Annotated in this window: 57 protein-coding genes, 3 tRNA genes and 3 pseudogenes (1 of these 63 cut by a window edge); 37 read left to right on the top strand and 26 right to left on the bottom strand. The window is 60.3% G+C overall.

Annotated features, from left to right (window positions below):
- The 3 genes from C6558_RS28260 to C6558_RS28250 form a co-directional block, all read right to left on the bottom strand.
- Positions 1–41 carry the 5' end (the start) of a hypothetical protein gene (locus C6558_RS28260; protein WP_038576103.1) on the bottom strand. 280 nt of this gene lie to the left of the window's left edge, so the window shows 41 of its 321 coding nt (coding positions 1–41); its start codon is at positions 39–41; its stop codon lies beyond the left edge, outside the window.
- 209 nt (positions 42–250) lie between these two features.
- On the bottom strand, positions 251–3,742 hold the full coding sequence (gene carB / locus C6558_RS28255; RefSeq protein ID WP_025427078.1) for a carbamoyl-phosphate synthase large subunit: 3,492 nt from the start codon (positions 3,740–3,742) through the stop codon (positions 251–253).
- Positions 3,743–4,263: 521 nt separating this feature from the next.
- Positions 4,264–5,127 carry a LytTR family DNA-binding domain-containing protein gene (locus C6558_RS28250; protein WP_025427077.1) on the bottom strand — a complete coding sequence of 288 codons (864 nt, stop codon included), beginning with the start codon at positions 5,125–5,127 and terminating at the stop codon, positions 4,264–4,266.
- A gap of 90 nt (positions 5,128–5,217) precedes the next feature.
- Here C6558_RS28250 and C6558_RS28245 point away from each other — a divergent pair, with 90 nt between their 5' ends.
- The gene (locus C6558_RS28245) at positions 5,218–5,739 is read left to right on the top strand and encodes a DUF2306 domain-containing protein (protein ID WP_084814272.1); all 522 of its coding nucleotides are present in this window, start codon (positions 5,218–5,220) and stop codon (positions 5,737–5,739) included.
- A 102-nt stretch (positions 5,740–5,841) separates the two neighbouring features.
- A complete protein-coding gene (locus C6558_RS28240; protein ID WP_025427075.1) occupies positions 5,842–6,789 on the top strand; it encodes a neutral zinc metallopeptidase in 948 nt (315 codons plus the stop codon).
- 221 nt (positions 6,790–7,010) lie between these two features.
- On the opposite strand, the gene C6558_RS28235 is transcribed toward C6558_RS28240, so the two are convergent.
- The gene (locus C6558_RS28235) at positions 7,011–8,006 is read right to left on the bottom strand and encodes an aldo/keto reductase (RefSeq protein WP_025427074.1); all 996 of its coding nucleotides are present in this window, start codon (positions 8,004–8,006) and stop codon (positions 7,011–7,013) included.
- A 115-nt stretch (positions 8,007–8,121) separates the two neighbouring features.
- On the opposite strand from C6558_RS28235, the pseudogene C6558_RS28230 reads away from it, so the two are divergent.
- The 3 genes and pseudogenes from C6558_RS28230 to C6558_RS28220 all read left to right on the top strand — a co-directional run bounded on the left by C6558_RS28230 (position 8,122) and on the right by C6558_RS28220 (position 12,038).
- Positions 8,122–9,031: pseudogene (locus C6558_RS28230) on the top strand (LysR family transcriptional regulator).
- A gap of 167 nt (positions 9,032–9,198) precedes the next feature.
- Positions 9,199–10,491, top strand: coding sequence for a TCR/Tet family MFS transporter (locus C6558_RS28225; RefSeq protein WP_025427073.1), 1,293 nt, complete (start codon positions 9,199–9,201; stop codon positions 10,489–10,491).
- Between the two features lie 149 nt (positions 10,492–10,640).
- The gene (locus C6558_RS28220) at positions 10,641–12,038 is read left to right on the top strand and encodes an MATE family efflux transporter (protein WP_025427072.1); all 1,398 of its coding nucleotides are present in this window, start codon (positions 10,641–10,643) and stop codon (positions 12,036–12,038) included.
- Between the two features lie 122 nt (positions 12,039–12,160).
- On the opposite strand, the gene C6558_RS41450 is transcribed toward C6558_RS28220, so the two are convergent.
- Complete coding sequence (locus C6558_RS41450) at positions 12,161–12,289, bottom strand: hypothetical protein (protein ID WP_255569870.1); 129 nt, start codon at positions 12,287–12,289, stop codon at positions 12,161–12,163.
- Between the two features lie 362 nt (positions 12,290–12,651).
- On the opposite strand from C6558_RS41450, the gene coaD reads away from it, so the two are divergent.
- From coaD to tgt, 5 genes are all read left to right on the top strand, one after another.
- Positions 12,652–13,146, top strand: a complete 495-nt coding sequence (gene coaD / locus C6558_RS28215) for a pantetheine-phosphate adenylyltransferase (RefSeq protein WP_025427070.1) — start codon at positions 12,652–12,654, stop codon at positions 13,144–13,146.
- A 35-nt stretch (positions 13,147–13,181) separates the two neighbouring features.
- Positions 13,182–13,754 carry a peptidylprolyl isomerase gene (locus tag C6558_RS28210; RefSeq protein ID WP_025427069.1) on the top strand — a complete coding sequence of 191 codons (573 nt, stop codon included), beginning with the start codon at positions 13,182–13,184 and terminating at the stop codon, positions 13,752–13,754.
- A gap of 22 nt (positions 13,755–13,776) precedes the next feature.
- Entirely contained in the window at positions 13,777–14,286 is a 510-nt protein-coding gene (locus tag C6558_RS28205) for a peptidylprolyl isomerase (protein WP_025427068.1), read from the top strand.
- Positions 14,287–14,364: 78 nt separating this feature from the next.
- Positions 14,365–15,447, top strand: coding sequence for a tRNA preQ1(34) S-adenosylmethionine ribosyltransferase-isomerase QueA (gene queA / locus C6558_RS28200; protein ID WP_025427067.1), 1,083 nt, complete (start codon positions 14,365–14,367; stop codon positions 15,445–15,447).
- Positions 15,448–16,578, top strand: a complete 1,131-nt coding sequence (gene tgt / locus C6558_RS28195) for a tRNA guanosine(34) transglycosylase Tgt (RefSeq protein ID WP_057208604.1) — start codon at positions 15,448–15,450, stop codon at positions 16,576–16,578. It abuts the gene before it with no gap.
- Between the two features lie 13 nt (positions 16,579–16,591).
- On the opposite strand, the gene C6558_RS28190 is transcribed toward tgt, so the two are convergent.
- The 3 genes and pseudogenes from C6558_RS28190 to C6558_RS28180 form a co-directional block, all read right to left on the bottom strand.
- Positions 16,592–17,014 carry a DUF4864 domain-containing protein gene (locus C6558_RS28190; protein ID WP_057208602.1) on the bottom strand — a complete coding sequence of 141 codons (423 nt, stop codon included), beginning with the start codon at positions 17,012–17,014 and terminating at the stop codon, positions 16,592–16,594.
- A 201-nt stretch (positions 17,015–17,215) separates the two neighbouring features.
- Positions 17,216–17,746: pseudogene (locus C6558_RS28185) on the bottom strand (IS30 family transposase); the annotation flags it as partial.
- Positions 17,709–17,894, bottom strand: a pseudogene (locus C6558_RS28180) (helix-turn-helix domain-containing protein); the annotation flags it as partial. The pseudogenes C6558_RS28185 and C6558_RS28180, both read right to left, overlap by 38 nt.
- 241 nt (positions 17,895–18,135) lie before the next feature.
- Between C6558_RS28180 and C6558_RS28175 the strand changes: the two are divergent.
- Positions 18,136–19,083 carry a phosphoribosylaminoimidazolesuccinocarboxamide synthase gene (locus tag C6558_RS28175; RefSeq protein WP_025427063.1) on the top strand — a complete coding sequence of 316 codons (948 nt, stop codon included), beginning with the start codon at positions 18,136–18,138 and terminating at the stop codon, positions 19,081–19,083.
- A gap of 33 nt (positions 19,084–19,116) precedes the next feature.
- On the opposite strand, the gene C6558_RS28170 is transcribed toward C6558_RS28175, so the two are convergent.
- From C6558_RS28170 to metG, 3 genes are read right to left on the bottom strand one after another with little or no spacing between them, the layout of a single operon-like run.
- Positions 19,117–19,953 (bottom strand): MBL fold metallo-hydrolase, encoded by an 837-nt coding sequence (locus tag C6558_RS28170; RefSeq protein WP_057210388.1) that lies wholly within the window; start codon positions 19,951–19,953, stop codon positions 19,117–19,119.
- Between the two features lies 1 nt (position 19,954).
- Positions 19,955–20,734 (bottom strand): TatD family hydrolase, encoded by a 780-nt coding sequence (locus tag C6558_RS28165; RefSeq protein WP_025427061.1) that lies wholly within the window; start codon positions 20,732–20,734, stop codon positions 19,955–19,957.
- Positions 20,735–20,749: 15 nt separating this feature from the next.
- Complete coding sequence (gene metG / locus C6558_RS28160; protein ID WP_057210390.1) at positions 20,750–22,300, bottom strand: methionine--tRNA ligase; 1,551 nt, start codon at positions 22,298–22,300, stop codon at positions 20,750–20,752.
- A gap of 179 nt (positions 22,301–22,479) precedes the next feature.
- On the opposite strand from metG, the gene C6558_RS28155 reads away from it, so the two are divergent.
- Positions 22,480–22,785, top strand: coding sequence for a pyrophosphatase (locus C6558_RS28155; protein WP_057214155.1), 306 nt, complete (start codon positions 22,480–22,482; stop codon positions 22,783–22,785).
- Here C6558_RS28155 and C6558_RS28150 read toward each other — a convergent pair.
- From C6558_RS28150 to C6558_RS28135, 4 genes are all read right to left on the bottom strand, one after another.
- Positions 22,780–23,811 carry a DNA polymerase III subunit delta' gene (locus C6558_RS28150; protein WP_025427058.1) on the bottom strand — a complete coding sequence of 344 codons (1,032 nt, stop codon included), beginning with the start codon at positions 23,809–23,811 and terminating at the stop codon, positions 22,780–22,782. The two genes, C6558_RS28155 and C6558_RS28150, sit on opposite strands and share 6 nt — an antisense overlap.
- Positions 23,808–24,488: a dTMP kinase gene (tmk, locus tag C6558_RS28145; protein WP_038576098.1), complete on the bottom strand. Its 681-nt coding sequence runs from the start codon at positions 24,486–24,488 to the stop codon at positions 23,808–23,810. The genes C6558_RS28150 and tmk overlap by 4 nt, the downstream gene beginning before the upstream one ends.
- 80 nt (positions 24,489–24,568) lie before the next feature.
- Positions 24,569–25,729, bottom strand: coding sequence for a D-alanyl-D-alanine carboxypeptidase family protein (locus C6558_RS28140; RefSeq protein WP_025427057.1), 1,161 nt, complete (start codon positions 25,727–25,729; stop codon positions 24,569–24,571).
- Between the two features lie 60 nt (positions 25,730–25,789).
- Complete coding sequence (locus C6558_RS28135; protein ID WP_025427056.1) at positions 25,790–26,821, bottom strand: septal ring lytic transglycosylase RlpA family protein; 1,032 nt, start codon at positions 26,819–26,821, stop codon at positions 25,790–25,792.
- A gap of 276 nt (positions 26,822–27,097) precedes the next feature.
- Here C6558_RS28135 and C6558_RS28130 point away from each other — a divergent pair.
- The 4 genes from C6558_RS28130 (at position 27,098) to C6558_RS28115 (ending at position 29,257) form a co-directional block, all read left to right on the top strand.
- Positions 27,098–27,187, top strand: a tRNA-Ser gene (locus C6558_RS28130).
- Positions 27,188–27,860: 673 nt separating this feature from the next.
- The gene (locus C6558_RS28125; protein WP_025427055.1) at positions 27,861–28,151 is read left to right on the top strand and encodes a DUF4242 domain-containing protein; all 291 of its coding nucleotides are present in this window, start codon (positions 27,861–27,863) and stop codon (positions 28,149–28,151) included.
- Between the two features lie 177 nt (positions 28,152–28,328).
- Positions 28,329–28,472: a hypothetical protein gene (locus C6558_RS40065; protein WP_164474927.1), complete on the top strand. Its 144-nt coding sequence runs from the start codon at positions 28,329–28,331 to the stop codon at positions 28,470–28,472.
- A gap of 497 nt (positions 28,473–28,969) precedes the next feature.
- Positions 28,970–29,257: a hypothetical protein gene (locus C6558_RS28115; protein WP_025427054.1), complete on the top strand. Its 288-nt coding sequence runs from the start codon at positions 28,970–28,972 to the stop codon at positions 29,255–29,257.
- Positions 29,258–29,315: 58 nt separating this feature from the next.
- Here C6558_RS28115 and C6558_RS28110 read toward each other — a convergent pair whose 3' ends face one another.
- On the bottom strand, positions 29,316–29,555 hold the full coding sequence (locus tag C6558_RS28110; protein ID WP_025427053.1) for a hypothetical protein: 240 nt from the start codon (positions 29,553–29,555) through the stop codon (positions 29,316–29,318).
- A gap of 180 nt (positions 29,556–29,735) precedes the next feature.
- Between C6558_RS28110 and lexA the strand changes: the two genes are divergently transcribed.
- A complete protein-coding gene (lexA, locus tag C6558_RS28105; RefSeq protein WP_025427052.1) occupies positions 29,736–30,452 on the top strand; it encodes a transcriptional repressor LexA in 717 nt (238 codons plus the stop codon).
- Between the two features lie 219 nt (positions 30,453–30,671).
- Here the strand turns inward: lexA and C6558_RS28100 are convergent, their stop codons facing one another.
- Both C6558_RS28100 and C6558_RS28095 read right to left on the bottom strand, forming a co-directional pair.
- A complete protein-coding gene (locus C6558_RS28100) occupies positions 30,672–31,004 on the bottom strand; it encodes a hypothetical protein (RefSeq protein ID WP_025427051.1) in 333 nt (110 codons plus the stop codon).
- A gap of 643 nt (positions 31,005–31,647) precedes the next feature.
- On the bottom strand, positions 31,648–31,794 hold the full coding sequence (locus C6558_RS28095; protein WP_025427050.1) for a hypothetical protein: 147 nt from the start codon (positions 31,792–31,794) through the stop codon (positions 31,648–31,650).
- 435 nt (positions 31,795–32,229) lie between these two features.
- Here C6558_RS28095 and C6558_RS28090 point away from each other — a divergent pair, with 435 nt between their 5' ends.
- Entirely contained in the window at positions 32,230–32,661 is a 432-nt protein-coding gene (locus tag C6558_RS28090; protein ID WP_025427049.1) for a GFA family protein, read from the top strand.
- A 301-nt stretch (positions 32,662–32,962) separates the two neighbouring features.
- Here the strand turns inward: C6558_RS28090 and C6558_RS28085 are convergent.
- The 3 genes from C6558_RS28085 to C6558_RS28070 form a co-directional block, all read right to left on the bottom strand.
- Positions 32,963–33,036: transfer RNA gene (locus tag C6558_RS28085), tRNA-Cys, on the bottom strand.
- Positions 33,037–33,706: 670 nt separating this feature from the next.
- The gene (locus C6558_RS28075; RefSeq protein WP_107028025.1) at positions 33,707–34,408 is read right to left on the bottom strand and encodes a thermonuclease family protein; all 702 of its coding nucleotides are present in this window, start codon (positions 34,406–34,408) and stop codon (positions 33,707–33,709) included.
- A 241-nt stretch (positions 34,409–34,649) separates the two neighbouring features.
- Entirely contained in the window at positions 34,650–34,943 is a 294-nt protein-coding gene (locus C6558_RS28070; RefSeq protein ID WP_025427046.1) for a hypothetical protein, read from the bottom strand.
- A gap of 150 nt (positions 34,944–35,093) precedes the next feature.
- Between C6558_RS28070 and C6558_RS28065 the strand changes: the two genes are divergently transcribed.
- The 5 genes from C6558_RS28065 to C6558_RS28045 all read left to right on the top strand — a co-directional run bounded on the left by C6558_RS28065 (position 35,094) and on the right by C6558_RS28045 (position 38,941).
- Positions 35,094–35,168: transfer RNA gene (locus C6558_RS28065), tRNA-Asn, on the top strand.
- 101 nt (positions 35,169–35,269) lie between these two features.
- Positions 35,270–36,712 (top strand): deoxyribodipyrimidine photo-lyase, encoded by a 1,443-nt coding sequence (locus C6558_RS28060; protein ID WP_025427045.1) that lies wholly within the window; start codon positions 35,270–35,272, stop codon positions 36,710–36,712.
- Between the two features lie 106 nt (positions 36,713–36,818).
- Entirely contained in the window at positions 36,819–38,072 is a 1,254-nt protein-coding gene (locus tag C6558_RS28055) for a cyclopropane-fatty-acyl-phospholipid synthase family protein (RefSeq protein WP_025427044.1), read from the top strand.
- Positions 38,073–38,256: 184 nt separating this feature from the next.
- Entirely contained in the window at positions 38,257–38,628 is a 372-nt protein-coding gene (locus tag C6558_RS28050) for an SMR family transporter (RefSeq protein ID WP_025427043.1), read from the top strand.
- Positions 38,615–38,941 (top strand): SMR family transporter, encoded by a 327-nt coding sequence (locus tag C6558_RS28045; protein ID WP_025427042.1) that lies wholly within the window; start codon positions 38,615–38,617, stop codon positions 38,939–38,941. Before C6558_RS28050 ends, C6558_RS28045 begins: the two co-directional genes overlap by 14 nt.
- Here C6558_RS28045 and C6558_RS28040 read toward each other — a convergent pair.
- Positions 38,929–39,771 carry an SDR family oxidoreductase gene (locus tag C6558_RS28040; RefSeq protein WP_025427041.1) on the bottom strand — a complete coding sequence of 281 codons (843 nt, stop codon included), beginning with the start codon at positions 39,769–39,771 and terminating at the stop codon, positions 38,929–38,931. The genes C6558_RS28045 and C6558_RS28040 overlap by 13 nt on opposite strands.
- A 323-nt stretch (positions 39,772–40,094) precedes the next feature.
- Here C6558_RS28040 and C6558_RS28035 point away from each other — a divergent pair, with 323 nt between their 5' ends.
- The 5 genes from C6558_RS28035 (at position 40,095) to C6558_RS28015 (ending at position 43,890) form a co-directional block, all read left to right on the top strand.
- Positions 40,095–41,135, top strand: a complete 1,041-nt coding sequence (locus C6558_RS28035) for a cysteine synthase A (RefSeq protein WP_025427040.1) — start codon at positions 40,095–40,097, stop codon at positions 41,133–41,135.
- An 8-nt stretch (positions 41,136–41,143) separates the two neighbouring features.
- Complete coding sequence (locus C6558_RS28030; RefSeq protein WP_025427039.1) at positions 41,144–41,893, top strand: alanyl-tRNA editing protein; 750 nt, start codon at positions 41,144–41,146, stop codon at positions 41,891–41,893.
- Positions 41,894–41,908: 15 nt separating this feature from the next.
- Positions 41,909–42,763, top strand: a complete 855-nt coding sequence (gene sseA, locus C6558_RS28025) for a 3-mercaptopyruvate sulfurtransferase (RefSeq protein ID WP_025427038.1) — start codon at positions 41,909–41,911, stop codon at positions 42,761–42,763.
- Between the two features lie 4 nt (positions 42,764–42,767).
- Positions 42,768–43,331 (top strand): GNAT family N-acetyltransferase, encoded by a 564-nt coding sequence (locus tag C6558_RS28020; protein WP_025427037.1) that lies wholly within the window; start codon positions 42,768–42,770, stop codon positions 43,329–43,331.
- A gap of 91 nt (positions 43,332–43,422) precedes the next feature.
- Positions 43,423–43,890, top strand: coding sequence for a DUF1203 domain-containing protein (locus C6558_RS28015; RefSeq protein ID WP_025427036.1), 468 nt, complete (start codon positions 43,423–43,425; stop codon positions 43,888–43,890).
- Positions 43,891–43,930: 40 nt separating this feature from the next.
- Here C6558_RS28015 and ald read toward each other — a convergent pair whose 3' ends face one another.
- Complete coding sequence (gene ald, locus C6558_RS28010) at positions 43,931–45,049, bottom strand: alanine dehydrogenase (protein ID WP_025427035.1); 1,119 nt, start codon at positions 45,047–45,049, stop codon at positions 43,931–43,933.
- A 155-nt stretch (positions 45,050–45,204) separates the two neighbouring features.
- On the opposite strand from ald, the gene C6558_RS28005 reads away from it, so the two are divergent.
- Positions 45,205–45,666, top strand: a complete 462-nt coding sequence (locus tag C6558_RS28005; protein ID WP_025427034.1) for an Lrp/AsnC family transcriptional regulator — start codon at positions 45,205–45,207, stop codon at positions 45,664–45,666.
- 15 nt (positions 45,667–45,681) lie between these two features.
- Here the strand turns inward: C6558_RS28005 and C6558_RS28000 are convergent, their stop codons facing one another.
- On the bottom strand, positions 45,682–46,929 hold the full coding sequence (locus C6558_RS28000) for a GGDEF domain-containing protein (RefSeq protein ID WP_025427033.1): 1,248 nt from the start codon (positions 46,927–46,929) through the stop codon (positions 45,682–45,684).
- 221 nt (positions 46,930–47,150) lie between these two features.
- Here C6558_RS28000 and C6558_RS27995 point away from each other — a divergent pair, with 221 nt between their 5' ends.
- Complete coding sequence (locus C6558_RS27995; protein ID WP_025427032.1) at positions 47,151–49,133, top strand: bifunctional 2',3'-cyclic-nucleotide 2'-phosphodiesterase/3'-nucleotidase; 1,983 nt, start codon at positions 47,151–47,153, stop codon at positions 49,131–49,133.
- A 212-nt stretch (positions 49,134–49,345) separates the two neighbouring features.
- Here the strand turns inward: C6558_RS27995 and C6558_RS27990 are convergent, their stop codons facing one another.
- Together C6558_RS27990 and ilvA are read right to left on the bottom strand one after the other, a co-directional pair.
- On the bottom strand, positions 49,346–49,666 hold the full coding sequence (locus tag C6558_RS27990) for an HlyU family transcriptional regulator (protein ID WP_025427031.1): 321 nt from the start codon (positions 49,664–49,666) through the stop codon (positions 49,346–49,348).
- An 87-nt stretch (positions 49,667–49,753) separates the two neighbouring features.
- Positions 49,754–51,004, bottom strand: coding sequence for a threonine ammonia-lyase (gene ilvA / locus C6558_RS27985; protein ID WP_025427030.1), 1,251 nt, complete (start codon positions 51,002–51,004; stop codon positions 49,754–49,756).
- 153 nt (positions 51,005–51,157) lie between these two features.
- Here ilvA and C6558_RS27980 point away from each other — a divergent pair, with 153 nt between their 5' ends.
- The 7 genes from C6558_RS27980 to C6558_RS41445 all read left to right on the top strand — a co-directional run bounded on the left by C6558_RS27980 (position 51,158) and on the right by C6558_RS41445 (position 55,637).
- On the top strand, positions 51,158–52,612 hold the full coding sequence (locus tag C6558_RS27980; protein WP_084814270.1) for a TrkH family potassium uptake protein: 1,455 nt from the start codon (positions 51,158–51,160) through the stop codon (positions 52,610–52,612).
- Between the two features lie 80 nt (positions 52,613–52,692).
- On the top strand, positions 52,693–53,283 hold the full coding sequence (locus tag C6558_RS27975) for a hypothetical protein (RefSeq protein WP_025427028.1): 591 nt from the start codon (positions 52,693–52,695) through the stop codon (positions 53,281–53,283).
- Positions 53,284–53,287: 4 nt separating this feature from the next.
- Positions 53,288–54,022, top strand: a complete 735-nt coding sequence (locus C6558_RS27970; RefSeq protein WP_057210396.1) for an HAD family hydrolase — start codon at positions 53,288–53,290, stop codon at positions 54,020–54,022.
- Positions 54,023–54,250: 228 nt separating this feature from the next.
- Positions 54,251–54,508 carry a hypothetical protein gene (locus C6558_RS27965; RefSeq protein ID WP_025427026.1) on the top strand — a complete coding sequence of 86 codons (258 nt, stop codon included), beginning with the start codon at positions 54,251–54,253 and terminating at the stop codon, positions 54,506–54,508.
- 209 nt (positions 54,509–54,717) lie between these two features.
- On the top strand, positions 54,718–54,963 hold the full coding sequence (locus C6558_RS27960; protein WP_025427025.1) for a DUF982 domain-containing protein: 246 nt from the start codon (positions 54,718–54,720) through the stop codon (positions 54,961–54,963).
- A gap of 299 nt (positions 54,964–55,262) precedes the next feature.
- Positions 55,263–55,466, top strand: a complete 204-nt coding sequence (locus C6558_RS27955) for a hypothetical protein (protein ID WP_128090372.1) — start codon at positions 55,263–55,265, stop codon at positions 55,464–55,466.
- 48 nt (positions 55,467–55,514) lie between these two features.
- Entirely contained in the window at positions 55,515–55,637 is a 123-nt protein-coding gene (locus tag C6558_RS41445; protein ID WP_255569942.1) for a hypothetical protein, read from the top strand.
- Positions 55,638–55,942 lie beyond the last annotated feature (305 nt).

Raw genomic sequence — 55,942 nt, 5'->3', positions numbered from 1 at the left:
AAATCGAAGAAATAGACCTGCACGATGTTGCCCCATCCCATGCGCAGTGCCGGATCTTTCCGACTTGGGAGCGCATGTGGGCATGTAAGCACCCGGCGACCGAACCTAGGCTGAACCCGGCGTTCAGGTGGCGTTCACAACAATGAGGGGGAGATTGCGCACTCGTAGAGCGATTTCGGCTGAGCATCGAGCCGCCGCTCGTCAGCGGCCCAACTGCGCGCACCCAAAGATGCGCGCAGCCGTCGTTCGATCAGGCCTTGAAGTAGCTCTGGAGCGGGCGAACCTCGAGGTTGCCGGCCTTGAGCGCCTTGATCGCGCGCGCTGCCGCCTCTGCACCTGCCATGGTGGTGTAGTAGGGCACCTTCTGCATCAATGTCGCGCGGCGAAGCGACTTGGAATCCGAGATCGCTTTGTTGCCATCCGTCGTGTTGATGACAAGCTGGACCTGCCGGTTGCGGATCGCGTCCTCGACATGCGGACGACCTTCCTGGACCTTGTTGACCTTGACGGCGGCAATGCCGTTTTCACCGAGGAAGCGGGCGGTGCCGCCGGTCGCCATCACCTTGAAGCCGATGTCGACGAGAATGCGGATCGCCGGTAGGACGCGGGTTTTGTCTTCGTCGCGGACGGATACGAACACCGTTCCGTCGCGCGGCAGATCGACGCCGGCACCGAGCTGCGACTTGGCAAAAGCAAGCGCGTAGTCGGTATCAAGGCCGATGACTTCGCCAGTCGAGCGCATTTCCGGGCCGAGCAGCGTGTCGACACCGGGGAAGCGGGCGAACGGGAACACGGCTTCCTTGACGGCGATGTGCTTCAGGTTGCGCGGGTCGGGCTTTTCGCCGTAGGCGGCGATCGCCACATCCAGCGCTTCACCGGCCATCACGCGGGCAGCGATCTTGGCGATCGGCGCACCGATGGTCTTGGCGACGAAGGGCACGGTGCGCGAGGCGCGCGGGTTGACTTCGAGCACGTAGATCGTGCCGTCCTTGATCGCGAACTGGACGTTCATCAGACCACCGACATTGAGTGCTTTGGCCAGCGCCGTCGTCTGGCGTTCCAGCTCGTCGACCATCGCGTTGTCGAGCGTGTGAACCGGCAGCGAGCAGGCACTGTCGCCGGAGTGAATGCCGGCCTCCTCGATGTGCTCCATGATACCCGAGACGAACACATCCTTGCCGTCACAGAGGCAGTCGACGTCGACTTCCGTGGCGTTGCTCAGGTAGCTGTCGAACAGCAGCGGGTTCTTGCCGAGAAGCGTGTTGATCTGGCCGGTCTTGTCGTTCGGGTAACGCTGCTTGATGTCTTCCGGAACGAGGCCCGGAACTGTATCGAGCAGATATGTCTGCAGCATGCTTTCCGAATGGATGATCTGCATGGCCCGGCCACCGAGAACGTAGGACGGACGCACGACCAGCGGGAAGCCGATTTCGGCGGCAACGAGGCGTGCCTGTTCGACCGAATAGGCGATGCCGTTGTTCGGCTGGTTGAGATCGAGCTTCATCAGCAGCTTCTGGAAGCGGTCGCGGTCTTCGGCAAGGTCGATCATGTCGGGTGCGGTGCCGAGGATCGGGATGCCGTTCTTTTCCAGTGCTTCCGCCAGCTTCAGCGGCGTCTGGCCGCCGAACTGCACGATGACGCCGACCAGTTCGCCCTTTTCCTGCTCGGCGCGCATGATCTCGATCACGTCTTCAGCGGTCAGCGACTCGAAGTAGAGCCGGTCCGACGTGTCGTAGTCGGTCGAAACGGTCTCGGGGTTGCAGTTGATCATGATCGCTTCATAGCCAGCGTCCTTCAAAGCGAAGGCGGCATGGCAGCAGCAATAGTCGAACTCGATGCCCTGGCCGATCCGGTTCGGACCACCGCCGAGGATGACGACCTTCTTGCGGTCGGAGACATCAGCCTCAGAGCGGGCCGCACCAACGAAAGGCGTCTCGTAGGTCGAGTACATGTAGGCGGTCGGCGAGGCGAATTCGGCGGCGCAGGTGTCGATGCGCTTATAGACCGGGCGGACGTTGAGCGCGTTTCGAAGTTCTGCCACTTCCTTCGGGCGCTTGCCGCCGAGCGTTGCCAGCCGGGCATCGGAGAAGCCCATGGCCTTCAGCATGCGCAGGTTCTCAGCATCCTGAGGCAGGCCGTGCTCGCGGACGCGCGCTTCCATGTCGACGATCGCCTTGAACTGGGCGATGAACCACGGGTCGATCTTGCTTGCCTCGTGAACTTCGGCCTCGCTCATGCCGAGACGCAGCGCCTGGGCAACCATGCGCAGACGGTCCGGCGTCGGCGTACCGATCGCGGCACGGATAGCGTTACGGCCATCGCCGTTCTCGTCCATGTCAGGGATTTCGATTTCATCGAGACCGGTGAGCCCGGTCTCAAGGCCACGCAGCGCTTTCTGCAGCGATTCGGCAAAGGTACGGCCGATCGCCATGACTTCACCGACCGACTTCATCGCAGTGGTCAGGACCGGCGAGGCGCCTGGGAATTTCTCGAAGGCAAAGCGCGGGATCTTGGTGACGACGTAGTCGATCGACGGCTCGAAGGATGCCGGCGTCGCGCCGCCGGTGATGTCGTTCTCGAGTTCGTCGAGCGTGTAGCCGATGGCGAGCTTGGCCGCGATCTTGGCGATCGGGAAGCCGGTTGCCTTGGAAGCGAGAGCCGAGGAGCGCGAAACGCGCGGGTTCATCTCGATGACGACGAGACGACCATCCTTGGGGTTGACGGCGAACTGCACATTCGAGCCCCCGGTCTCGACGCCGATCTCGCGCAGCACCGCGATCGAGGCGTTGCGCATGATCTGGTATTCCTTGTCCGTCAGCGTCAGCGCCGGAGCAACGGTGATCGAATCGCCGGTGTGCACGCCCATCGGGTCGATGTTTTCGATCGAGCAGATGATGATGCAGTTGTCCGCCGTGTCGCGGACGACTTCCATCTCGTATTCCTTCCAGCCGAGAACCGATTCTTCGATCAGCACTTCGGTGGTCGGCGATGCGTCGAGGCCGCTGCCGACGATGTCGAAGAATTCGGTGCGGTTATAGGCGATGCCGCCGCCGGTGCCGCCGAGTGTGAACGACGGGCGGATGATCGCCGGCAGGCCGACATCGTCGAGCGCCTGCGCGGCGATGGCCATCGCATGGTTCATGTAGCGCTGCTTGCGATCGCCTTCGCCGAGGTTCCACTGGTTTTCCAGTTCGTCGAGCGCCGTGTCGAGTTCCGGCCCGGAAAGGCGGCCCTTCAGTTCGGCGCGTTCGGCCTCATGCACCTTGCGGTCGTGGTCCTTGATGTCGGTGGCGTTCGCCAGGCGCGACTTCGGCGTCTCCAGGCCGATCTTGGCCATCGCCTCGCGGAAGAGCGCGCGGTCTTCTGCCTTGTCGATCGCGTCCGGCTTGGCGCCGATCATCTCGACATTGTAGCGGTCGAGAACGCCCATGCGGCGCAGCGACAGCGCGGTGTTGAGCGCGGTCTGGCCGCCCATGGTCGGCAGCAGTGCGTCTGGGCGCTCCTTGGCAATGATCTTGGCAACGACTTCCGGGGTGATCGGCTCGACGTATGTTGCGTCCGCCAGACCCGGGTCGGTCATGATCGTTGCCGGGTTGGAGTTGACGAGGATGACGCGGTAGCCTTCCTCCTTCAGCGCCTTGCAGGCCTGGGTGCCGGAATAGTCGAATTCGCATGCCTGACCGATGACGATCGGCCCCGCGCCGATGATGAGGATCGATTTGATATCTTGGCGCTTCGGCATGGTCGGTCATCCGTTTCTAGCTGCGCGAAAAACCGGCCAAAGTGGGAGGTCACCGGCCGGGCACGCATTGATGGTCTTTTCAGGCTAGAAGCGGCTTATAGGCAAATGTATCTGCAAGCGAAACCCCGAAAATTCCGGAATCGACAGGAAAGCCGACATATTTCGGCATGGGCTTTTGCAACGTGTCGGACGGCGGTCCCAAAGCCGCATGCGGGCCGTCAAATCACGCCCGGTACCACCAGAACCTCGACCTCGCCGGCAGCAGGCGGATGGGCAATCACGCTGGCGGCTTCATCGAGCGAAACGTGCCGCGCGATCCTCCGTGCAAGAGGTGCCTGTCGGTGCCACACGCCTCGACGCGCACCAGCAGGTCACCAGGGCCGGGAGCAGGCGTCCACCTTACGCAGGAAGTTCACTTCACCCAGGAACAGGTCGTCAATCGCCTCGAGCCGCAACGCCTTCATGACCATGCCTCCCTCCACAATTTCCCTGGTGCCAATAGGATTGTCAAAGCGGGACGGTCAAGGACGCGATCGAGGAAGGCGATAACCCCAGCGCTGCCGCACGGCCGCAGCATAGGTGCGGCTCACCGGCACTTCGGTTCCATCGCAAAGCAGGATCGTCATGCGACCGTTATCACGGACGAGGCGTGCAACATGCGCGTCCGCCACCCAATGGGAACGATGGACCTGCAGGCCCGCCACCGGGCCGAGTTCACCGAGCGCATCGGCGAAGCGCAACAGGACGAGTTCACGGCCGAGAGTGGTCGTCACTTCCGTGTAGTGATCGCTAACCGTCACGTGCAGCGGCAGGCCGCGATTGGCGGGTTTCAGGCGCAGAAGCAGCGGTACCCGGCCCGTCTCCTTGAGAAGAGCCGGGTTGCGGGACGTCTGTTGCCCGGCCTCGTCGGACGCGATTGCGGTGGTGCCGGCGTCATTCAGCTCCAAGGCGAATTCAGTGTTCATCGTCATCCAGGTCAAGGTGCAGAACAAGAGCGACAGGAACAGGCCGGTCGCGATGTCCGTCATGACGTCAGCGACTGTTGGAATGGCCGAAAAGGTCGCCGAGCCGATCGCGGTGGTCACGAGGCCGATCGGTATGCTGGCAACGGCTGCACCGATCATCATGCGAACGAAACCGGAGGCAACCTTTTCGCGCAGCAGGCCATTGGCAAGCACGGCCGAAACGATTGCGATCGCCCAGGTGACGGCGTGCAGCACGAGCCAGAACCCGAGCCGCGGCACGACAGCCAGGCGTTCGGCAGTGCCATAGGGCCCCGTGACCCAAAAGATCAGCACGACTGCAGCAAAGGTTGCCCAGAGGCGTGGCGCCTTGACGACAAGATGCAGCTCACGAAGCGTGGATTGCAGAAATGGGCGTTTCACGAAGTTTTCCGTCCGTTCCAGTCAAAGCGTTTGAGCGCAGCCCGGAGCCTGCCGCAAGTTCGGGGAAAATCAACAGCATAGAAATTTTTCATGACATTTTCACCTCTTCTCCATGCATCGTTCGCAGTGCAGCTGCACGTCGCGACCGTCATCCCGGCTGCCATCCTTGGTGCTTTCCTGCTTGCCCGTCCGAAGGGCACACGCCTGCATAGGCTGCTCGGCAAAATCTGGCTCGCACTCATGGTCGTGACCGCATTCTCCACGTTCTTCATCCATGAAATCAAGCTGGTCGGCGGTTTCAGCCCCATTCACCTGTTGTCGATCTATGTGCTCTTCGGCAGCTGGCAGACGATTGCGGCCGCCCGGCGGCACGACATCCCCGCGCATCGCGGGCATGTGGCTGGCATGTATCTCGGCGGCATTGTCGTTTCCGGCCTCTTCACACTGCTGCCCGGAAGGCTGCTGCATGCGAGCCTGTTCTCCGAGCTTTCGATCTGGCAGTCAGCGGTGATGGCGGCTCTGCTGGCTGCGCTGCTCATTTCCGCAGCCGTCCTGTCGATCCGACAGGGTCGTCTCTTCGGTCGCCGCAAGTCCTCGAAAAGATTAGCTTGATCGCAACCTTACGGGCCTGATTGCGTTTTACAACGGCATTCGGCCCGGCATATAAAAGGTCTGACCGATATTGCGTATCGATCCATGCCGGGAGGACAGATCATGGAATGGAAAGGCCGCCGCCAATCCGGAAACGTTGAGGACCAGCGCGGGGCGAGCCCCGGCGGCGGTCTGGGCGGTAATCCATTCGGCCGCGGTGGTGGCTTCCGCATGCCCGGCGGTGGCGGAGGCATGCGTGGCGCCGGCGGCGGCATGAGCTTCGGCACCATCATCTTTCTGGTCGTGCTCTATTTCATCCTGAAGGCCTTGGGCATCGACATGCTGCAGGTGCTGAACGGCGGCGGCGGTCCGGTCGCGCAGCCGGGCTTCGAGCAGAGCGATGGCTCGCCGGTACCCCGCGGATCGGCGCAGGAAGAAGAGATGAAAGCCTTCATGTCGACGGTGCTGGCCGAAACCGAAGACACCTGGAACGGCATCTTCCAGGCGAGCGGCGAACAATATCAAGAGCCGAAGATGGTGCTGTTCAGCGGCTCCGTGCGCTCCGCCTGCGGCTTTGCCTCGGCAGCGTCCGGCCCGTTCTACTGCCCTGGTGACCGCAAGGTCTATCTCGACATGGGTTTCTTCGACGAGCTTGAGCAGAAGTTCGGCGCATCTGGCGACTTCGCGCAGGCCTATGTCGTTGCGCATGAAGTTGGCCACCATGTTCAGAACCTGATCGGCGTGCTGCCGAAGTTCAACCAGATGCGCCAGTCGATGGGTGAAGCCGAAGCCAACCAGATGTCGGTTCGCGTCGAACTGCAGGCTGATTGCTTCGCCGGCGTCTGGGGCAAGTATACCCAGCAGAAGGGCCTGTTGGAGCAGGGCGATCTGGAAGAGGCGCTGAACGCCGCCACCCAGATCGGCGACGACACGCTGCAGAAACGCATGCAGGGCTACGTCGTCCCGGAAAGCTTCAACCACGGCACATCGGAGCAGCGCATGCGCTGGTTCAAGCGCGGCTTCGACAGCGGCAAGATGGCGGCCTGCGACACCTTCTCCGGCCAGGTCTGATTCCAGACCGTCCAGGGAAAAAGCAAAGGGGCCGGCGAGAACTGTCGGCCCCTTTCGTTACCCGGGATTAGAGCGCTCTGGGTTAGACAAAGTTGCAGAGAACACTCTACAGCGCTGCGCGTCTTATTCGACGCGCAAAGATCGCTGTAGCACTTTGAATTGCTGCATGTTTTCACGCATTTCCTGACGGAAAACCGCTTCGCACTTTTCCTGGAAATGCTCTAATGGCGCTCGCTGTCCATATGGGCGAGCTGCGCCTCGGGATAGCGCGCGCCTGCGGCCGCATCCCTCGGCACCGCCCGCTCGATCGCGGCCAGATCTTCCGGTGTCAGATGTACCGCTTGCGATGCCAGCGCTTCGGCCAGCCGGTCGCGACGACGTGCACCGATGAGCGGCACGATATCCTTGCCTTGGGCTGCGACCCAGGCGATCGCAATCTGTGCCACGGTGGCGCCCTTCGCATCCGCCACGCGCTTCAGCGCGTCGACAAGGGCCAGATTTGTGTCGACATTGCCCGCCTGAAAACGTGGGCTGGCCGCGCGGAAGTCGCCACGTGCGACCGCATCCTTCTGCCAATGGCCGCTGATCAGGCCGCGCGACAGCACGCCATAGGCGGTAATGCCGATACCGAGCGCACGGCACGTGGGCAGGATATCGTCCTCGATGCCGCGCGAGATCAGCGAATATTCGATCTGCAGATCCGCGATGGGATGGACGGCCGCTGCCCTTCGGATGGTCTCGGATCCGACTTCCGAAAGCCCGATATGCCTGACATAACCTGCCTGCACCAGATCAGCGATTGCGCCCACTGTTTCTTCGATCGGCACGTCCGGGTCGAGACGGGCAGGGCGGTAGATGTCGATATGGTCGACGCCCAACCGCTGCAGGGTATAGGCGAGAAAGTTGCGCACCGCCTTCGGTCGGCAATCATAGCCCACCCAACTGCCACCAGCGTCTCTCAAGGCACCGAACTTCACGCTGAGAACGACCCGATCGCGGTCCTGGCCCTTGAGCGCTTCGCCAATCAGCATCTCGTTGTGGCCCATGCCATAGAAGTCGCCGGTATCGATGAGCGTAATTCCCGCATCGAGCGCCGCATGGAACGTGGCGATGCTTTCCGTACGATCCGACGGGCCATACATGCCCGACATGCCCATGCAGCCAAGGCCGATGTTGGAAACCATAGGGCCGACTTTTCCGAGCGAAACCTGATCCATTCTCGTTCTCCTTCGGCGGCGCGCCTTTGCGCCCTTCTTCGTCCCCATTGTTACGCCCGGTCCTATCGTGCGATAATCCCGTACAGTCAGAACAAGCCGTACGGCATTTCGCACAATGAACGATCTTCCTCTCGCCGACCTCGATGCCTTCACCGCCGTTGCGCGCGAGCGCAGCTTTCGCGCTGCCGCCGAGAAGCGGGGCGTTTCCGCTTCGTCGCTGAGCGAAGCGCTGCGGCGGCTCGAAGCCAAACTCGATGTGCGGCTCCTCAACCGCACGACCCGCAGTGTAACACCGACGGAAGCCGGCATGCGGCTACTCGAGCGCCTGCAGCCGGCACTCGGGGAGATTGCCGGCGCGCTCGACCAGGTGAGCGAATTGCGCGACAGTCCCGCAGGAACCCTGAAACTGAACGTGCCCACGGTCGTCGCGCGCGTGATCCTGCCCTCGATCATTGGGCGCTTTCTGAAGGTAAATCCTGCCATTTCGCTGGAGGTGACGGCAGACGACGGCTTCATCGACGTCCTTGCCGCCGGCTTCGACGCCGGCATCCGCTACGAAGAGCGGGTCGAGCGCGACATGATCGCCATTCCGATCGGACCGCGGCAGCAACGCTACATCACTGCCGCGTCGCCGGACTATCTCGCGCGACACGGCCTTGCCGCAACACCCGCACGATCTTCTGGAGCATGCCTGCATCCGGCATCGCTTCGCAAGCGGCGTCAGCCTAGCCTGGGAGTTCGGTGACGGAGACGCAGCAATCTCGATCGCCCCTCCGACTGTCGTCATCGCGAACTCGGTCGATCTTGAAATTGCCGCTGCAGTCGAAGGTCTCGGCGTCATCCGGACGTTCGAGGAGTTCCTGGCGCCGCATCTCAAATCCGGCGCCGTCGTGACGATCCTCGACGAATGGGTGACGCCCTTTCCAGGGCCGTTTCTCTACTATGCCAGCCGCCGCCACATGCCGGCGCCGCTTCGAGCCTTCGTCGACTTTCTCAAGGCCGAGCAACGGTCAGGGGTGCGCTGAATGGCGGCCATTTTGGGGAGCAATGGATCAACAAACGCGATTGTTCTCATAAAAAACTTTGAGATGTTCACGTATTGTTTCGACTAAAATTATGCGTTACACCTAAATTGGTAACGTCGTTCACGTTCTGTCTCCGCGCTGGCGACGGATGGCGCAGGGAGAGTTTCATGCTCGACGAAAAGTTCGTGCGGCGCGGCCTGTTCCTCGTCTTTCTCATCCTGCTTCTCGACATCATCGGCATCGCCATCATCGTGCCGGTGCTGCCCACCTATCTGGAGGAGCTGACCGGCGCCAATGTCAGCGACGCGGCGATCGACGGCGGCTGGCTGCTGCTCGTCTATGCCGCGATGCAGTTCCTGTTCGCGCCCCTCATCGGCAACCTCAGCGACCGTTTCGGACGCCGGCCGATCCTGCTTGCCTCCGTGCTCACCTTCGCCATCGACAATCTGATCTGCGCTCTCGCGACCAGCTACTGGATGCTCTTCGTCGGCCGTGTGCTCGCCGGCATCAGCGGCGCCAGCTTCGGCACCGCTTCGGCCTATATCGCCGACATCAGCCATGACGGAAACCGGGCGAAGAATTTCGGCCTGATCGGAATCGCGTTCGGATCCGGCTTTGCACTGGGGCCGGTCATTGGCGGGCTGCTTGGCGAACTGGGTCCGCGTGTGCCGTTCTATGGTGCCGCGGCACTTTCCTTCATCAACTTCCTGCTCGGCGTTTTTCTGCTGCCGGAGACATTGGACAAGGCGCATCGTCGCCGCTTCGAATGGCGGCGCGCCAATCCACTCGGCGCGCTCAGGCAGATGCGCAACTATCCCGGCATCGGCTGGGTCGGGCTGGTGTTCTTCCTGTTCTGGATGGCGCATTCGGTTTATCCGTCCGTCTGGTCGTTCGTATCGTCTTACCGGTACGGCTGGAGCGAGGGGGAAATCGGCCTGTCGCTCGGCATCTTCGGCATCGGCGGTGCCATGGTGATGGCGTTCGTACTGCCGCGCGTCGTGCCGCGGCTTGGCGAGTGGCGGACGGCCGTCCTCGGCCTGATTTTCACGGCACTCGGTGCCGCGGGCTACGCTGCTGCCTGGCAGGGCTGGATGATCTATGCCGTGATTATCGCCACCGCGCTCGAAAGCCTCGCCGATCCGCCGCTGCGCAGCATCGCCGCCGGCCATGTGCCGCCGTCGGCGCAGGGAGAGTTGCAAGGGGCGCTCACCAGTATCGGCAGCATCACGACGATCATCGGCCCGCTGATCTTCACCCAGATCTTCGGCTACTTCACGAGCCCGACGACCACGGTCTCCTTCTCAGGCGCCCCCTATGCACTCGCCAGTTGCTTCGTCGTCGGTGCGCTCGCGGTGTTCTGGCTCAAGGCACCAAAACGGCTCGCGGTCGCGGCTGAACATATCGAGCCCGCAGTGTCCATGGCCGAACCGCGCTACTCCGATCGCAGTGCCATGCACTGAAATTGATCAATATTCGTGATCTTTGGATGAAAAATTGAGCAGTCGGAGCTTTGTTACTGGTTCTTTTGCCGGCCGTGATCTATTTCGGTCATCCTTGCCTTCGTTCTGACCTGCCGCATTTCGGCCGCGTCGACATCCAGGAATCCGTCATGCTGACCGCCACTGCGAGCCCGACCCCGGTGCAAACCGACAATTCATGGCGCACTCATTATCGTGCAAGCCTCTATCTCGGGGTGCCCTTCATCGGCGCACAGCTGGCGCAGCTTGCGATCAACACAACCGACGTCTTGATGGTGGGCAAGCTTGGCGCAACGCAGCTTGCGGCAATCATCCTGGCGACGCAGATGTACTTTACCATCTACATCTTCGGCAGCGGCTTCGCCAACGCGGTCGTACCGATGGCCGCGCAAGCCCAGGGCAGGGGCGACAAGGTCTCCGTGCGTCGCTCCGTGCGCATGGGTCTCTGGGTGGTGCTGTGCTATGGCGTGCTGACGGCGCCGGTGCTCTGGCTGGCGGAACCGATCCTGCTGCTTGCCGGCCAGCAGCCGGAGGTCGCGGCACTCGCGGCCGAGTATCTGCACATTGCGCAATGGGCGATCTTTCCCGGCCTCATCTTCATGGTGCTGCGGGCGTTCCTGAGCGGTCTGGAGCGGGCGGGGATCATTCTCTATGTCACACTGGCAACGCTGGTTCTCAATGCAGCGCTTTGCTACGTGCTGATCTACGGCCACTACGGCTTTCCGCAGCTGGGCATCTTCGGCGCGGCCGTCGCCGCCCTTGGCGTGGCCGTGCTCGGCACGGTGCTGACCATCGCCTATATCAAGAGCAAACCGGAACTGAACCAGTATGAGCTGTTCGTGCGTTTCTGGCGCCCGGATTGGCCCGCCTTCAGGGAAGTCGTCTATCTCGGCATACCGATCTCGCTGACCATTCTTGCCGAAGTCAGCCTGTTCACCGTCGCCTCGTTGCTGATGGGAACCATCGGCACGATCGAGCTTGCCGCACACGGCATCGCGCTGCAGTTCGCCTCGCTCGCCTTCATGATCCCGCTCGGAATTGCGCAGGCGGCAACCGTGCGCGTCGGCCTTGCCTACGGCCGTGGCGACATGCTCGGCGTCCGGCGTGCCGCGATCTCGGCACTGGTGCTCGGAGCCATCTTTGCGATCATCGGCAGCGCCATCTTCGCTCTCTTCCCGAGCCAGCTCGCCGCCCTTTATCTTGACACCAACCGGCCGGATGCCGCGCAAGTGCTCGCCTTTGCCGCTCCGCTCATCGTGATCGCCGGCGCGTTCCAGCTGGTGGACGGATTGCAGGCAATCGCCGCCGGCATGCTTCGCGGGCTCAAGGACACAAAGGTGCCGATGATCCTGGCGATGATCTCCTATTGGCCGATCGGGTTCCTTTGCGCCTGGGCCTTCGCGTTCCCGCTCAAGTTCGGCGGCATCGGCGTGTGGTTCGGCTTCGTGCTGGGACTTGCCGCTGCAGCATTGTTCCTGAACTGGCGGTTCTTCCGGATGATCCGCGACCACAAGGTGACGGCGGCTTAAGCATCGACCAAAGAAAAAGCCGGACGGGCAGGGGATGCCGTCCGGCTTACAAAAGGCGACCACATCAGGGGAGAATGTCGGTCGCTTATTCCGAAACTCCTGGAGGAAGTTTCTCAAGGTCTCTAAACGTTGAACCCGCCGGTCTCATTGGAGCCCAGTCGATCGCGCTGGAGGTCGCGTATCGTGCGGGCAAAATCGACGAGAAAGACGAAACTGATTACCGCCGCGGCGGTCATGAAGACTGTCGCCATGACATGATACCTTTAGCCGAAGATCTTACGGTTGCTTGAACGGTCACGTTGCTCACGGGACTCGTCGCGGAGTGCATGTATCGTCGCAAATATCATTGCGAAAAACATCGTCATCGAAAACAGAGCAAGTCCCATAGCCGTCATCCTTTCAGGTTCCTAAACGGCAGTATCTTCAAAAAGGTTCCGTTCTTTCTTGCTTCACATTACCGATTGCAACGTGAAACACTCTTGAACATGGCATTCATCTAGCATTCATTTCTTTGGTGCCACTGTTTCCCAGGGAACAGGCCCGCGCTCCTGCACAACTCTTGCGATCTGTCGCCGTCCATGACAAAAGGCTTCACCAAACGGAAACAGGTGCGATGACGACGGCATTCTACCCCGGCTCCTTCGATCCGATGACGAACGGGCATCTCGACGTACTTGTTCAGGCGCTGAACGTGGCGCGCAAAGTCATCGTGGCAATTGGCATCCATCCGGGCAAGGCGCCGCTTTTCTCGTTCGACGAGCGCTCGGACCTCATTCGCCAGTCGCTGCTCGAGTTTCTGCCCGAGCGTGCCGCCGACATCGACGTCGTCTCCTTCGACAATCTCGTGGTCGACGCTGCGCGGCAAAGCGGCGCAAAGCTGCTTGTGCGCGGCTTGCGCGATGGCACTGACCTCGATTACGAGATGCAGATGGCTGGCATGAACCGGCAGATGGCGCCGGATGTCCAGACCTTGTTTTTGCCGGCTGGCACGGCATCGCGGCCCATTACAGCCACATTGGTCCGCCAGATCGCGGCCATGGGCGGCGACGTCAGTGCCTTCGTGCCCAAGGCTGTTCACGCGGCGCTGCAGGCCAAACGCAAGGCCTGAGCCGCCACACTCCATTCACCACTCAGGGAGAAACCATGAAAATCCTCCACCTCGCTTTCGCCGGTGCCGTCACGCTTGCGTCCTGGACGGGAACGGCGCTTGCGCAGTCGGCCGACAACTTCCTCACAATCACGCTGAAGGATGGCCCTGTTGTCGTCGAGCTTCGCCCTGATATCGCGCCGAAGCACGTCGAGCAGATCAAGGCGCTTGCAACAGCCGGCGAATACGACAACGTCGCCTTCCACCGCGTCATCAAGGGCTTCATGGCCCAGACAGGCGACGTCCAGTACGGCGACATGGAAAACGGCTTCCAGCCCCAGGCTGCGGGCACGGGCGGTTCGTCCAAGCCGGACCTGCCGGCCGAATTTTCCGACGTACCGTTCGAGCGCGGCACGGTCGGCATGGCCCGTTCGCAGGATCCCAACAGCGCCAATTCGCAGTTCTTCATCATGTTTGCCCCGGGCGACTTCCTCAACGGCCAGTACACGGTCGTCGGCAAGGTCGTCTCCGGCATGGAGAACGTCGATAAGATCAAACTCGGTGACGACGCCAACAACGGCTCCGTCGCCGATCCCGACCGCATGATCAGCGTCAAGGTCGGCAAGTAAAGTCAACAGAAGGAGAAAACCCATGGCCGAGATCAAAGATCCGGAAAACACGATCATCATGGAGACCACCAAGGGCAAGGTCGTCATCGAGCTTATGCCGAACGTGGCTCCGGGTCATGTCGCCCGAATCAAGGAACTGGCACGCGAAGGCGCCTATGACGGCGTGGTGTTTCACCGCGTGATCGAGGACTTCATGGCACAGACCGGCGACGTCCAGTACGGCAAGACCGGCGGCGAGCACTTCAACCCGTCGCGTGCCGGCATGGGCGGCTCATCCAAGCCGGACCTGAACGCTGAATTCTCGAACGTCAGCCACATTCGTGGCACGTGCTCGATGGCGCGCAGCCAGATGCCGAACTCGGCCAATTCGCAGTTCTTCATCTGCTTCACCGATGCTCCGTGGCTGAACAAGCAGTACTCGGTCTGGGGCCAGGTCATCGAAGGCATGGACAACATCGACAAGATCAAGCGCGGCGAACCGGTGCGTGATCCCGACACCATCGTGTCCATGCGGGTTGCCGCCGACGCCTGATTTGCGCTAATGCACAAACCCGCCCCGGTCGCGCCGAAAGGCCCTGGGGCGGGTTTGCTTTTTTTTCAGAAACGATCCATGCGCGTAGACCTGTTCGACTTCGACCTTCCGGAAACCTCGATTGCGTTGCGGCCCGTAAATCCGCGCGACAGCGCCCGCATGCTCGTCGTCGACCCGCAGGCGCCGGAACTCCTGACGGATCACGGCGTGCTCGACCTGCCGTCCTTCCTGCGTCCCGGCGACGCACTGGTGTTCAACGACACCAAGGTCATTCCGGCGCAGCTCGAAGGCATTCGTCGACGCGGCGAAGAGATTACCACGCCCGTCTCGCTGACCCTGCATATGCGGGTCGCGCCGGATCGCTGGAAGGCGTTTGCCCGGCCGGCACGCCGCCTCAAGGTCGGCGACCGCATTGCCTTTGGCCACGGCGGCAACAGCTGCATGCTCGGCACACTCGACGCAACTGTCGAGGAAAAGGGCGACGCCGGTGAGGTGACGCTGCGCTTCGATCTCGCCGGACCGCTGCTCGACGAAGCGATCATGGCCGTCGGGCACATTCCATTGCCGCCATATATCGCCTCCAAACGCGCAGAGGATGCTCAGGACCGCGTCGACTACCAAACGGTCTACGCCCGTGAGGAGGGCGCCGTAGCCGCCCCTACCGCTGGCCTGCATTTCACCGAGCGGCTGTTTTCCAGGCTGAACGAACTCGGCATCGAACGTCATTTCGTCACCCTGCATGTCGGCGCCGGGACATTCCTGCCGGTCAAGGCCGATGATACCGACGACCACGTGATGCACCTGGAGATTGGCCAGGTCGATGCCGCAACCGCCGAACGCCTCAATGCCGTCAAGGCGAGGGGCGGCCGGATGGTCTGCGTCGGTACGACGTCGCTACGGCTGATCGAAAGTGCGGCGGACGAACACGGTATCATCCATCCCTGGTCAGGCCCGACCGGCATCTTCATCACGCCCGGCTACCGCTTCCGCGCCGTCGACATGCTGATGACCAATTTTCACTTGCCGAAATCGACGCTGTTCATGCTGGTTTCGGCCTTCTGTGGCCTCGAGACGATGCGCGCGGCGTATACCTACGCGATCGAGAGCGGCTACCGCTTCTATTCCTATGGCGATTCCAGCCTGCTTTTTCGGAAAGACTAGATGACCGAAACCTTCCAGTTCAAGCTGCACGCAACCGACGGCAAGGCGCGCCTCGGTGAGGTTTCCATGCCGCGCGGCACCATCCGTACGCCTGCCTTCATGCCAGTCGGAACCGTCGGCGCGGTCAAGGCGATGTATCTCGATCAGGTCAAGGATCTCGGCGCCGACATCATCCTCGGCAACACCTACCATCTGATGCTGCGCCCTGGTGCTGAACGCGTGGCGCGGCTTGGCGGTCTGCACAACCTCATCCGCTGGCAGGGTCCGATCCTCACCGACAGCGGCGGCTTCCAGGTGATGTCGCTTGCCGGGCTGCGCAAGCTCGACGAGCAGGGCGTCACCTTCAAGAGCCATGTCGACGGCGCGCTGTTCCACATGTCGCCGGAACGGTCGATCGAAATTCAAGGCTTGCTCGGCAGCGATATCCAGATGCAGCTGGACGAGTGCGTGGCTTTGCCGGCCGAGCCCAAGGAGATCGAGCGGGCAATGGAAATGTCATTGCGCTGGGCGGAACGCTGCAAGGTGGCGTTTGGTGACCAACCGGGCAAGGCGATGTTCGGCATCGTCCAGGGCGGCGACATTCCGGCACTGCGCGTGCGCTCGGCGGAAGCCCTGAAGGGGCTGGATCTCAAGGGCTACGCCGTCGGTGGACTTGCGGTCGGCGAGCCGCAGGAGGTGATGCTCAGAATGCTCGACATCACATGCCCCGAGCTACCTGCCGAAAAGCCGCGCTATCTCATGGGCGTCGGCACGCCCGACGATATCCTAAGGTCGGTCGCACACGGCATCGACATGTTCGACTGCGTCATGCCGACCCGCTCCGGACGACATGGTTTGGCCTTCACCCGCCATGGCCGCATCAACCTGCGCAATGCGCGCCATGCCGAAGACCTGCGGCCGCTAGACGAACAATCCTCGTGCCCGGCGACGCGCGACTATTCGCGCGCCTATTTGCACCACCTGATCCGCTCGAATGAGTCACTCGGGGGCATGCTGCTCAGTTGGAACAACCTTGCCTATTACCAGGAACTGATGGCGGGCATTCGCCTGGCAATCGAAGAGGGCCGCTTTGCCGACTTCATGGCCGAAACCCAGGAAACCTGGCGGCGAGGGGATCTGGCGCCACTCTGAGGACCAGACCTGCTCAGATCTCCGGACCTGGGGCCGACTGGAGCATCATGACGCCGTTGATCTTGTAGCTGCCGTCGGGCTGCTTCATCAGCTGGTAGACCGCCGTCCAGTCCTTACCATCGGGAGCCGAGATCAGCACCTCCTGAATGACCTGATCGCCCACCACCTTGGAGCGGCCAAAGGCAAAATTTCCGGGCCGATAGACCGGCTGGTAGCCGCGCCTGACCATGTCGAAGAAGGCCGTCTTGTCGGGAAACTTGCCGCGTATCGCCGGCGAAGCGAAGGAGTAGGCGGCGTCCGCATCGTCATTGAGGAAAGCCGCGATCTGATCCTGGATGATCGAGCGTGCCGTATCGACCGGTTCTTCCGCCCGACAAAGGCCCGCGCCTGCGAGTTGCGCTGCGATACCGAAGGCAATGGCAAATGTCCTGATCATCACCGATCTCCACCAGACGTTTCTGCCTGCTCCTGAAAGCATAGGTCGTTTGCACGTTCTGGAAATGGCGCGGACAGCGCCGTGCGCTTCTTCACACCAAGCACATATATACAATATCGTTCATACTCAATGCCTTAAACGGAACTTCTAAATTAATCTTTCAAACATCATAACTTAGTGATATTCGCAATTGTCACCTGAGCGCACCCAATCGCATTCCCAATGGCCGAACTGTTTGCGCTCGGCGACGGTGTCGGGACGGTAGAGAATGTTGACATCCGGGCTGAACCGCCTGCCATGACGACGCCTGGCATGCCGCGGCCGACGTCTGGCGCGGTGCTCCGGCAGATGCCGCCAGAGCTTGATCGCGTGCCCATCCGCGGAATAGGCGTACTTGTAGATCGTCTCATGGCTGACAGAAACTGGATCGCGCTCCAGCCGCATGCGGCCGGCGTTCTGCTGCGGCGACCAGCCATGCATGATGCGCTCGATCACCGATTGGCGCACATGCGAGAAACGAGCAAGCTTGCGTAGCTTGGCTCTGCGCTCACGCGCCATCGCGTTGGCGGTGACGCAATAGTAGCCGCTAAGGTCTGGCATCTGCGGATCAACAAAAGTATTGCGCCTGAGTTCGCGGAAAATCGTCGAACGATGTCCGTGCAGTTTCTCAGCGATTACGTCAACGCTGATGCCAGCCGATCGCCTGGTGCCGGATCGACGCCGCACCGCCAGCGCCGATCCGGTCCAACAGACGACGCACCTGGCGGGTACTCAAGCCAAGCACATGGGCCGCCGACACCAGCGTCATCCGCCCGGCAATCACTTTCGACAAGACCTCAATCCGCTGCAGGTCACGCTCGCTCATCGCAATCAATCCCATCCGCAATCTCCCAGGTCATCAAAACCCGGGGAGAGTGACATTCTTACTTTGCAGGATCAGGACACTTCAACTTTGCGGCTACACGAGAAAATCAGATAAGATAGATTATGGAACATATAGATGTGCCGAAATGCCCGTTTCCGGGCGTATTGCACCTACTCTTGGCTTGACCCAGCCGTTCGCGGCTGCTTATTCGTTCGCCACGAAACCTCGTTTTGCAAGGCCCGATGCGATGAGCGAATTGCGCGTTCTTTCAGATGCTTTCATTCCAGAACTGCCAAACCGCTACAATGGCAAAGTGCGCGAAAACTATGATCTGCCCGGCGGCGAACGCATCATCATCGCGACCGACCGGCTGAGCGCCTTCGACATCATCCTGACGTCCATTCCGCACAAGGGTCACGTGCTGACGCAGACGGCGCGCTACTGGTTCGAGGAAACCGCCGACATCTGCCCGAACCATGTGATCAGTTATCCCGACCCGAATGTCGTCATCGGCAAGCGGCTCGACATCCTGCCGGTCGAAATCGTCGTCCGCGGCTATCTCGCCGGCACCACCAGCACGTCGATCCTGACGAAATATCGCAACGGCGAGCGCGACATGTATGGCATTCGTTTGCCCGACGGTCTGCGCGACAATCAAAAGCTTCCGCAAGCAATCATCACGCCCACCAGCAAGGCCTTCGACGGAGGCCATGATGAACCGCTGTCGGAAGACGAAATTCTAGAGCAAGGCCTCCTGACGAAGCAACAGCTCGATACCGTGTGGAGCTATGCGCTGGCGCTGTTTGCGCGGGGCCAGGCGCGAGCCGCCGAACGTGGCCTGATCCTTGTCGATACGAAGTACGAGTTCGGCACCGACAAGGATGGAACCATCATCCTTGCCGACGAGATCCACACGCCCGACAGCAGTCGATACTGGATCGCCGACAGCTATCAGCAGAGCTTTGAAAACGGCGAGCGGCCGAAAAGCTTCGACAAGGATTTCGTGCGCGCCTGGGTCACCGAGCGCTGCGATCCCTACAGGGATCCGGTCCCGGAAATCCCGAGAGAACTGGTCGAGCAAACGTCAGCTGTCTATATCGAAGCCTATGAGAAGATCACCGGGCGCACCTTCGTTCCGAATCTTTCGGGTGGCACCGTGCTGGAGCGCATCCGCAAGAACCTGGCGCCGTATTTTTCGAAATAGGCCTGAATATTAGATATTTCGAACACGTGAAGTTCAGGCGTCTCCGAGCACGGGGACGTCGACTTCGAATTCGAGACGCATCAGGTCATAAGCCGGCTCGACATGATCAGGCGTTTCACCTTGGACGGTGTCGTAGTCGAGCGGCACATGCATATGCGTCAGAACGGCTTTCTTCGGACGAAGCCGATCGATCCAGCCAAGTGACTGCACCAGCGACAGATGGCTCGGATGAAATTTGTACTGGAGGGTATCGAGCACCAGAAGCTCGAGACCATAAAGGTTTGCGATCGTTTCCGGCGGAAAGTCGCTGACATCGCTGCAATAGGCGAAATCGCCGACGCGAAATCCGAGCGAGTGGATATTGCCGTGAAACTGCATCAAGGGCTGGAAGGTGATCGGGCCACCTGCCCCTGTTATGATCACGGATGAAAGATCGTCGGCGATGATATGTGCGTCGACGATGGGCGGATAGCCGCTTCCGGGCGGCGATTCCAGGCAGTAATGAAACCCTTCGCGAATCCGGCCCATAGTGAAAGCGTCCGCCCAGATCGGTACTCTCTTCTTATTTTCAATGACATAGCCGCGCAAGTCATCGATGCCATGCAGATGGTCCGCATGGGCATGGGTATAGAGCACCGCGTCGATGTGGCGGACATTTGCCGCCACCATCTGGGCGCGAAAATCCGGACCGGTATCGATGACCACAGTCGTCTTGCCGCCATCCGGCGCGATCTGCTCCACCAGCAGAGCGGCGCGCATGCGGCGGTTCTTCGGATTTTTGGGATCGCAGGCGCCCCAGTCCCCGGTGATACGCGGCACGCCAGGCGACGAACCACAGCCGAGAATGGTGAAAGCGCGCCTGAATGCCACGTTAGAGCCTCGGCATCTTGGAGAAGATGCGGAAAGCGTTTTCCGTCGTATGCGTTGCAATCTCGTCCTTCGTCACACCGATCGTATCGGCCAGAACATCGGCCGTGTGCGCCACATAGGCAGGCTCGTTGCGCTTGCCGCGAAACGGCTTGGGCGCAAGATAAGGTGCGTCGGTCTCAACAATCATGCGATCATGCGGAACCGTCTTCGCGATCTCGCGCAGTTCTTCCGATTTCGGGAAGGTCAGGATGCCGGAGAACGACACGTAGCCGCCGAGCTCGACGCCAATTCGCGCCAGATCCGGACCCGACGAGAAGCAATGCAGAAGGAAGGGGAAGGCGCCCTTCCCTGTCTCTTCGGTCAGGATCGCCGCCATGTCGTCGTCTGCCGAACGGCTATGAATGACGAGCGGCAAACCGGTTTCGCGCGCCGCAGCGATATGCCGGCGCAGACCCTCGGCCTGAGCGTCGCGCGGCGCGTTGTCGTAGAAATAATCGAGACCCGCCTCGCCGATCGCCACCACCTTCGGGTGGGCCGAAAGCCGGATGAGATCGTCTGCAGTGATATCAAGCTCTTCATCCGCGTTGTGCGGATGGGTGCCGACGGAACAGAAGACGTTCGGATAAGCTTCCGCAATCGCAAGGATCGTGTCGAACCGCTTCACGCGTGTCGAGATCGTGATCATCTGGCCGACGCCTGCTGCGCGCGCGCGCTCGATGATAGCGTCGCGCTCAGCCTCGAAGTCGGGAAAATCCAGATGGCAATGCGTATCGATAAGCATGCTGATCGTGCCTTATTACGCTTCCGGGGCGACATAGCGTGGGAAGACCGGCTTCGGCGCTTCAAGCGGCGTTCCGGAGACAAGACGGCCGGTCTCGCCGAGTGCCGCAAAGTCGCGCTTGTCGGCTGGGGCTGCCACCAGGTCGAGCAGTTTTCCTGACGATTCCGGCATGAAGGGCTGCAACAGGATGGCAATCTGGCGAACGACCTCGGCGGTGACGTAGAGCACGGTTGCCATACGCGCCGGATCGGTCTTTTTCAGGGCCCAAGGCTCCTGGCCGGCGAAATAGCGATCGGTCTCCGAAACGACCGCAATGATCGCCGCAAGCGCGCGGTGGATCATCTGCTTGCCCATCTCGTCGCGGGTGATCTCGAGCAGCGCATCGGCGGCCGCCAACATCGCCTTGTCTTCGTCGGTCAACGCACCGCAGACAGGAATATGGCCATCGCAATTCTTGACGATCATCGACAACGAACGGCTCGCCAAGTTGCCGATGCCATTGGCAAGGTCGGAGTTGATGCGGGTTGCAATCCCCTCCTCGCTGTAGCTTCCGTCCTGGCCGAAGGAAACCTCGCGCAGGAAGAAGTAGCGGATCTGGTCGAGACCGAAATGCTCGACGAGATTGAACGGATCGACGACGTTGCCGAGCGACTTCGACATCTTCTCGCCCTTGTTGAGCAGGAAGCCGTGGGCGAAGACGCGCTTGGGCAGCGGCAGGCCGGCCGACATCAGGAAAGCGGGCCAGTAGACCGCGTGAAAGCGGATGATGTCCTTGCCGATGATATGGATGTTCGCCGGCCAGAATTTCGCCCGCGGTCCCTGCGGATTGTCGAGATAGCCGGTCGCGGTGATGTAGTTGGTGAGCGCGTCGACCCAGACATACATGACATGACCAGGATCGTTCGGCACCTTGATGCCCCAATCGAAGGTGGTGCGCGAAACAGACAGGTCCTTGAGGCCTGACTTCACGAAGGAGATCACTTCGTTGCGGCGCTCAGCCGGGCCGATGAAGTCAGGGTTCTCTTCGTAGTGCTTCAGCAGCTTGTCCTGATACTCCGACAGCTTGAAGAAGTAGCTCTGCTCCTCGACCCATTCGACCGGCGTGCCCTGCGGACCGTAACGCACGCCGTCGGCGCGCAGCTCGGTCTCGTTCTCCTGGTAATAGGCTTCGTCGCGCACGGAGTACCAGCCGGCGTAGGAATCCTTGTAGAGGTCGCCCGCCTCGCCCATGCGGTTCCAGATGTCCTGCGACGCCTCGTGGTGGCGCTTCTCGGTGGTGCGGATGAAGTCGTCATTCGACGCGTTCAGGAGAACCGCCATCTTCTGGAATTCCGAGGAGTTCCGGTCGGCGAGTTCCTGAGGCGTCACGCCTTCGCGGCGCGCCGTCTGCTGCATCTTCTGGCCGTGTTCGTCCGTGCCCGTCAGGAAGAATACGTCGCGTCCGTCCAGGCGCTGGTAGCGCGCCATTGCATCCGTTGCGATCAACTCATAGGCGTGGCCGATATGCGGCTTGCCGTTCGGGTAGGAAATCGCGGTGGTGATGTAAAAGGGGGACGTGTCTCTCATAAGCGGATTCAATCTATCTCGGATAAAGCTACCGACGCTCTTAGCGCATACGCCGCGCGGAAGGAACCGGGAGATGGCAGAAAAGCCCGCACCGAAGCCGCTGATCGACATCCATTCCCGCTTGTGTGGACGCAAACGAAACAATAGAACAAATAGGAAACAAACGCGAAGGGATCGTCATGTTGCGCCAGCTTGAACGTCAATTCGAAGCGGCATCGGCCCACTACGCCGAAGACAACGGCATCGAGCGGGATGCAGATTGGTTCATGCTCAAGATGCAGGAGGAAATCGGCGAACTGACCCAGGCCTGGAACAAGCACACCGGCCGCGGCAGGCGGCATGGAAAATCAGAGGACGAGATCCAGACCGATATGGCGGACGAGGCCGCAGATCTGCTGGGTCACGTGCTGCTTTTCGCCCACCATCACGACCTGGATCTGGTCGCTGCGATCAAGCGCAAATGGAAGTTTCAGGTCCAGCTATAGCGCCGCCTTGACGTCGTCCAGCAGCGAAAGAATGGTTTGCTTGCGATCGAGATTATAGGCGTCGCTGATGGTGAGGCGTTCCCCGGTCGTGGCCGAAAGCCGGGCGAAACGCTCGGCGCGCATGATGTCGCCGGCAACGGCCGCATCGCGGGCTTCGCGCATCAGCCGGCCTGTCAGCAGCGACGTGAAGAAATCGAAGATCGTTTCGCTGTCCTTGGCCGAAAGCACGTCGGCAAGTTTGTGCATGTCCTTGCGGATCCCCGGCCCTTGCCCCGCGAGGATCGCCTCGAAGGTCGCGGTGATTTCCAGACCGCCGTAGTTGATGAGCTTCAGCGCCTCCGCCACGCTGCCATTGGCAGCGGCCAGAACGCGCGCGGCATTTTCGCTCTCAAGATCGAAGCCGAGATGACCGAGCGCCTGGCGCAGCGCCAAAGGCTCCAACGGCTTCAGCCGCAGCGGCAGGCAGCGCGAACGGATGGTTGGTAATAGCTTACCCGGCGCGTGGGTCAGCACCAGGAACAGCGACCGACGCGGCGGTTCCTCGAGAATTTTCAGGATGGCGTTGGCGGCGTTCCGGTTGAGATCGTCGGCCGGGTCGATGATGACGATGCGCCAGTTGCCGGTGCCGGATGTCTGCGAAAAGAACTTGCCGGCCCTTCGCACCTCGTCGACGGTGATGGCACCCTTGACCCTGCCCGTCTTCTCGTCGACCGGCCGCGTCAGATGCAGAAGATTGTGCGATGCGCCGGAGGCCAATTGCCGGCCGACGATCGAGGCCGGGTCGGGATCCTCAAGCCTTTCGGGCGCAGTCGCGGGATCCGGGTGATTGAGGATGTGGCTGGCGAAGCGAAACGCAAGCGTCGCCTTACCGATACCCTCCGGCCCTTCGATCAGAATGGCGTGGTGTCCCTTGCCCGAACGGTAGCTCTGGGCCAGAAACGCTTCCGCCTGCTCATGACCAAACAGCCGGTCGTTCTGGACCGGCGCGATTGCCCCTTCAAGTACACCTGGCGCTTCCGACGTCATGGTGCGGACCCCGCATTCGAAGGCCCGGAGACTTCAGCGTTCGCAAGCAAGCTCTCTAGCAGGCCGAGCACCTCTGCGGCAATCGCCTCGGCGGATTGCGTCGCATCGATAACCCGGCACCTGTCCGGATCCGCCCGTGCGATATCGAGGAAGGCCTCGCGGCGCTTTTCATGCGTCTCAAGCTCTTCCTTCTCGAAACGATCCGGGCTGTCATCGCCGGCGCGGCGTTGGGCGCGCTCGAGACCGATAGTCGCCGGCAGATCGAAAATCACGGTCCGGTCCGGGACTACGCCATTGATGGCAACCCGCTCCAGCGTCTCGACAAAGGCCGGCTCCAGATTGCCGGTGATGCCCTGGTAGACGCGCGACGAGTCCATGAAACGGTCGCAAAGCACGATCGTTCCCCCAGTCAGCGCCGGCCGGATGACCTCTTCGACATGATCGCTGCGCGCCGCAGCAAACAGAATGGCTTCCATTCGGACGCCGAAGGCTTCGGCCGCCCCCGAAAGCAGCACATGGCGCACCGCTTCGGCCCCGACCGATCCGCCCGGCTCGCGCGTCGTCAGCACCTTGTGGCCGAGCGCGCGCAGAGAATCGGCGAGCAGGCGCAACTGGGTCGATTTGCCGGCCCCTTCCCCGCCCTCGAATGTTACAAACAGACCTTTTGCCAGCGGCACAATGCTTTCCTATATCGGCATGCGATTTGGCTCTGTTTAGCCGATTGGCCCACCCGATGAAACCGCCAGAACCGGTTTTGTTACAGCCAGAAGAAGAAGAGTTCCTGCAGAGCGTCGAGCGCGCGGCTCGCCAGTGTCCCTTGGCCCACTGCTCCCGCCGTCTTGACCGGAACCTCGCGTAGCAGCTTTTCGCCGTTCCACAGTCGGACGACACCGACCTCGGCGCCGGCTTCCACGGGAGCGCGCAACGGCCATTTGTAGACGACACGGGCCGTCAGGCGTTCCGGGTTGTTGACCGGCAGCAGCACATCAACCGGCCCACCAGCGACAAGCGCGACATGGGAGGCCGCACCGCCGTAGATACTGGCCTCGCCGATCGCCTCGCCATCAGCAAAAATTCGCCGCTTTTCGAACGCCGTCATCGCCCAGTCAAGCACCTTGCGGCTTTCCTCCGTACGCTCCTTATCGGTATCGAGCCCGCCCATCGCGAGATAGACACGCCGGTCGCCACGCTGCATCGATGCGGCCAGCGAAAAACCGTAGCCTTCGGCAAAACCCGTGGCGACACCATCGACCCCGAGTTTGGCCGCGATCAACGGGTTCTTGTTGCGCTGAAGGATCTTGTTCCACTCGAACTCAGGCTGGGCGTAGAGCCGATAGAGATCGGGGTGCGCCTCGTGCAGATGACGGGTCAGCGTCACCAGTTCGGTCATAGTGATCCGGTTCTGGGGATCCGGCAGACCTGTGGCGTTACCGAACGTGGCGATAGGCATGCCGAGTTCGCGAGCGCGGGCCGTCATCTTTTCGGCAAAGGCGGTTTCGCTACCGGCCATCCCCTCTCCGAGGATGATGCAGGCATCATTGGCAAGCTGAACGGCCACCCCTTGCAACAGATCGGCCACGCGAATGCGCGACTTCAGCGCAGCAAACATCGTCGAAGTGCCGGATGGGGCGCCGCCCGTGCGCCACGCGTGTTCGGAAACGTCGAAGGCCGTTTCGGCCGAAAGCTCACCCTTGGCGATGGCCTCGGCCACCACTTCCATCGTCATCAACTTGGCAAGAGAGGCGGGCGGAACCGGTTCGTTCTCGGCGCGGGAAAACAGAACGGTGCCGGTTTCGGCATCCACCAGCAGGATCTGCTTTGCCTTGGTGTCAAACGCCACCGGCGGCGTCTGAGCCGCTGCCGCACTCGCGAGCAACGCCGCAAGGCCGAACGTGACCGTAAGCATCATCAAGCGCATGGGAAACTCCGGTTTCCCATTGGGCATAGCAGCGTCATCAGAATGGTACAACGCCCCAGGTTACCTGAGCGAACCGGTTCTGCCTTGGCGCTTCGCATGGGCAACGATGGATTCAGGCGTAAGCGGATTGGTCTCGACCATGATCGCTTCAAACGGCGATTCCGCATCGCTTACCCGCACTTCCACATAGGCGGCCGCATAGGCCATGTTGCCGTCAGGCATCGGAATGTATTCCGGTCGCTCGCGCGGGATCGGCCCGATTTCCGGAAGCATGACGAACTCGCTCAGCGACGGCGGTGCTGCAAATTGCGGGACAGGTGCAGCCAACGCCGTTACCGTACCGGCGGTATCAAGGGACGATTTCGGCGGAATGACCAGCGTTCCCAACTGGTTGCGCATCGGCTCATTCGAGGCGACCATCACGCCGGTTGCGATCTGGCCCTCCGGCATGACGCCCGGACTGCGGTCGCCCTTCGTGACATAGGACGCCATGAGATAGGGCATGTCGTTGCCTTCAAGCGGTGCGCGGCCGACATATTGCACCCGAACCTTGGCACTGCCCTTCTGCTTGATATCGAGCAAATCGGCTGTCTTCGACGAAACGTCGATGATGCGGCCATATTCATAGGGACCGCGATCGTTCACACGAACGATGACGGAAGTGCCGTTTTCGGTGTTGGTGACACGCGCATAGCTCGGCAGCGGAAAGGTCGGATGCGCGGCGGACAGATGAAGCTTGTCGTAGACTTCGCCATTGGCCGTCAGGCGACCATGAAAGGCCGAGCCGTACCAGGACGCGACACCGGTCTTGTTGTAACCGAAATCTTCCTTCGGCTGGTACCACTTGCCCTTGACCTGATAGGCTTTGCCGACCTGAAAGCGGCCGCCGCCCTTCGGAATATTCTTGCCGGTAGCGACACGGGGGCTCGCCTTCACGCCATAAACGGACTCAGCAAAGTATTCTTTGCTTCTCGACTTGCTCTTCTTGATACTGGACGTCGATCCGCAAGCCGCAAGCGTTGCGCAAAGCACAGGGACCGCCGCAAGGCGCAGTCCCTTGATCAGATATGCCGCATTTTTACTGGATGTCATCTGTCCCACAACATCATTCGAATAAGCCGTACTCGAAACCTTCCACTCGTGCCCCCAGCGGAAATCTCGGCGTCCCGAAACGGAACAGTCGATTAATCATGACAGCAACAAGGCAAAATTGCGAACCGACGAATGGCTGACGGCTCGAAATCTCCAGTTATGGTTTACGAATGGTTACCCGGACAAAATGGGCAGCGGATGCGCCAAGAAAATCTTTCCGCCCACGCATGTTAAATCTTGCAAAGCAGCAAGGCTTCGCGCAATAACGCCCTGCCCGGAGGAGTGGCCGAGCGGTTTAAGGCACCGGTCTTGAAAACCGGCGTGCGTGAAAGCGCACCGTGGGTTCGAATCCCACCTCCTCCGCCATGGCTGTCTCATTTTTCGCCACCCATTATTGCGCTCGGTCGCCAAGTGAATGCTTTGGCGGCGAACGCATACAAGTTTTGCGAGTATTCCCCGATCATAGCCGCAGCATTGACGGCGCTTGCAAGGCGGTGGCTCGACCCGCTTGCCATCCCAGATAATTTGAGGGAAAGTCTGATTCCGGCCCATCGAGCCCTGGGCGATCTCCCAGAACTAGAGAAAACCATGCCTCTTAAATATTTGACGACAGCCGCTTTTCTCGCGCTTCTTGCACTTGCCGGATGCGCAAGCACCGGCGGCAGCAACACGACCTATGCGCAGTGGCAAGGTCCAACACCTGTACCCGATCCGTCTGCGGCGAGTCCCGGCGGTTTCCGGCTCAGCTACTAACTTGCGCTAGTATACGCGTGTCGGACGGAGCGCATCGCGCGCTCCCATCCCCGGCCGCGCGATTTCAGTCGCATAGAGCTATTGGCCGCGAGATATTGTGATCGCGGGGCGATACAGGCGCCCATCGTTTGATCGGACGCCAGTCCCGGTGGAGCCCCTTCCGCTGCTTGATCCTATACTTCCAGGGAAATCGTCGTGAATCGCCGCATCACCGGTGGAAAGTATTGACTTCAATTATATTAGATATTCTTGATATTCAGTCCTCCAACAACCGAGGAACTGAACGATGCCCACCTACATCATTGAACGCGACGTCCCAGGGGCCGACAAGCTCAACCAGGACGACCTTTGCGCATTATCGGCAAAATCCAATGCTGTCGTCGCCGATCTTGGCGTACCATATACATGGATCACCAGTTATGTCGCCGGCGACAAGATTTACTGCGTCCACGAGGCATCAAGCGCCGACGTCATTCGCGAACATTCGGAACGCGCCGGATTTCCGGCGAACAAGATAACCGAAGTTGCTGCCGTCATAGGGCCTGCGACAGCATCCCAGGGGCGCAACGGTAAGTGACCGAAGCGACGTTATCATCGCAGTGCCCGGACACCGGGCACGAATGCGCGACGCAACGCCGGCAAAACAGTGATCCACCGGCACCGTCATTGACTTACGGCGGTATCAATGCAGGCTGGTTTGCCGGCATTCGGCGCCCATGCAGGGTTCCCCGGCACACCTTCCAAGGAGACGATCATGGCAAAAGGTCAAGTGCGAAGTAACCGCGAGGTTAGAAAGCCAAAGAAGGACAAGACTGTCAAAGCCGCCGTTGTGACGGAAGGCTCACAGGTGAAGCTGGCCGGCAGCAGTTTCTCCCTGGGCAAGAAAGACAAGAAGTAAGACGGTCGGCTTTAACCTCTCGAACTAACGACATGAGAGAGATATCCGTCAGTGGCCAGTCGAACTGGGGTGCGCAACGTCTCCGCGACATCCCGGCGCGACTGGTCGAGCACCCGCGGTCAGATGCCGGTTTCGTAGCGCGTTTGAACGTCGTATGTATTTGGCTGGAGATGCGAAGATCGCTACAGGCGGATGCCGCTGGCCACTCGCACTCCATTACGGCGTCCAACATCATCGGAAGCATTTGCGGCGGGTATTGTTGATCAGCTGCCAGCGCCACGCTTTGAGGCGGGCGCCGGAAAATCGAAAACGCCAACGCACCTCACGCCAATCTTTGTGCCTTCATTGCCACAGCTTGAGCACCAGTGCTCGCCTTTCGCAAAGAACTGTTGAACACGGCACAGTGCCCGGCATGCTTGCTGGACTTCGGAACGAAAGCACGGTTCACATCGTTAACCAAACCATCGCCGCCACCTCTGATCTAGTGGACGTTCACCGTGCTTGCAGCCTTGCTTATCGCCTCGATTATCGCATCGCCTAACATCGCCCTCAGCGCTGCCACGGTCGACGACCTGCAAGCCGACTTCGAAACGGCCGTGCCCTGCCAGCAGATAGACGGCCGGAACGTTTGGAAGGGAACGATCGCCTACTACATCCAGTCCTTCGTCTATCAAGGCGACACGCCGGTCGCGACCGAAGCGGCCGACGCTGTGCTGCCGGAGGACAACTCCGCGGAAACCGTCAAGGAATTCGAGGACGCCTGCTCCGCGACGCAGCCGGCCTGATTCAGGCCTCCTCTAGCAGATCGCCCATCGATATTTCTGCTGATCCCTTGATGGCAGGCTATTTCCACTGCGTCCCATCGGCCGCGGCGCAACCGTGCGGCGGGTGTCCGTTGCCAAATGTCAGCTTCAGCCGGTCACAACCCCATTGATTGAGCGGCCCGGGCATCGCCGCATTCAACGCGATACCAACTTCGTCAAACGGGCTCTGCTTGTTATCCACGTATTGATACCAGCGAAACCCAAGGATCGCGGTCGCGGCGACAACGATGGTCAGCAAGATTTGAATCAGCTTCGTCATTAAACCCTCATTCCATAAACGGAAGGAGGCATATCAGCCTCGCGCGGCGCGTGCAGCGACGAGTTGGTCAATCTGCGCTTGATTGAACCAACATTCACAGAATTTTAGGCACTTGCGGAACACATATGGAACAGATAGTGTCTGTTCTTGATTTGTTTCACGCCTCTGGAGCGACTTGCCATGCTGACCCGCAAGCAACAGGAATTGCTTCTTTTCATCCATGAACGAATGAAGGAGTCCGGTGTACCGCCGTCCTTCGACGAGATGAAGGATGCACTCGACCTGGCATCCAAGTCGGGCATTCACCGGCTGATCACAGCGCTCGAGGAACGCGGCTTCATACGCCGGCTTCCCAACCGCGCCCGAGCGCTCGAAGTCATCAAACTGCCGGAAGCCTATGCTGCGAGCGCGCAGCCCCGTCGCGGGTTTTCGCCGAGCGTCATCGAGGGTAGCCTTGGCAAACCGCCCGCCCCTGCCCCCGCGGCGAAAACGCTGCCGGTTGCCGACAACAGCTCCGTGTCGGTTCCAGTGATGGGCCGCATTGCCGCCGGCGTGCCGATCTCGGCGATACAGAACAACACCCACGACATTACCGTGCCGCTCGATATGATCGGCAGCGGCGAGCACTACGCCCTTGAAGTGAAGGGTGATTCGATGATCGAGGCCGGCATTTTCGATGGCGATACGGTGATCATCCGCAATGCCACCACGGCCAATCCCGGCGATATCATCGTGGCACTAGTCGATGACGAGGAAGCAACGTTGAAACGCTTCCGGCGCAAGGGCGCTTCAATTGCTCTAGAGGCCGCCAACCCGGCCTATGAGACGCGCATCTTCGGGCCTGACCGGGTCAAGATTCAGGGCAAGCTCGTCGGCTTGATCCGCCGCTACCACTAAGCCCGTCTCACGCCAGCGCAATTCGAGGAAAAGTGCGGAGCGGTTTTCCGCCAGGAAATGCGTAAAAACAAATAGATAGAGCGCCTAGTGACTCCGTTTAAACCGGAAACGCTCTAGCCGCCTTCATGCCGGCCAGCCGCTCTCTTACTTCAACGTCTCGCCACATAGGGTAGCGAGACGGAGATTTTCGGATCGAGTGTTTTTCACGCTCGACGGATTTTACTCGTGAATCGAGTACTCGCCCAACTCGCAGAGATCCTGCTTGTCTTCAGTCGTGTCGAGACCGGAACCTTCTTCGAATTCAAAGCGCATGTCGTATTTGCAGACATCACGTCCGTCGGCGATGGTAATTTCCATGCTTTCGCCCGGATTAAGCACCTGCCGCCCGAAGACGTCGTCTTCCCACTGATCAACACCGACCGGCGATGTGTAGAAGTTCGTCAAAACGGCATTCGTCTTGTTCTTAAGCTGAAAGACGAGATCCTCAGCGCTTGCGGTGGCCGTCGTTACGGCAAGAATGGCAAGAGCAGTCAGGGCGATCTTATATTTCATTTTATGTCTTTTCCTCCATTGTTGGCTTTGTTTGACACTACCTATACGGGTCGCGCTGTTGGGATATTCATTCCCAGTTCTGTCTAGAGACAATATTTTCAGCACTGACAATAGTGACCGAATCACCATTTCGGGGCGCGTCCTCGCAAGGCCATGTCGTTGGCGACTGCGGACGTTCGCAAACTGGCGGGCAAGCGCAGCCCGGTCGAATTGCGCTTTGAAAACAGTGGTTGGCTGCGATGCGGGCAGCCTCGCTGCGCGTGTTGGACGCGCCGCATTGGCCCATGTTCCTTGCCCCCCGAAAACCGTACCTGCGTGCCGGCAGCATGTCCTTTGCGCAGGCACGCACAGCGTTTCACTTTCGACAATCGGGCTGCTATTGACGGAGAACCGCTTTAGCCAATCGCGCAGGCGCTGGGTGACTTGTTGCTTTCATCGTGCGAGGGGCTGAATCACGCGCTCGCCCGCCCTATCTACGTCACACTTTCGTTGACGCTCGCAACGAGCACGCGGCCGCTTACGCCACCGATGGCCGGTATTTCGACCGCCTTCGGATCTGCGTTCGCCTTGAACCTCGCGTGGGGCGTCGACCGCCAGCGGCATTCGCCGCTGCCAAACCTGTTGAGCGTGTGGCCGATGGCGCTCAATTCTCCTGAACGGAAACCCCGTCCTGGCCAATCTTGATCTCTACGCCGGTCGGTTTTGTTTCCTCGCGGTAGACATAGGCGCCGAGACCAATGACGGCGACGGCGAGCATGGCAATGATCAGATAGAGCCCATTACGGTTCATTCAGCAATTCCTCGCTTGGGTACGGTATGGGTAACTAGGTTCGTACCCAAGAAAGGCAACGGTGCGACGCGGACAGTTCGCTCCTCGCGCGGATGATGCAGGACGGATGCGAACGGCCGTAGGCTTTTTCTCCGCACGATCCGTTGGCCGAGCGCTCTTGCGACGCATCGGCTCGGGCCGCGGAACGTCCCCGACGTGGAGCACGAAAGCGTGCTGGCGCACGTATCGGGCACTTGGTCTGAATATGTGCCCGATGCGCGACGAGACGCCTCGTACCCCGCGCCTGAGCCCAATCGGCTGATGGCCCTACAACGAACGGCCTCAACGGGAGTGCGGTCCTCTGGATTGAGACTGCCCCCGAATGCGCTTGAGCACAAGCAACCCACCTCATAAGAAAGCTCATCAAATGCGCTTCAAAATCAGATGGATGATTGGATGAATCTCGATGTTCAGAACCTTGACGGAGCCTGCCACTGCGGAACGGTTCGCTTCAATGTGAAACTGAAGAGCGGCCTCCGCACCGCCCGCCGTTGCACTTGCTCCTATTGCCAGTTGAAGGGCGCGGTTGCCGTCTCTGCCGCCAAGGACGGGGTCACGGTTCTCTCCGGCGGCGAGGCACTCACCAAATATCAGTTCAACACGAAGGCTGCAGAGCATTACTTCTGCTCGAAGTGCGGCATCTACACATTCCACAAGCCGCGCGCGAACCCGGATTTCTACGGCGTCAACGCCGCGTGCCTTGAAGGCATAAGCCCATTCGATTTCGAGGAGCTACCGGTGAACGACGGCATCAACCACCCGATGGACACGAAGGGATCGACCGGCCCAAGGCTCGCAGGAACGCTCAAGTTTATCCCGGCGGAGTGACGACAGGCGCGGCTGGCAGGACGCCGGCCGCAGCCGTTCAAACTGCTGCACCCTGAATGAGGGGGGCGTTCGTTGCGCCGCCAAGACGTCGAAGATCTACTCGCGGAACGCGAACGGGCGCGCTTGACGAGGCAGAGTGTTGCCAGAAGCAATGGGGATGGAATCGGCAATCTGCTGCTTGGATCGAACGTCGAAGAGGGAGATAACGGGAACCAATTGCCACACCAAGAAGAATGTGTGGCAGCAGATGAAATCCTGCAGTCCAAATAGCGAAACTAATTCAACTACTTAGGAGTGGCTTTGGAGGCCTCGCCCGGAATTGAACCGGGGTACAAGGATTTGCAGTCCTCTGCGTCACCACTCCGCCACGAGGCCTCATCGACTGAGATTATCAAGTCGTGGCGAGCGTTTAGAATGAATATAGAAAGAGCGCAAGAGGGGATTTCTGAAAAACGTCCTCAGGCATTTCTGAAATTCCATCTTTCTCCAACTCTTCCACAGGCTTACCGATCCGGCCCCATAACGGATCGCCGCGAACCCCTTCGACGACAGGCGGCGGGCGCTATACGGCAGCGTCCGACACGAGGCAATTGGATGGATTTACCATTTCGACAGACGGCCCGAATCTTCCGTCCAACCCTTCTTCCGACGTCGCGGGGCGCTGCTACCTTGTACACCGTTTCACGGTAAAGCTACCTTGCACCAAGATTCTTCAGGGAATTGGACGTTGAATCCAGAGTTGATCATCTACCCAAGCTCATACTGACGGTAGTTTTCTGTGGAATGTGCATTGCGGTCGCAATCTGGCGTCTATTCCAGCTCGCGGTGACCGGCCGATTGGACATGTCGCCAATTTTCCCGAACCTTAAGGCAGATTTCCGAGCCAATCCCATCAAGCTGCTTCTAGCAAGCTCTCTTGTTGTGTTCTTTCTGGCACTATCGGCTCTGGGGTTGATAATCGGTATTGATATCGCGCTCGGTGGATAACTTAGACGGCTACACGCTTCCGGCCCTCATCATTCTCTCTGATGACGCCGAGCACCGTCTAACACCAGGGCTTGGGCTGTCCCTTCCAGGGCCGAACCAAGCCCTCCGATACGAGCACGGCGCCGAGAGAGCGGCCGTCGCGCATCACCACGCGCAGCTTTTCGCTGTTCTTGTCGTCGCTCCTGCCGATGGCCTCGATCAGCCTGAACTCGCCGGCGTTCAGCAACTCGCGCAATCGCTGCTTGGCGTAGAAGCCGCGGGCACGTTCGCTATCGCAACTCGCCTGCTTGATTCGCGGTGCATCGACGTCGGCGACACGGATCTCCTCGCGCTGGTAGCGGAATGTTCCGCCGTCGACGACGCAATTGTCGTTGCGGGTACCGCAGAAATAGAACTGATTCGCCTGGGGCTCGACGGCCGTGGGCTGCGCGATCGGGCGCTCGACGGGTGTCGGTGCGGCCAACCCGACATTGACTGCGGGTATCGGTCCGTCGACAGGCTTCGTCTTGTGCGTAGCCGAGGGCATGGCGACACGGGCCTGCGCCTTCGGCCGATCGTCCGACCTGGATGTGGATGTCGACTTGGGCGCCGATGCGAACACATCCGAAACGCCCGGCAGATCCCGCAACTGTCCACGGTGGTCGTACGCAACAACGCCGCCGACTGTCAGCACCGCGGCGAGATACCAGGGCAGCATTCCGCCCTTTTTCTTTGTCCGGCTGCCGCGGCGACGCCCGCGGCTTGTCGTGGTCTTAGCCATTCCGCCCCATCCTTAATCCGGGCGGCATTATGCTGCCGATCCGTTGCCGAATGGTTTTCAACGACAGCCCGAATGCGGGAGTTTGCGCACAAGTCGGTCGGGAGGACGCGGCGGTCCATGACTTTCATTCGATTGGAGCCGCCGCCACATCGTCGCCGACGAAGGAGCCGAATAGGCTCGGCTTCCGTGTAGCGTGAGCTTGTGGCGCCCTGTCGAAGCGAGGATCGCCCTCGCGAACGAATCATCGTTCCTTCGAAGACCCCGTCCCGTTGCGTCGGCGCGCCCACCAGACTGCGAACCTTCGGCGGCGGCGGCGTACTGAAGGAATATCGTGCGAGAGGATGAGTAAGCCCAAGGGCACCATCCAGAATCCGAGCACGGGCAGAAAGCCGAGAAAGCCGCCGAATATCAGCAGCCCGCCAACCAGCATGCGCAGCAGTGGTGATTCCGGCAGCCTCAGGCGCCATTTGCCAAGCACGATCTGCCGTGTGTGCGGGTCTATGCCGAAATGCGTCTGTTTTCTGTTTTTATGCATCATTCCCTATCCGGCTGCCTCTCCCACAATTGGGGGCTTCTCCACAGGCTCGCAACAAAACTTCTCACTTTTTTTAAAAAAACAGCTTGGCAAATCGGAAAAGCATTTGTATTAGCAGCCTCACTTCTGCAGGACACGCCGCGCAGATGATCCCTGGTAGCTCAGCGGTAGAGCATTCGACTGTTAATCGACAGGTCGCCGGTTCGAATCCGGCCCGGGGAGCCAGTTTTTAAAGAGCCATTCGCGGTAACGCCCGAATGGCTCTTTTTCATTTTGCGGCTATGGTGCCGGCGACGCCTTCCTCCTTCCTCGCCCCCGGGAATGTCATGAGCGCAAATCCCACAACGCCGATTCTGGTCTGGTTTCGTCGAGATTTGCGCCTTCAAGACAATCAGGCACTTGCCACCGCGGCGCAGACGGGTGGACCGGTGATTCCGATCTACATCAATGAACCGGAGGAAAGCGGCAATGGGCCGCTTGGTGGCGCGCAGCGTTGGTGGCTGCACCATTCGCTCCAGGCATTGCGGGCATCGCTGCGGGCACACGGCTCCGACTTTATCCTGCGGACCGGTGCGCCGTTGGATGTGATCGCCGAGATAGCGCGGGAATCGGGCGCGACGACCGTGTTCTGGAATCGCCGCTACGACCCGAGCGGAATAGGAACCGATGCGCCGTTGAAGAAAGCGCTCGTTGAACGCGGCTTCACCGTCAGCAGCTTTGCAGGGCAACTGTTGCATGAGCCGACACGGCTCCTCACGAAGGGTGGCGGCCCTTATCGCGTGTTCACGCCGTTCTGGCGTGCGCTTGAGGCCAGCGGCGAGCCGGCGGCGCCGATTGAGACGCCGGAAATGATCAGAGCGCCTGTGAGGTGGCCGGCATCCGAGGAGCTTGAACGGTGGAAGCTCTTGCCGACGCGGCCGGACTGGGCATCGACGTTCGCCGAAATCTGGACGCCGGGCGAGCAGGCCGCTGCCGAACGCCTGCACAAATTCGTTGAACATGCCCTTGCCGGCTACAAGGCTGAGCGGGACGTCCCTGCAGCGCAAGGTACGTCCATGCTCTCTGCGCATCTTGCCTTCGGCGAAATCTCTCCGGCGCAGATCTGGCAGGTCACGCGTGGCCTGACGGAAACGCCGGTGGACGATGTCGTCACTTTCCGCAAGGAACTCGCCTGGCGCGAGTTCTCCTACAATCTGCTGTTTCACAATCCGGATCTCGGCCGTCAAAACCTCGATCGTCGTTTTGATGGCTTTCGCTGGCTGGACAATGACGAACAGTTCCACCGCTGGACAAGGGGCCTGACCGGCTATCCGATTGTCGACGCCGGCATGCGGCAGCTCTGGCGCCACGGCTACATGCACAATCGCGTCAGGATGATCGTCGCCTCCTTCCTGATCAAGGACCTGCTGATCGACTGGCGACGCGGAGAGGCGTGGTTCCGCGACACGCTGGTCGATGCAGATCCGGCCTCGAACGCAGCAAGCTGGCAATGGGTGGCGGGGTCCGGCGCCGATGCCTCGCCTTTCTTCCGCATTTTCAACCCGGTGCTCCAGGGCGAGAAATTCGATCCGGAGGGGCTTTATGTGAAGCGTTTCGTTCCGGAGCTCGCTGATCTCGAGGCGCGTTATATCCATCGACCATTCTCGGCCCCCTCGGCAGTACTGGCTGCCGCCGGCATCGAGCTTGGAGTCTCCTACCCCACCCCCATCGTCGACCACGCCTTCGCGCGCGACCGCGCGTTGGCCGCGTTTCAGGAAATCAGAACCTAAAAAATCGCTACAACCGCGCCGCCACCGGTACAAATCCATGGTTGGCCTCTCGCAGGATTATCGCTAGGCTCACGTTACGGATGCAACGATTGCCGGAGGGTGGTTTATGCATGATACAGAAGCCTGCTTTGCCGAATTCGACAACGCCGAGCACCTTTCGACTGAAAATCTCTCGCAGGTGCTGAAGGACTTTCCGCTCAAGGCCCAGATGGTCCTGCGCGGCCTCGTTCACCTTGAGGCCGGCGCGCTGGCGCTCGCTTTGCCCAACGGTCGGCGGCTGCTGGTCAAGGGAAAGGTGCCGGGGCCATGCGCCGCCGTGACACTTCACAACTGGAATCTTCCGCACCGGGCAATCACCGGTGGCACCATCGGCGCCGCGGAAAGTTATATAGACGGCGATTGGGACAGCCCCGATGTCGGCGCCTTTCTCGAGCTTTTCCTTGTCAACGCAGACATCGGCAACAGATTCCCTAACCGGGCGCGCGGGTTGATGCGGCTGGTGGAAAAATTCCTCCACTGGCGCAATGCCAACACCAGGACGGGCGCACAGCGCAATATCTCTGCCCACTACGACCTCGGCAACGCCTTCTACCGTGAATGGCTCGATCCGAGCATGACCTATTCGTCGGCACTTTACGCTAGCGGCGCCAACGATCTGCAGTCGGCCCAGACTGCCAAATACCGGGCACTGGCCGAGGCGACGAATCTACGGCCCGGTGACCATGTGCTTGAGATCGGCTGCGGCTGGGGCGGTTTTGCAGAATTTGCGGCGACCGAGATCGGCTGCAAGGTCACCGGCCTGACCATCAGTCGCGAACAACTCGCGTTTGCCCGGGAACGCATGCACAGGGCCGGCGTCGCCGACCGCGTCGAGCTGAAATTCCAGGACTATCGCGAGGAGAAGGGCCTCTATGACCGAATCGTCTCGATCGAAATGTTCGAGGCGGTCGGGGAAAAATTCTGGTCGACCTATTTCTCGCAGCTGAAGCGCTGCCTGAAACCCGGCGGCAAGGCCGGCCTGCAGATCATCACGATCAAGCCGGAAGCCTACGAGGAGTACCGCTCCAATCCGGACTTCATCCAAAAGTACGTTTTCCCCGGCGGCATGCTGCCGACGCGCGAGCATCTGGTCGATCTCGGGCGCAACGTCGGTCTGCGAATGATCAACGATTTCGGCTTCGGTGGCGACTACGCCCGAACGCTCGGCGAGTGGCGGCAGCGCTTCTGGTCGGTGTGGAGCCGGATCGAGCCGCTCGGTTTCGATCTGCGCTTCAAGCGCCTGTGGGAGTTCTATTTCTACTACTGCGAAGCCGGTTTCCGCGCCCGCAACATCGATGTCCGTCAGATCGTCTTCGAATGAGGCTCGCCGCCGCTACAGCGCCGCGCGTCTTATTAGACGCGCAAAGGTCGCTGTAGCACTTTGAATGGCTGCAAGTTTTTATCCTTAAATCGAATAGGATTTAAGGAAACATGCAGTAGGCTTTACCGATCGTCCGACAACGCCTATGAGGCAACCGATCCAGATCTTTTCTTGAAGGTTCCTCATGCGGCTTGCATGGTTTTTCCTGGCGCTCGCGATCGCGACTGAGGTGGCGGGCCTGACGGCGATGAAGGCCGCATCCGCCAATGGCTCCTATCTCGGCCACGTAGTGATGTATGTCTCCATTGCGCTTTCCTACGTCTTCCTGGCAAAGGCCGTGAAGACCATTTCCGTCGGCGTTGCCTATGCCATCTGGGAGGGGTCCGGGGTCGCGATCATTACGCTCGTTTCGGTGTTCGTGTTCGGCCATGTGCTGACCGGCCGGGAAATGCTGGGCCTGTCGATGGCGGTGGCCGGTATCCTGCTCGTCAATGCAGGCGAACACCGCGAAGAGGACGCTCCGGCCACGGAGGGAGCCATCGATGAGCGCACCTAGTCTCTATTTCGTCTTTGCCGTCATCGCCGGCATCCTCGACATCGCTGCCAATCTCGCTTCGACCAAATCGAATGGCTTCGCGCGCCGCGGCTGGGGCGCGCTTTCCATCGTTCTCGTGCTCGCCGCCTTTGCCTTCCTTGCCGAAGCGGTCAAGGGCATGGAACTTGCGATCGCCTACGCGGTTCTCGGCGCGACCGGGATTTTCGGCACGGCCATTTGCGGCCGCCTGCTCTTCGGCCAGAAGCTCAAGCCGATCGGCTGGGTCGGCCTCGCCCTGATCTTCGGCGCAGTACTGGTGCTTCACACGGCCTGATGTGGCCGCCCCTTGGCGCTCGTGCGGGTGTTCGTCGCTTTTGGCGGCGTCGCGCCTTGCCGGGTCAGCCGGTCAACGAGCGCGAAGTAGGCACCATATGGCAGCAGGCGTGACAACTTTGCGATAGTGATAGAGCGCTTCGGGAAGCTGACTTCGAAATGCTTCGACTTCAGGCCCTCGACGACGTGCTGAGCGGCCTCGTCTGCACTGACCATGCCGGACCTTGCAAATCCAAGCCGCGGCGAACCGGTCGTGTCGACAGGCCCCGGATTGATCAACTGCAGGCGAATGCCGATCCGGTCCAGATCGAGCTTCAAGCTCTCGGCCAGATTGATCAGGGCCGCCTTCGTGGCGCCATGGGCGGCGTTGCCCGGCAAACCGCCATAACCTGCAGCCCCCGACACGATGGCGATGTGGCCCTGCCCCCTTGCCTTCATGTGGGCCACTGCCGGCAGCAGACAATTGACGACACCGTTCACATTGACCGCAAAGCTCCGCTCAAAAGCGTCGCGATGCAGATCGTCGCCCCTCACCGGGATTGTCACCCCCGCATTGAACACGGCCAGAGACAGGTCGCCGTGATCATATTCGATCGATGCCAACACACGTTCCATATCCTGAGGGTCGGTGACATCGCCATCGAGAACGATGATGCGGCCGTCGGCGGCAGCTTCCTGTTGCAGGGCCACCAGTTTTTCGTGATTTCTGGAGGTGACGACCACCGAATAGCCGTCTCGCACCAGCCGCAATGCCAGCGCTCGGCCTATTCCCGAACTCGCTCCCGTTACCCATGCCAACCCATGCTCGGAATTCGTCTTGTGCATACTCATTGCCCATACCTCGGCACGCACCCGCCCGGTGCACGCTCAACTCAAGGGGCCGGCGAATGACACGCCCGGCCCAGACCAATCCCCCTCCAATATCCGGCGCGCACCCAGAGCGGCCTCGACCCTAAGCTTTCCCCTCGAAGACGTTTTTTGTTCGGGACAGGGCAGCGGTGAAACGCTATTTCTTGCCTGGGAAACAGGCTGAGCCGAAAACACGCCAATATTTCGGCGATCCGGTGTCGTTCTCAACGTTCGCCGGCCACTCGGCGTTTTTCTTCGGTAACGCGGCTCGCTTCAGCGGCCGTTCTCAAGCACGAGGTTCTGCAATGGCCATTCTTCCGTCCGTTCTTGAAGCAATCGGCAACACGCCCCTGATCCGGCTGAAATCCGTATCCGAGGCAACCGGCTGCACGATCCTCGGCAAGGCGGAGTTTCTCAATCCGGGACAGTCGGTGAAGGATCGCGCCGCGCTCTGGATCATCCGGGAGGCGGAGAAGGCCGGGCAGTTGAAGCCGGGGGGCGTGATCGTCGAAGGGACTGCCGGCAATACCGGCATTGGCCTTGCCCTCGTCGGGCAGGCACTCGGCTATCGGACCGTCATCGTCATTCCGGAAACCCAGAGCCAGGAAAAGAAGGATGCGCTGCGTCTTCTTGGAGCAGAGCTCGTCGAAGTGCCGGCTGTGCCGTACAAGAACCCGAACAACTACGTGAAGATCTCCGGTCGCCTGGCCGCTGAACTCGCAAAGACCGAACCGAACGGCGCCATCTGGGCAAACCAGTTCGACAATGTCGCCAATCGTGACGCCCATGTCGCCACCACGGCGCCTGAAATCTGGCGCGATACGGACGGCAAGGTCGACGGCTTCATCTGCTCTGTCGGCTCCGGCGGTACGCTTGCGGGCGTTGCAGAGGGCCTGCGCGCCAAGAACCCTGCGATCAAGATCGGCCTTGCCGACCCTGATGGTGCGGCGCTCTACAATTACTACGCGCACGGGGAGTTGAAGGCGAGCGGAAGCTCCATCACCGAGGGCATCGGCCAGGGCCGCATCACCGCCAACCTCGAAGGCTTCAGTCCAGACTTTTCCTACCAGATCTCCGATGCCGAGGCCGTGCCGCTGGTCTTCGACCTGATCGAACGCGAAGGCATTTGCGTCGGCGGATCAACGGGCATCAATATTGCCGGCGCCGTCCGGCTCGCCAAGGAGCTCGGTCCGGGACATACGATCGTGACGATCCTTTGCGACTATGGTAACCGCTATCAATCGAAACTCTTCAACCCGGACTTCCTGGCCTCGAAGGGCCTGCCTGTTCCGGCCTGGTTGAAGGGCCCCTCAAGCATCACCGTTCCATACGAATCAGTCGGATAAGATTTGCGATGACAAAGACCGTGACTGCCCTCTTCCGCGAAGATTTCTATCTCTCGACTTGCGAAGCAAGTGTCACCGGAATTCTGGAGGATGGCGGGATCGAGCTTGATCAGACCTGCTTCTACGCCACGTCAGGCGGACAGCCGGGCGATAGCGGCTTCCTGGAGCGCAGCGACGGCAGCCGCATCGACGTTGCCGTTGCCCGTCATGGCGCGACGAAGGACATCATCATCCATGTCCCGGCGGAAGGACAGCCAGCGCCTGATATCGGCGAGAAGCTGGTCGTGCATATCGACTGGCCGCGCCGCTACCGGCTGATGCGCATGCACACGGCTTGCCATCTGCTCTCCGTCGTTTGTCCCTTCCCGATCACGGGCGCAGCCGTAGGCGAAGATGAAAGCCGGGTCGATTTCGACATGAGCGAAACGATCGATAAGGACGAGGTGACGGCAGCGCTGAGGAAGCTCGTCGACGAGAACCACCCGGTCTATCTGCAGTGGATCACCGACGAGGAACTCGCAGCCAACCCCGGTATCGTCAAATCCAAGAATGTACGCCCGCCCGTCGGGCTTGGTCGCGTCAGCCTTGTCTGCATCGGTGAAAACTCGGCGATCGACAGCCAGCCCTGCGGCGGTACACATGTGTCGGAAACCCAGGAAGTCGGCGCGATCCACATCGCCAAGATCGAGAAGAAGGGCAAGGAAAACCGCCGTTTCCGCATCCGCTTCGGCACGGCAGACGACCGCCAGACAATCTGAACAGGAGATACGACCATGACCAACAACAAAAGCGCTTACGTCGTTTCTCCGGACTGGTTGCAGCAGCGGCTCAACAATCCCACCATTCGCATTCTCGATGCCGCCTGGTATCTGCCAGCCCAGAACAGAGACCCGAAAGCGGAGTACGACGTGGGCCACATTCCCGGTGCCGTGTTCTTCGACCAGGATGCGATCGCCGATCACACGAGCGGACTGCCGCATACGCTGCCGACGCCGGAAGCCTTCGCCACGGCCGTTGGTGCGCTCGGTGTCAGCGAGACCGATACGATCGTCGTCTATGACGGCCCGGGCATCATGACCGCGCCGCGCGTGTGGTGGATGCTGCGCATCATGGGCGCAAAGGACGTCTATGTGCTCGATGGCGGCATGGACGGCTGGAAGAAGGACGGACGCCCGGTGACGACGGACGTTCCCTCGCCCACGCCCGTCACGTTCAACGTTACTTTCACGCCTTCGGCGGTAACCTCGCTTGAGCGCATGAAGGACATCGTGCAATCAGGCAAGGTCCAAATTGCCGATGCGCGGGGCGCCGGGCGCTTCCTCGGCGAAGAGCCAGAGCCGCGTGCCGGAATGCGCTCCGGCCACATGCCGGGCGCGCACAGCCTGCCTTCCACCACCTTTTCCGAGAACGGCAAGTTCAAAGATCTCGACACGCTGCGCAAGACATTTGCCGAGGCGGGCGTCGACCTTTCCAAGCCCGTGGTGACAACCTGCGGCTCAGGCGTCACGGCAGCCATCATCACGCTGGCGCTGCAATCCCTCGGCCACACCGACAATACGCTTTACGACGGCTCCTGGTCCGAATGGGGTGGCCGCGCGGATACCTCCGTTGTGACCGGCAGCGAGTGACATCATGCGCCCTCCCAAGCTCGCCTCACTGACTGCCCACGTCACCGAACTGGAAATGACGGCACCGCCCAAGCAGAGCTTGCCGATGCCGGTCAACATCCAGACGGCAATCCTGCGCGTGTCCGACATCCCGCTGAATTACTATCGGTTCCTCTATCTGCGGGTTGGCAAACGCTGGCACTGGGCCGATCGTATCCGCATGAGCGACGAAAAGCTGGCTGCGTTACTCGCCGACAAACGCACGAGCGTTACCGTGCTCTATGTCAACGGCGCACCTGCCGGCTTCTTCGAGCTTCACCAGGCCGATGACAACGTCGTCGAGCTGACGCATTTCGGCTTGATGGAGCACGCGCTCGGGCTTGGCCTCGGCAAATGGTTCCTGCTGCAAACGCTGTTTGCTGCGTGGACCTTGAACCCGAGCAAGGTTACGGTCACGACCAACAATCTCGACCACCCACGGGCGCTCCAGCTCTATCAGCAATTCGGCTTCTCGCCCGTCGCCACCCGCGAAGCGACCATCGAGCCGCTGACGGACGAAGAACTGCTGGCCTTCGCTAAGAATCTCTGACGTCCGCACGGCCGCAAGTTTCGGGTGTCGCCGCCGCACCAGGCGGGGCACAGTGCGCATCAAATGATCCCTATTGATCTGGAGATGCACGATGGCCCTGCGCTACATACCGATGTCCACCGATCAGGCCGAGCGCCTAAGACAGGGTGGCAACGATGCTTATGGCAACCCGCCGGAACGCCAGATATCCGATGGCGACGGCGTTCCCTGTCGGCATTGCCTTGGCAACGTCGATGCCGGCGACACCTATCTGATCTTCGCGCTGCGGCCTTTTACGTCGCTGCAGCCCTATGCCGAGACCGGTCCGGTTTTCATGCATGCCGACGAATGCCCGGCATATAGCGACGAAGTTCGGCCGCCCATCCTGACGTCGAGCAAAGACTATCTGCTGCGCGGCTACGGCAGCAATGAGCGCATCATCTATGGGACCGGCGGCGTGGTTCCCGCCGAGCAGCTCGAATCTCGCGCTGAAGCTCTGCTCTCCATGCCTGAGGTCGCAAGTGTGCATGTCCGATCGGCCAAGAACAATTGTTATCAATGCAGGATAGAGCGCCCCTGAAGCGTCGGTCCGGCCATGGCCGGACCGACTTCGTTAGGGTTCAGGCGACGTTGAGCACCGCTTCCGGCGCGTAGGCGTCGTAACCGAGTGCCTCGGCAACGGGGGCGTTGGTCACCCGTCCGCGGTGAACGTTGAGACCGGCACGCAGGTGCCGATCTTCCGCGACTGCCTTCAGACCACGATCAGCCAGTTGCAGACCGTAGTGCAGCGTGGCGTTGTTGAGCGCATGGGCTGACGTCACCGGGACGGCGCCAGGCATATTCGCGACGCAATAGTGGACGATCCCGTCGACCTCGTAAGTCGGGTCCGAATGGGTGGTCGCGTGCGATGTCTCGAAGCAGCCGCCCTGGTCGATGGCGACATCGACGATGACGGCACCCTTCTTCATCCCGGTCAGCATTTCCCGCGTCACAAGCTTAGGTGCGGCAGCGCCTGGAATGAGAACGGCTCCGATGACCAGATCGGCAGAGAAAACCTCATCCTCGAGGGCATCGATGGTGGAGTAGCGCGTGTGTATACGACCGCCGAAGATGTCGTCGAGCTGGCGCAGACGAGGAATAGAGCGATCGAGGATGCTGACATCAGCGCCAAGTCCAGCTGCCATTCTGGCGGCATGGAGGCCGACGACGCCGCCGCCGATAATCGCGACCTTGGCGGGAAGCACACCGGGCACACCGCCGAGCAGAATGCCGCGGCCACCGTTGGCCTTCTGCAGCGATGTCGCACCGGCCTGAATGGCCAGGCGACCCGCGACTTCCGACATCGGCGCCAGAAGCGGCAAGCCGCCGCGCTCGTCCGTGACGGTTTCATAGGCGATGGCCGTGACGCCCGAATTGAGCAGACCCTTGGTCTGTTCCGGATCCGGCGCGAGATGCAGGTAGGTATAGAGAATTTGGCCCTCGCGCAGCTGTGCCCATTCGGAAGGCTGCGGCTCCTTGACCTTGACGATCATGTCCGATTTTTCGAACACATCCTTTGCCGTCGCGACTATCTTCGCGCCAGCGGCACGGTAGGTATCGTCATCCGCGCCGATCCCCGCTCCTGCCTTGGTTTCAATGATAACCTCGTGGCCGTGAGCGACATATTCACGTACCGACCCGGGGGTCAGGCCGACTCGGTATTCATGGTTTTTGATTTCCTTCGGGCAACCGACACGCATCGCGCGTTCCTCTCCTGTTGTGGGCAATTTTGCCTCATTGACACGCCCTCAGCAAAACACGCGGCGAAACGAATGTCCTTGCAAAGATGTCTCCGCGGAGGCATCAATTTCGAAGAATATTGCGTCATTGTCCGAGCTATTGGTGGAAATCGCGAATGAGTGAACTTGATGCCATCGATCATGCGATTCTGCGCATTCTTCAGCAGAACGGCAGGATTTCGAACGCCGATCTGGCGGCCAAGGTAGGGCTGTCGCCATCGGCCTGTTCGCGCCGGGTCGATATCCTGGAGAAATCAGGCACCATCAGCGGCTACCACGCCCGCCTCGCCCACAAGGCGCTCGACTACCAGATCATGGTGATCGTGCATATTTCCCTGTCCGGGCAGTTCGCCAAGACGCTGGCCGAGTTCGAGGCAGCGGTAAAGCTCTGCCCCAATGTTCTCGTCTGTTACCTGATGTCGGGCGAATACGACTACATTCTGCGGGTCGCGGCCAAGGACCTGCAGGACTACGAACGCATCCACCGAGACTGGCTTTCCGCCCTGCCCCATGTGGTCAAGATCAACTCGAGCTTTTCCTTGCGGGAAGTGATCGACCGGCCGAACGTCGGCATATAACGAGCTGCGATAGCGTTAGCGGCCGACGACGCAATCGCGACCACGCGCTTTCGCTGAATAGAGCCTGAGATCAGCCTCAGACAGCAGATGCGCAATCGCGACACCATCGTCAGGCGTGGACGACAATCCGATGCTGACGGTCACGGCTTTGCCATCGGGGGTGAAAACACCAGCGGACACCGCTAGCCGGATGGTCTCGGCATGCCTCAGCGCATCGGCATGCGACAATCCCGGGCACAGCACGACGAACTCTTCACCGCCATAACGAAAGAGCCGATCTCCCTGGCGCAAGCGTGCTTTCATCACTTCCACAAGCTTCTGCAGGATGCGGTCACCCTCCTGGTGGCCGAAGCGATCGTTGACGCCCTTGAAGTGATCGACGTCGATGATCAACAGACTGACCGCAGCTTTTGAGGCTACGGCAGCGCGCAGCATCTGCGGCCCTTCGATATCGAAGCGGCTGCGGTCGAGACATCCCGTCAGCGTGTCCTGGCCGGACCGTGAAAGCAGGTCTTCATAGCGTTCGCGGAAAGTCAGATCGTTGAAGATGTCGCCGAGAGGCCGGTCCGACATCGCCAGGAACGGATGGCGCGAAACATTGAGATAGAGGCCGATAGCGATGGCGTAGAAAGTCGCGGCCAGCATTTTCGCGATCCATCCGCCCCACAGCACCTCCATAGGCGCATCGTTCAGCCAGTGCAGAGCCGCGTAAAATGCCAATTGATCGAAGCTCAGGATCACGACACCGCAGATCAGGAAGCGGACGGTTACGAAGCGGCGCAACCATTTGCCGAGACGCTCGTAGAGCAGGATGATCAGGAGCGTATCGAGGTAGAGAACCAACGTCCCCCACACCATCAGCCCGCCCATTTCATCGATGAAGGCGATGTCGGCCGAACGGCCCGGAACAATCGAAACAGTCTCGTGCTGGCGCAGCAGCAGGCTGAGGATGACCGTGAGCAAGTTTCCCGCGAGCAGACCATAGATCGGCTGACGGACGGTCGCGGCATCCTCCTTCACGTAAAGCAAGAGGATGATCATCAGCTTGCCGGAGAAAAGCACGACCGATCCCGGAGAGACGATCCCGAACGGCAATTGCACGTAAAAGACCGCCGCCAGATAGGTTTCGATGAAATGCATCACGCCCAGGGCCGCGACAAAAACGCCGAGACCCAGCCGGGCACGAAGCTGCAACAACCAGATCATCGCCGTGACGTAGACCAGTGCTTCGCCGACGAAAATAATGAGATTGGCGTTGGGCATGCTGTTGAAAAGGTTCCGGTTTCGCCAGACAAACCGTTAGGTGGAAAGCTTAAAGAAAACTTTAGCTCGGTTGCAGACGGACCGGAATTGCAATGCGAGAATCAACTGCTTTGCGAAGTGTTGCCTTTCCGGCATAGTCGCGACCAACCCACCGTGGTTCGCATGTCAAATCAGAAACCGCGGATTGCACACGCAATGGCATTCATCAATGGAGGGCAAGCATGCAATCGACGACATCCCCGTTCCACCTCTCGCGCCGCTCGCTTCTGTCCGGCGTCGCCGCCGCCTCGGCGCTGGTAATGCTTCACCCCTTCTCCGCACGTGCTGCCGCCAACCAGGCGCATCTGCGCATCATGGAAACGACCGACCTGCACGTTCACGTCTTTCCCTACGACTACTACGGCGACAAGCCGAACGACACGCTGGGGCTAGCACGCACGGCCTCGATCGTCGACGCCATCCGGGCGGAGGCAACCAACTCGATCCTCGTCGATAACGGCGACTTCCTGCAGGGAAACCCGATGGGCGACTACATCGCCTATCAGCGTGGCATGAAGGATGGTGACATCCATCCTGTTATCGCTGCAATGAACGTGCTTGGCTACGATTGCGGCACGCTCGGCAACCACGAATTCAACTATGGCCTTGATTTCATGTTCAAGGTGCTGAACGGCGCCAACTTCCCGCTGGTCTGCGCCAACCTGACCAAGGGCGCGCTCGCCGCCGATGCCCGACAGGACCAGCTGTTCCTCAAGCCCTACGTCATTCTCGACCGCAAGGTGAAGGACGGTGCCGGCGCCGAGCATGCGATCCGGGTCGGGCTCATCGGTTTCGTGCCTCCGCAGATCATGTCCTGGGACGCAAAGCACCTTGAGGGCAAGGCCAATGCCCGCGATATCGTCACGGCGGCCCAAGCCTGGGTTCCGCAGATGCGCGAGGAAGGTGCCGATATCGTCATCGCGCTTTCCCACTCCGGCATCGGTCAGCAGGACTACGCCGAAAACCTCGAAAACGCATCGGTTCCGCTGGCCGCGGTCGAAGGCATCGACGCCATCGTGACCGGGCATAGCCATCTCGATTTCCCCGGTCCGAAGTTCGCCAAAATCGCCGGCGTCGACAATGCCAAGGGGCTGATTTCGGGCAAGCCCGGCGTCATGGGCGGGTTCTGGGGTTCGCATCTCGGCCTGATCGATCTGCTGATCGAACGCGAAGGCGGCGCCTGGCGCGTCATCAGCTCCACCAGCGAAGCGCGGCCGATCTACCGGCGCGAGGACAAGAAGGTGATCGCCGAGGTCGCCGAAAAGCCGGAAGTGCTGGCGGCGGCACAAAAGGAACACGAGGCAACACTTGCCTATGTTCGCACGCCGGTCGGCAAAAGCGCGGTGCCGCTCTATTCCTACTTCGCCCTGGTCGCCGACGATCCGTCTGTCCAGATCGTCAGCCAGGCGCAGACCTGGTACATCAAGGACATGCTGAAGGATACGGAGCACAAGGATCTGCCTGTGCTCTCCGCTGCGGCTCCATTCAAGGCCGGCGGTCGCGGCGGCGCCGACTACTACACCGACGTTCCGGCCGGCGACATCGCCATCAAGAACGTCGCCGATCTCTATCTCTACCCCAACACGGTCCAGGCCGTCGTCATCACCGGCGAGCAGGTGCGCAACTGGCTGGAAATGTCCGCAGGCATCTTCAACCAGGTGAAGGCTGGAGCCTCGGATGCAGCCCTGATCAACGGTGACTTTCCGTCCTACAACTTCGATGTCATCGACGGCGTCACTTACCAGATCGACCTGTCCGAGCCGCCGAAGTTCGACAAGGACGGCAATGCCATCAACCCGTCAGCCAATCGTATCAAGAACCTGAACTTCAATGGACAACCGATTGACCCGGCGCAGAAATTTGTCGTCGCGACGAACAACTACCGCGCCGGTGGCGGCGGCCATTTCCCTGATATCGCTGCCGACAAGGTGGTCTTCGTGGCACCCGACACCAACCGCGACGTAGTGGTTCGCTACATCATTGACCAGGGAACCATAAATCCGGCGGCCGATGCCAACTGGACCTTCGCGCCACTCGCGAACACCAGCGTCACGTTCGACAGCGGCCCGAAGGCAAGGCAGTTCCTGTCGCAGGTCAAAGGCGTGACGATCGAGGATGCGGGTGAAGCCGCAGAAGGATTCGCCCGTTTCCGCATCAAGCTGTGATGCCGAGTGCCCCCGCAAGGCGGGGGTACGTCCCCTGGCGTGGAGAACGGAAGTGCCGCTACCAGCAAATGCCAAAAGCGGCAATGCGGATGCTGAAGCAGCCATCAATCTGGACGTGAGTGAGCCGCTTGCGCTTACGATGGACACGAGCTCTTGACGCCAAGTCACTGCAATATTTTTATAAATCGGACGTCGCGGCTTGCCGCCAACAATCAGACTTGCCGCGACGGGGCGTCGTCAGAAAACAACGACGGTCCGGTCTGGTCGATGATCTGGCGGCCCTTGCGGAAAGCGGCATCGATCGCGTCTTGTTCGGACGTGAACAGATCGGCCCGGATGAAGCTGCGCACCCGCACGTCGCCTTCGGCGATCGTCTTCTCGATGCTGCCAGCCAGACGGAACTGCGAGCCTTCGCGCATCGGTGTCGCGCGGATCGTGCACTCTGCATAGGCTTCGGTTTTTCCCGATGCGCCTTGAGCCTCGTTTTCGGTGGAGCCGGAGCGGCCGAACAGTTTTGAGAAAAATGATGCCATGAGCAAGACTTAGACGCGACGGCGAAAGCTGTCAAAGCCAAAGTGTCGATGTCGACCCTCTGCCATTACGTCTCCGCCCACCAGCCGTCAGATGATCAGATTGGACAGGATCTCGTTCTCGGTGATGTCCTGATACCGCAGGCCGGCAGCGTCGAACCGCGACTTCAGGATCGGGAAATTCTCCGCGTGCTTGGTCTCTATGCCGATGAGGATCGAACCGAAATTGCGCGCGGACTTCTTCAAATATTCGAAGCGCGAGATATCGTCCTCGTCGCCGAGCAGGTTGAGGAAGTCGCGCAAGGCACCAGGGCGCTGCGCCATGCGCAGGATGAAATACTTCTTGAGCCCCGCATGCCGCATCGCCCGCTCCTTGACGTCAGGAAGACGCTCGAAGTCGAAGTTGCCGCCGGAGACGACGGCGATGACGGTCTTGCCTTCAAGCTTTTCGCGACCGATCGCGTCCAGCGCCGTGATCGACAATGCGCCTGCGGGCTCGAGCACAACGCCCTCGACATTCAACATGTCGATGATCGTCATGCAGATCGCGTTTTCCGGAAGCAGCATGACCTGGTCGGCAGAGAAGCGGCGAAGAGCCGCAAAATTCAGATCGCCGATCCGCCCGACAGCTGCGCCATCGACGAAGTTGTCGACTTGGTCGAGCGTGACAAGACTGCCGGTCTCGAGGCTCTGCCGGAGGCTCGGCGCGCCTGATGGTTCGCAGAAGACGAAATGGTCGGCGGCGACATCATCCTTCAGATAGCCGGTGACGCCGGCCGACAGGCCACCGCCACCGACCGGAAGCACGACGAGATCGGGCCTGACGCCCTCGGGCAATTGCTCGGCGATTTCAGCGGCAACAGTCGCCTGCCCTTCGATGATGTCGAGATGATCGAACGGCGGCACCATGACGCCATCGATCGTTTCCACATGCTCGCGCGCAGCCTTGTAGCATTGGTCGAAGATGTCGCCGACAAGGCGGATCGTGATGAACTCGCCGCCGAACATGCGGGTCTTGTCAATCTTCTGCTGCGGCGTGGTCACCGGCATGAAGACGACGCCAGGAACACTGAAATGCCGGCAGACGAAGGCGAAGCCCTGCGCGTGGTTGCCTGCCGAGGCGCACACGAAGGTCTTGCCCGTCGCGCCGGCACCAAGCACCTTGCGGAAGAAATTGAACGCGCCTCTGATCTTGTAGGAGCGAACCGGCGAAAGGTCCTCGCGCTTGAGGAAGATGTTGGCGCCGTACCTGGCGCTCAGATGTTCGTTCAATTGCAGCGGCGTGGCCGGAAAAATATCACGCATCGCCGTGGTTGCGTTGTCAACATCCTGCTTCGTCACGTGAGGTCATCCATTGAGTTTGCCGATGGCAGCCGCTATTGCACATTGCAGCGCTCGAGGCCATCGCTTTGACTCGAATCGACCGGCGGTGGACAATGTAACCGCTTCGCGCCTCGCCAGATCACGTAGTTTCATTTCCAGGAAATCGAACGTTTGAACGCAACCCTGATCCGGCCCGCTGTGCACATCGCAGCGATCCTCGGCCTCTACCTGTCGGTGGCGATGCTCGTGCCGGCGATGGTCGACCTCTATTACGGCCATCGCGATTGGCAGATCTTTGCTGTATCCGCCTTCATGATCGGCGGCCTTTCGGCAGCGACGTTCATGGCGACGCGCATGGGACCGCCGCCGTTTTCGAAGAAGTTCGGCTTTCTGCTGGTCAACCTGCTCTGGGCGGTATTTTCAGTCGTCGGCGCCATCCCGCTGTGGCTGTCTTCATTGAAGCTCGACTTCGCGCAGGCGCTGTTCGAATCCGTCTCCGCCATCACGACAACCGGATCGACCGTCATCGTCGGGCTCGACGATGCGCCGCCGGGACTGCTCGTCTGGCGCTCGCTCTTGTGCTGGCTCGGCGGCATCGGCATCGTCGTCCTTGGCCTGTTCATCATCCCCTATCTCCGGGTTGGCGGCATGTCGTTCTTCAAGATGGAATCCTCCGATACGAGCGACAAGCCGTTCGCTCGCGTCGCAAGCTTCAGCCGCGCATTCCTTCTCATCTATATCTCGATCACGGTTCTCTGCACGATCGGGTACAACATGACGGGCATGAACCGGTTCGACGCGATCAATCATGCGATGTCGACGGTGGCGACGGGCGGTTTCTCGACGCATGATGCGTCATTCGGCTATTTCGGCAGTATCCCGCTGCTCTGGACGGCGACCTTCTTCATGGCGCTCTGCAGCCTGCCGTTCTCGATCCTGATCGTGCTTGTCGTGCGCGGCCGCCTCGACGCGCTTCGCGACCCGCAGATCATCGTCTTCCTCGGCTATCTCTCGGCCTTCTCGATCGCCGTGGCGATCTATCATCGCCTCGTCAGTGGCGTCGAGTTTCACCTGGCGCTTGCACATTCCTTCTTCAACATCACCTCGATCCTTTCGACCAGCGGCTATGCGAGCGAGGACTACAGCCTGTGGGGTCCCTTCGTGGTGATGGTCGCTTTCATCGCAACCTTCATGGGCGGCTGTTCCGGATCGACTGCCGGCGGCATCAAGGCCTATCGCTTCGTGGTGCTCTTCAACGCCATCCGCTCGGGCCTCAACAAGCTCATCTACCCCAATGCGATCTATGCCGTACGTTACGGTAACAACACTGTTGATGCCGATACGCAGCGCGCGATCTTCCTGTTCTTCACCACCTATATCCTGCTGTGGGTGCTGGGCAGCCTCGGCATGGGCGCGCTCGGCTATGATTTCATAACCGCGACCTCAGCGGTCATCACCTGCCTTTCCAATGTCGGTCCCGGCCTCGGCAGTCTCATTGGCCCGGCGGGCAACTTCTCGACACTCCAGGACCCGGAGCTTTATCTCCTGTCGCTGATGATGTTGCTGGGTCGTCTGGAAGTGCTGACCGTTCTGGTGATTCTGACGCCGATCTTCTGGAAACATTGACCATTGCCGCGCCGGCCCTATCGTCTTGACTCGATGCGGCAAATGCCGAAAGTCGCATCCAAGGGACAAAGGGGAACGTCATGGCGAAACATCGGTCACTGCTGGCGGTGCTAACCGCCGCAAGCATGCTCTGCATAAGCGTCGAGGCAAAGGCCGGGCCGCTCGTCGACGCCGCGACCAAGGCGGAACAATTGGCGACCTCCGGCGACCCGGCCAAAGCACGGGAACTCCTGCGGCAAGCGGTCGGTGATTTTTCGCAAACCCTGCCGTTCTCCATCGGCAAGGCCGTCTTCATCACCAAGGAACCGGCTGGCTATGCCATGTACGAGCCCAAGGACGGGACCGTCTTCAAGACCGGGGAAGCGCTCGTATCCTACGTCGAACCGGTCGGCCTCACCTGGAAGGACGCGGCCACCAAGGGCAAGTTGGAAACGCACTTCACCGTCGATTTCGACATCCTCAATCCCAAGGGCGATATCCTTGCCGGGCAGAAGGCATTTGGCGACTTCACCTTCACCGGTTACCTCAAGAACCAGGAGATCTATTCGACCCTGACGATCGACGTTTCCGGGGCTCCGGTCGGTGACTACGTGCTGCGCTTCCATTTCAACGATATCAACAGCGGCAAGACAGCGACGATCGATCAGCCGTTCAAGATAGCCGGACCGTGAGACAATGCCTGACATGATTACGACGATCGGCTTCGATGCCGATGATACGCTTTGGCAAAACGAACAGTTCTATCGCCTGACCGAGGCGCGCTTCGCCGAACTGCTCAAGGACCATGCCGACACGGAAAGCCTGCCCGCACGGCTGCTGGCCGCCGAAAAGCGCAACCTCGGCCTGTACGGTTTTGGCATCAAGGGCTTCGTGCTGTCGATGGTGGAGACCGCTGTCGACGTGACGGACGGGCGCGTCCCGTCATCGGTGATCGCAGAAATCCTTGCGGCCGGACGCGAGATGCTGGTCCACCCGGTCGAGCCGCTGCCACATGTCAAGGAAACGCTCGAGACGCTTCATGGCACCTTCCGGTTGGTGATGATTACCAAGGGCGACCTCTTCGACCAGGAGCGCAAGCTCGCCGCCTCTGGATTGGGCGATTACTTCAACGCCGTCGAAATCGTCAGCGACAAAACGGCCGCCACATACGATCGCATCTTCACACGCCACGGCGACGGCCCGGCGAAAAGCCTGATGGTCGGCAACTCGTTGAAGTCCGACATCGTCCCTGCCCTCGAGGCCGGCAGTTGGGGCATCTATGTGCCGCATGCCCTCACCTGGGCATTCGAGCATCACGACAAACCCGACAGCCATCCGCGCTTCCGCGAGATCGCCGATCTCGGTGGTCTGTCGGATGCACTGCAAACGTTGCCCGACGACAGCGCCGCGCGTCTAAATAAGACGCGCTAAGGTCGCTGTAGCCCTTTGAATTGCTGCCTGTTTTTATCCTTAAATCGAATAGGATTTAAGGAACCATGCAGTAGGGCTCTCGCCTGGACCAGAGCGGCTTTGACATCGTAAGTTGCGATGACGAGGCTTGTGGTCCTGCGCTTTAGGGCGACCCGAAAAGAGCTATGAAATCCGAACGAATCGGAGAAAGCTGCGGGAAACCGAAAGGCACGTTGAGGGAGAAACAGTTTGGCGGAGCTATTCGGGGCCACTGTCGCCATGGCGTTCACCAGCATGCTGATCGGGTGGATTGTCAGGAAGCTTTCCTCCACGGGCGTCTTTGCATCTCGCCTTGTCGGCTTGGCAATAATGCTGTTCATCGCACCGCCGATCTACATTTTCGCGTCAGGCGGCCCGTATTTCCAGGCATTCTTCGCCTATAGCCTTGGAGCACTGCTTGCTGGCGCGATCTTCTATTGTCTGCGCCAGAAGGAAAAGGACGCATAAACTCCGCCCGATCCAAAGCGCCTTCCGCTTTGCGGCCGTCGAAATAGCCCGATCCACGGCCCGGCAGCGGGCCCGAAATTGCAATGCAGAGCGTATGTGCGCGTGCAGACGACCGGGTATCGCAGAGACGCTGGCAGCCATCGCACCGCTCGCGGAATCGGCCAGATCTGTGTTATGTGCCGCCATCAATCGAAATCGAGGTGATCGACATGGCCGAAAATTGGGAAAAGCCCGTAGCTTTGGCCCTGGAGGGACCGGAGAAATACACGACCATTACGAACACGACCGAAGCGTCCTGGGCGATGATCGAGGACTGGCCGCTCGAAGACAGCGCGCTGCTGACACTGGCACTCGATACGTGTGCTGCCGTGATCGAGGGCAAGCAACCGGCAGAGGCCGCCCGCAAAGCCTTCATCGATGCTGCGCGCGAAGCGGGCATTCCCGTCCGGGAGTAACCTTGCGCCCCGGGATAGAGCCCGGCTTACCCCTGTTACAAATGTACCTAAAGCGACGCGCGTCTTATTAGACGCGCAAGGTCGCTGTAGCACTTTGAATTACTGCAGGTTTCCTTAAATCGAATACGATTTAAGGAAAGTAGGTCGCCCTCCGGTGGATCGGCACTACCGGCTTCAAAGGCAAATTGGTCGCGCCCAATATAAAGCGACGCCTAAAACATGCCGAACGAGGCGCGAACATCCACAGTACGAACCCGGCCTACCCTTCCCCAATAACCCATTTGAGGGAGGAACAATTGGTGAAAGCGCCGGCAGCGGCTGAGGTCGTCCGGCTGCTCCAAACTCACCGTGAGGCTCACGCTATCGGCCAGCAAGAACGCGACAATCAAGTTTGGATGCAGAACCGCTTCGCCTTCGGACGATCCGCAACAATAAAGACTTCTGAAGACGCCATTTTTCGTTTCTCGACAGCCATTCGACAGCTGCCGTTCAGCTTCAATTAAGCCTAACTCCCAAATAGTGGGGACGATCATAAATCGAGGAAATCTGTGGTGGCGCTTCCCGGACCGGCTTTCATTCTCGCTCTCGTCGCCTTCATCGTCGTGGTACCTCTTGCGGCCAAGAAGGCTGAAGAGGGCCGGATTTACAGCCACAGCATCGCCACGAACTTCTAAACTGACGCCGCAGGTCTGCAACACGCCCCGGCGCACATCTCCTAAAGCTTGCCGTAACCATTCCTAGGTTTCGCCACCTCGACCGCGGTCGAAATACGGCATCTGCCGTATGTCACTGATCTCCCTGCCGATCTACGCCAAGGTTCCCCGTTTGCTAACCGTAGTGCGCCGGGTTCGAACCAAGGAGGTGGCATGAAAGCAGCCGCGTCCCAGGAGAGAACGGACCATTGAGATGCAGGTGATGATCGAGGGACAGTCACGCTTCCGGCCTTTCGGCTTACCTTATTGGGGTTTCGAAGATCTCA

It is taken from the genome of Ensifer sp. NM-2 (genome assembly GCF_003024455.1).
Taxonomy (GTDB): domain Bacteria; phylum Pseudomonadota; class Alphaproteobacteria; order Rhizobiales; family Rhizobiaceae; genus Ensifer; species Ensifer canadensis.
Note: the sequence above shows the minus strand (reverse complement) of the source record. Positions and strands in the feature narration are given on the sequence as shown.

Coding starts and splice junctions, on each gene's coding strand:
- carB (WP_025427078.1), bottom strand. CDS start 3,742: ATGCCGAAGCGCCAAGATATCAAATCGATCCTCATCATCGGCGCGGGG.
- C6558_RS28245 (WP_084814272.1), top strand. CDS start 5,218: ATGACATTTTCACCTCTTCTCCATGCATCGTTCGCAGTGCAGCTGCAC.
- C6558_RS28240 (WP_025427075.1), top strand. CDS start 5,842: ATGGAATGGAAAGGCCGCCGCCAATCCGGAAACGTTGAGGACCAGCGC.
- C6558_RS28235 (WP_025427074.1), bottom strand. CDS start 8,006: ATGGATCAGGTTTCGCTCGGAAAAGTCGGCCCTATGGTTTCCAACATC.
- C6558_RS28225 (WP_025427073.1), top strand. CDS start 9,199: ATGCTCGACGAAAAGTTCGTGCGGCGCGGCCTGTTCCTCGTCTTTCTC.
- C6558_RS28220 (WP_025427072.1), top strand. CDS start 10,641: ATGCTGACCGCCACTGCGAGCCCGACCCCGGTGCAAACCGACAATTCA.
- C6558_RS41450 (WP_255569870.1), bottom strand. CDS start 12,289: ATGGCGACAGTCTTCATGACCGCCGCGGCGGTAATCAGTTTCGTCTTT.
- coaD (WP_025427070.1), top strand. CDS start 12,652: ATGACGACGGCATTCTACCCCGGCTCCTTCGATCCGATGACGAACGGG.
- C6558_RS28210 (WP_025427069.1), top strand. CDS start 13,182: ATGAAAATCCTCCACCTCGCTTTCGCCGGTGCCGTCACGCTTGCGTCC.
- C6558_RS28205 (WP_025427068.1), top strand. CDS start 13,777: ATGGCCGAGATCAAAGATCCGGAAAACACGATCATCATGGAGACCACC.
- queA (WP_025427067.1), top strand. CDS start 14,365: ATGCGCGTAGACCTGTTCGACTTCGACCTTCCGGAAACCTCGATTGCG.
- tgt (WP_057208604.1), top strand. CDS start 15,448: ATGACCGAAACCTTCCAGTTCAAGCTGCACGCAACCGACGGCAAGGCG.
- C6558_RS28190 (WP_057208602.1), bottom strand. CDS start 17,014: ATGATCAGGACATTTGCCATTGCCTTCGGTATCGCAGCGCAACTCGCA.
- C6558_RS28165 (WP_025427061.1), bottom strand. CDS start 20,734: ATGCTTATCGATACGCATTGCCATCTGGATTTTCCCGACTTCGAGGCT.
- metG (WP_057210390.1), bottom strand. CDS start 22,300: ATGAGAGACACGTCCCCCTTTTACATCACCACCGCGATTTCCTACCCG.
- C6558_RS28155 (WP_057214155.1), top strand. CDS start 22,480: ATGTTGCGCCAGCTTGAACGTCAATTCGAAGCGGCATCGGCCCACTAC.
- C6558_RS28150 (WP_025427058.1), bottom strand. CDS start 23,811: ATGACGTCGGAAGCGCCAGGTGTACTTGAAGGGGCAATCGCGCCGGTC.
- C6558_RS28140 (WP_025427057.1), bottom strand. CDS start 25,729: ATGCGCTTGATGATGCTTACGGTCACGTTCGGCCTTGCGGCGTTGCTC.
- C6558_RS28135 (WP_025427056.1), bottom strand. CDS start 26,821: ATGACATCCAGTAAAAATGCGGCATATCTGATCAAGGGACTGCGCCTT.
- C6558_RS28125 (WP_025427055.1), top strand. CDS start 27,861: ATGCCCACCTACATCATTGAACGCGACGTCCCAGGGGCCGACAAGCTC.
- C6558_RS40065 (WP_164474927.1), top strand. CDS start 28,329: ATGGCAAAAGGTCAAGTGCGAAGTAACCGCGAGGTTAGAAAGCCAAAG.
- C6558_RS28110 (WP_025427053.1), bottom strand. CDS start 29,555: ATGACGAAGCTGATTCAAATCTTGCTGACCATCGTTGTCGCCGCGACC.
- lexA (WP_025427052.1), top strand. CDS start 29,736: ATGCTGACCCGCAAGCAACAGGAATTGCTTCTTTTCATCCATGAACGA.
- C6558_RS28100 (WP_025427051.1), bottom strand. CDS start 31,004: ATGAAATATAAGATCGCCCTGACTGCTCTTGCCATTCTTGCCGTAACG.
- C6558_RS28095 (WP_025427050.1), bottom strand. CDS start 31,794: ATGAACCGTAATGGGCTCTATCTGATCATTGCCATGCTCGCCGTCGCC.
- C6558_RS28090 (WP_025427049.1), top strand. CDS start 32,230: ATGAATCTCGATGTTCAGAACCTTGACGGAGCCTGCCACTGCGGAACG.
- C6558_RS28075 (WP_107028025.1), bottom strand. CDS start 34,408: ATGGCTAAGACCACGACAAGCCGCGGGCGTCGCCGCGGCAGCCGGACA.
- C6558_RS28070 (WP_025427046.1), bottom strand. CDS start 34,943: ATGCATAAAAACAGAAAACAGACGCATTTCGGCATAGACCCGCACACA.
- C6558_RS28060 (WP_025427045.1), top strand. CDS start 35,270: ATGAGCGCAAATCCCACAACGCCGATTCTGGTCTGGTTTCGTCGAGAT.
- C6558_RS28055 (WP_025427044.1), top strand. CDS start 36,819: ATGCATGATACAGAAGCCTGCTTTGCCGAATTCGACAACGCCGAGCAC.
- C6558_RS28050 (WP_025427043.1), top strand. CDS start 38,257: ATGCGGCTTGCATGGTTTTTCCTGGCGCTCGCGATCGCGACTGAGGTG.
- C6558_RS28045 (WP_025427042.1), top strand. CDS start 38,615: ATGAGCGCACCTAGTCTCTATTTCGTCTTTGCCGTCATCGCCGGCATC.
- C6558_RS28040 (WP_025427041.1), bottom strand. CDS start 39,771: ATGAGTATGCACAAGACGAATTCCGAGCATGGGTTGGCATGGGTAACG.
- C6558_RS28035 (WP_025427040.1), top strand. CDS start 40,095: ATGGCCATTCTTCCGTCCGTTCTTGAAGCAATCGGCAACACGCCCCTG.
- C6558_RS28030 (WP_025427039.1), top strand. CDS start 41,144: ATGACAAAGACCGTGACTGCCCTCTTCCGCGAAGATTTCTATCTCTCG.
- sseA (WP_025427038.1), top strand. CDS start 41,909: ATGACCAACAACAAAAGCGCTTACGTCGTTTCTCCGGACTGGTTGCAG.
- C6558_RS28020 (WP_025427037.1), top strand. CDS start 42,768: ATGCGCCCTCCCAAGCTCGCCTCACTGACTGCCCACGTCACCGAACTG.
- C6558_RS28015 (WP_025427036.1), top strand. CDS start 43,423: ATGGCCCTGCGCTACATACCGATGTCCACCGATCAGGCCGAGCGCCTA.
- ald (WP_025427035.1), bottom strand. CDS start 45,049: ATGCGTGTCGGTTGCCCGAAGGAAATCAAAAACCATGAATACCGAGTC.
- C6558_RS28005 (WP_025427034.1), top strand. CDS start 45,205: ATGAGTGAACTTGATGCCATCGATCATGCGATTCTGCGCATTCTTCAG.
- C6558_RS28000 (WP_025427033.1), bottom strand. CDS start 46,929: ATGCCCAACGCCAATCTCATTATTTTCGTCGGCGAAGCACTGGTCTAC.
- C6558_RS27995 (WP_025427032.1), top strand. CDS start 47,151: ATGCAATCGACGACATCCCCGTTCCACCTCTCGCGCCGCTCGCTTCTG.
- C6558_RS27990 (WP_025427031.1), bottom strand. CDS start 49,666: ATGGCATCATTTTTCTCAAAACTGTTCGGCCGCTCCGGCTCCACCGAA.
- C6558_RS27975 (WP_025427028.1), top strand. CDS start 52,693: ATGGCGAAACATCGGTCACTGCTGGCGGTGCTAACCGCCGCAAGCATG.
- C6558_RS27970 (WP_057210396.1), top strand. CDS start 53,288: ATGCCTGACATGATTACGACGATCGGCTTCGATGCCGATGATACGCTT.
- C6558_RS27960 (WP_025427025.1), top strand. CDS start 54,718: ATGGCCGAAAATTGGGAAAAGCCCGTAGCTTTGGCCCTGGAGGGACCG.